General features: G+C 39.9%; 60 protein-coding genes (1 of these 60 running past the window's edge). 42 read left to right on the top strand and 18 right to left on the bottom strand.

Features of this window, described 5'->3' with window-relative positions; translation table 11 throughout:
* The 5 genes from BMZ58_RS11355 to BMZ58_RS11340 form a co-directional block, all read left to right on the top strand.
* Positions 1-407, top strand: the 3' portion of a protein-coding gene (locus BMZ58_RS11355) for an SDR family NAD(P)-dependent oxidoreductase (protein ID WP_075036677.1). 361 nt of this gene lie to the left of the window's left edge; only the last 407 of its 768 coding nucleotides appear in the window; the start codon falls outside the window, past its left edge; it ends in the stop codon at positions 405-407.
* 180 nt (positions 408-587) lie between these two features.
* Positions 588-1,673 carry a type III polyketide synthase gene (locus tag BMZ58_RS11350; RefSeq protein ID WP_075036676.1) on the top strand — a complete coding sequence of 362 codons (1,086 nt, stop codon included), beginning with the start codon at positions 588-590 and terminating at the stop codon, positions 1,671-1,673.
* Positions 1,674-2,183: an isoprenylcysteine carboxyl methyltransferase family protein gene (locus tag BMZ58_RS11345; protein ID WP_075036675.1), complete on the top strand. Its 510-nt coding sequence runs from the start codon at positions 1,674-1,676 to the stop codon at positions 2,181-2,183. It begins immediately after the preceding gene.
* Positions 2,184-2,276: 93 nt separating this feature from the next.
* Positions 2,277-2,441 carry a hypothetical protein gene (locus BMZ58_RS21135; RefSeq protein WP_167360069.1) on the top strand — a complete coding sequence of 55 codons (165 nt, stop codon included), beginning with the start codon at positions 2,277-2,279 and terminating at the stop codon, positions 2,439-2,441.
* A 70-nt stretch (positions 2,442-2,511) separates the two neighbouring features.
* Positions 2,512-2,832: a DUF6123 family protein gene (locus BMZ58_RS11340; protein WP_244151540.1), complete on the top strand. Its 321-nt coding sequence runs from the start codon at positions 2,512-2,514 to the stop codon at positions 2,830-2,832.
* A gap of 18 nt (positions 2,833-2,850) precedes the next feature.
* Here BMZ58_RS11340 and BMZ58_RS11335 read toward each other — a convergent pair whose 3' ends face one another.
* From BMZ58_RS11335 to BMZ58_RS11325, 3 genes are all read right to left on the bottom strand, one after another.
* Positions 2,851-3,258 carry a ribonuclease HI family protein gene (locus tag BMZ58_RS11335; protein ID WP_075036673.1) on the bottom strand — a complete coding sequence of 136 codons (408 nt, stop codon included), beginning with the start codon at positions 3,256-3,258 and terminating at the stop codon, positions 2,851-2,853.
* Positions 3,259-3,272: 14 nt separating this feature from the next.
* The gene (locus BMZ58_RS11330; RefSeq protein ID WP_075036672.1) at positions 3,273-3,950 is read right to left on the bottom strand and encodes a queuosine precursor transporter; all 678 of its coding nucleotides are present in this window, start codon (positions 3,948-3,950) and stop codon (positions 3,273-3,275) included.
* Between the two features lie 278 nt (positions 3,951-4,228).
* Positions 4,229-4,429, bottom strand: a complete 201-nt coding sequence (locus BMZ58_RS11325) for a cold-shock protein (RefSeq protein WP_035504999.1) — start codon at positions 4,427-4,429, stop codon at positions 4,229-4,231.
* A 449-nt stretch (positions 4,430-4,878) separates the two neighbouring features.
* On the opposite strand from BMZ58_RS11325, the gene BMZ58_RS11320 reads away from it, so the two are divergent.
* From BMZ58_RS11320 to BMZ58_RS11225, 20 genes are all read left to right on the top strand, one after another.
* The gene (locus tag BMZ58_RS11320) at positions 4,879-5,733 is read left to right on the top strand and encodes a DUF72 domain-containing protein (protein WP_075036671.1); all 855 of its coding nucleotides are present in this window, start codon (positions 4,879-4,881) and stop codon (positions 5,731-5,733) included.
* A gap of 9 nt (positions 5,734-5,742) precedes the next feature.
* Positions 5,743-6,348: an HD domain-containing protein gene (locus BMZ58_RS11315; RefSeq protein ID WP_075036670.1), complete on the top strand. Its 606-nt coding sequence runs from the start codon at positions 5,743-5,745 to the stop codon at positions 6,346-6,348.
* A 5-nt stretch (positions 6,349-6,353) separates the two neighbouring features.
* A complete protein-coding gene (locus BMZ58_RS11310) occupies positions 6,354-7,310 on the top strand; it encodes a thymidylate synthase (RefSeq protein ID WP_075036669.1) in 957 nt (318 codons plus the stop codon).
* 23 nt (positions 7,311-7,333) lie between these two features.
* A complete protein-coding gene (locus BMZ58_RS11305) occupies positions 7,334-7,828 on the top strand; it encodes a dihydrofolate reductase (protein WP_075036668.1) in 495 nt (164 codons plus the stop codon).
* 241 nt (positions 7,829-8,069) lie between these two features.
* Positions 8,070-8,246, top strand: coding sequence for a twin-arginine translocase TatA/TatE family subunit (locus BMZ58_RS11300; RefSeq protein ID WP_075036667.1), 177 nt, complete (start codon positions 8,070-8,072; stop codon positions 8,244-8,246).
* 47 nt (positions 8,247-8,293) lie between these two features.
* The gene (locus BMZ58_RS11295) at positions 8,294-8,482 is read left to right on the top strand and encodes a twin-arginine translocase TatA/TatE family subunit (RefSeq protein ID WP_075036666.1); all 189 of its coding nucleotides are present in this window, start codon (positions 8,294-8,296) and stop codon (positions 8,480-8,482) included.
* Between the two features lie 110 nt (positions 8,483-8,592).
* On the top strand, positions 8,593-9,315 hold the full coding sequence (tatC, locus tag BMZ58_RS11290) for a twin-arginine translocase subunit TatC (protein ID WP_075036924.1): 723 nt from the start codon (positions 8,593-8,595) through the stop codon (positions 9,313-9,315).
* Between the two features lie 544 nt (positions 9,316-9,859).
* Positions 9,860-10,078 (top strand): YozE family protein, encoded by a 219-nt coding sequence (locus tag BMZ58_RS11285; protein WP_075036665.1) that lies wholly within the window; start codon positions 9,860-9,862, stop codon positions 10,076-10,078.
* A gap of 19 nt (positions 10,079-10,097) precedes the next feature.
* The gene (locus BMZ58_RS11280; protein WP_075036664.1) at positions 10,098-11,252 is read left to right on the top strand and encodes an exonuclease SbcCD subunit D; all 1,155 of its coding nucleotides are present in this window, start codon (positions 10,098-10,100) and stop codon (positions 11,250-11,252) included.
* A gap of 2 nt (positions 11,253-11,254) precedes the next feature.
* Complete coding sequence (locus BMZ58_RS11275) at positions 11,255-14,371, top strand: AAA family ATPase (protein ID WP_075036663.1); 3,117 nt, start codon at positions 11,255-11,257, stop codon at positions 14,369-14,371.
* A 200-nt stretch (positions 14,372-14,571) separates the two neighbouring features.
* Positions 14,572-15,249, top strand: coding sequence for a uracil-DNA glycosylase (locus BMZ58_RS11270; protein WP_075036662.1), 678 nt, complete (start codon positions 14,572-14,574; stop codon positions 15,247-15,249).
* Positions 15,250-15,312: 63 nt separating this feature from the next.
* Complete coding sequence (vrrA, locus tag BMZ58_RS11265; RefSeq protein ID WP_075036661.1) at positions 15,313-15,852, top strand: VrrA/YqfQ family protein; 540 nt, start codon at positions 15,313-15,315, stop codon at positions 15,850-15,852.
* A 98-nt stretch (positions 15,853-15,950) separates the two neighbouring features.
* Positions 15,951-16,910 (top strand): peptide-methionine (R)-S-oxide reductase MsrB, encoded by a 960-nt coding sequence (msrB, locus tag BMZ58_RS11260; protein WP_075036660.1) that lies wholly within the window; start codon positions 15,951-15,953, stop codon positions 16,908-16,910.
* Between the two features lie 72 nt (positions 16,911-16,982).
* On the top strand, positions 16,983-17,558 hold the full coding sequence (locus BMZ58_RS11255) for a TetR/AcrR family transcriptional regulator (protein ID WP_075036659.1): 576 nt from the start codon (positions 16,983-16,985) through the stop codon (positions 17,556-17,558).
* 12 nt (positions 17,559-17,570) lie between these two features.
* Positions 17,571-18,671 (top strand): AbrB family transcriptional regulator, encoded by a 1,101-nt coding sequence (locus BMZ58_RS11250; protein ID WP_341864788.1) that lies wholly within the window; start codon positions 17,571-17,573, stop codon positions 18,669-18,671.
* 152 nt (positions 18,672-18,823) lie between these two features.
* On the top strand, positions 18,824-19,423 hold the full coding sequence (locus BMZ58_RS11245) for an alpha/beta hydrolase (RefSeq protein WP_075036923.1): 600 nt from the start codon (positions 18,824-18,826) through the stop codon (positions 19,421-19,423).
* A 74-nt stretch (positions 19,424-19,497) separates the two neighbouring features.
* Positions 19,498-19,701: a DUF6501 family protein gene (locus BMZ58_RS11240; RefSeq protein WP_075036657.1), complete on the top strand. Its 204-nt coding sequence runs from the start codon at positions 19,498-19,500 to the stop codon at positions 19,699-19,701.
* 324 nt (positions 19,702-20,025) lie between these two features.
* A complete protein-coding gene (locus BMZ58_RS11235; RefSeq protein ID WP_139207333.1) occupies positions 20,026-20,370 on the top strand; it encodes an amidohydrolase family protein in 345 nt (114 codons plus the stop codon).
* A gap of 83 nt (positions 20,371-20,453) precedes the next feature.
* Entirely contained in the window at positions 20,454-21,002 is a 549-nt protein-coding gene (locus BMZ58_RS11230; protein ID WP_075036922.1) for a histidine phosphatase family protein, read from the top strand.
* 177 nt (positions 21,003-21,179) lie between these two features.
* Positions 21,180-21,419 carry an indolepyruvate ferredoxin oxidoreductase subunit alpha gene (locus tag BMZ58_RS11225; protein WP_035505032.1) on the top strand — a complete coding sequence of 80 codons (240 nt, stop codon included), beginning with the start codon at positions 21,180-21,182 and terminating at the stop codon, positions 21,417-21,419.
* Between the two features lie 211 nt (positions 21,420-21,630).
* On the opposite strand, the gene BMZ58_RS11220 is transcribed toward BMZ58_RS11225, so the two are convergent.
* Positions 21,631-21,906, bottom strand: coding sequence for an acylphosphatase (locus BMZ58_RS11220; protein ID WP_075036655.1), 276 nt, complete (start codon positions 21,904-21,906; stop codon positions 21,631-21,633).
* 79 nt (positions 21,907-21,985) lie between these two features.
* Here BMZ58_RS11220 and BMZ58_RS11215 point away from each other — a divergent pair, with 79 nt between their 5' ends.
* From BMZ58_RS11215 to BMZ58_RS11155, 13 genes are all read left to right on the top strand, one after another.
* On the top strand, positions 21,986-22,969 hold the full coding sequence (locus tag BMZ58_RS11215; RefSeq protein ID WP_075036654.1) for a P1 family peptidase: 984 nt from the start codon (positions 21,986-21,988) through the stop codon (positions 22,967-22,969).
* On the top strand, positions 22,966-23,691 hold the full coding sequence (locus BMZ58_RS11210) for a gamma-glutamylcyclotransferase family protein (protein ID WP_083412702.1): 726 nt from the start codon (positions 22,966-22,968) through the stop codon (positions 23,689-23,691). Before BMZ58_RS11215 ends, BMZ58_RS11210 begins: the two co-directional genes overlap by 4 nt.
* A 459-nt stretch (positions 23,692-24,150) precedes the next feature.
* Complete coding sequence (locus tag BMZ58_RS11205) at positions 24,151-27,747, top strand: dynamin family protein (RefSeq protein WP_075036653.1); 3,597 nt, start codon at positions 24,151-24,153, stop codon at positions 27,745-27,747.
* A gap of 157 nt (positions 27,748-27,904) precedes the next feature.
* Positions 27,905-28,408 (top strand): superoxide dismutase family protein, encoded by a 504-nt coding sequence (locus BMZ58_RS11200; protein WP_075036652.1) that lies wholly within the window; start codon positions 27,905-27,907, stop codon positions 28,406-28,408.
* A 237-nt stretch (positions 28,409-28,645) separates the two neighbouring features.
* A complete protein-coding gene (locus tag BMZ58_RS11195) occupies positions 28,646-28,846 on the top strand; it encodes a cold-shock protein (protein ID WP_027954344.1) in 201 nt (66 codons plus the stop codon).
* A 75-nt stretch (positions 28,847-28,921) separates the two neighbouring features.
* On the top strand, positions 28,922-29,134 hold the full coding sequence (locus BMZ58_RS11190) for a cold-shock protein (protein WP_075036651.1): 213 nt from the start codon (positions 28,922-28,924) through the stop codon (positions 29,132-29,134).
* 314 nt (positions 29,135-29,448) lie between these two features.
* Positions 29,449-31,071: an ABC-F family ATP-binding cassette domain-containing protein gene (locus BMZ58_RS11185; RefSeq protein ID WP_075036650.1), complete on the top strand. Its 1,623-nt coding sequence runs from the start codon at positions 29,449-29,451 to the stop codon at positions 31,069-31,071.
* Positions 31,072-31,395: 324 nt separating this feature from the next.
* Positions 31,396-32,199 (top strand): 3D domain-containing protein, encoded by an 804-nt coding sequence (locus BMZ58_RS11180; protein ID WP_075036649.1) that lies wholly within the window; start codon positions 31,396-31,398, stop codon positions 32,197-32,199.
* A gap of 132 nt (positions 32,200-32,331) precedes the next feature.
* On the top strand, positions 32,332-33,327 hold the full coding sequence (locus tag BMZ58_RS11175; protein ID WP_075036648.1) for a zinc-binding dehydrogenase: 996 nt from the start codon (positions 32,332-32,334) through the stop codon (positions 33,325-33,327).
* Between the two features lie 188 nt (positions 33,328-33,515).
* On the top strand, positions 33,516-33,857 hold the full coding sequence (locus BMZ58_RS11170; protein ID WP_244151539.1) for a PadR family transcriptional regulator: 342 nt from the start codon (positions 33,516-33,518) through the stop codon (positions 33,855-33,857).
* Between the two features lie 16 nt (positions 33,858-33,873).
* On the top strand, positions 33,874-34,863 hold the full coding sequence (locus tag BMZ58_RS11165; protein ID WP_244151538.1) for an LLM class flavin-dependent oxidoreductase: 990 nt from the start codon (positions 33,874-33,876) through the stop codon (positions 34,861-34,863).
* A 94-nt stretch (positions 34,864-34,957) separates the two neighbouring features.
* Positions 34,958-35,044, top strand: coding sequence for a YjcZ family sporulation protein (locus BMZ58_RS11160; protein ID WP_008640034.1), 87 nt, complete (start codon positions 34,958-34,960; stop codon positions 35,042-35,044).
* A gap of 119 nt (positions 35,045-35,163) precedes the next feature.
* Entirely contained in the window at positions 35,164-36,036 is an 873-nt protein-coding gene (locus BMZ58_RS11155) for a CvfB family protein (RefSeq protein WP_075036645.1), read from the top strand.
* A 79-nt stretch (positions 36,037-36,115) separates the two neighbouring features.
* On the opposite strand, the gene BMZ58_RS11150 is transcribed toward BMZ58_RS11155, so the two are convergent.
* Complete coding sequence (locus BMZ58_RS11150) at positions 36,116-36,592, bottom strand: YusW family protein (RefSeq protein ID WP_075036644.1); 477 nt, start codon at positions 36,590-36,592, stop codon at positions 36,116-36,118.
* 325 nt (positions 36,593-36,917) lie between these two features.
* Between BMZ58_RS11150 and BMZ58_RS11145 the strand changes: the two genes are divergently transcribed.
* From BMZ58_RS11145 to BMZ58_RS11135, 3 genes are all read left to right on the top strand, one after another.
* Positions 36,918-37,883: an ABC transporter substrate-binding protein gene (locus BMZ58_RS11145; RefSeq protein ID WP_075036643.1), complete on the top strand. Its 966-nt coding sequence runs from the start codon at positions 36,918-36,920 to the stop codon at positions 37,881-37,883.
* A gap of 329 nt (positions 37,884-38,212) precedes the next feature.
* Positions 38,213-38,767 (top strand): nitroreductase family protein, encoded by a 555-nt coding sequence (locus BMZ58_RS11140; protein WP_075036642.1) that lies wholly within the window; start codon positions 38,213-38,215, stop codon positions 38,765-38,767.
* 565 nt (positions 38,768-39,332) lie between these two features.
* Positions 39,333-40,268 carry an exonuclease domain-containing protein gene (locus BMZ58_RS11135; protein WP_075036641.1) on the top strand — a complete coding sequence of 312 codons (936 nt, stop codon included), beginning with the start codon at positions 39,333-39,335 and terminating at the stop codon, positions 40,266-40,268.
* 112 nt (positions 40,269-40,380) lie between these two features.
* Here BMZ58_RS11135 and BMZ58_RS11130 read toward each other — a convergent pair whose 3' ends face one another.
* The 4 genes from BMZ58_RS11130 to BMZ58_RS11115 form a co-directional block, all read right to left on the bottom strand.
* Positions 40,381-40,893, bottom strand: a complete 513-nt coding sequence (locus BMZ58_RS11130) for a C40 family peptidase (RefSeq protein WP_167360068.1) — start codon at positions 40,891-40,893, stop codon at positions 40,381-40,383.
* Positions 40,894-42,434: 1,541 nt separating this feature from the next.
* Complete coding sequence (locus BMZ58_RS11125; protein ID WP_075036639.1) at positions 42,435-43,598, bottom strand: glycosyltransferase family 4 protein; 1,164 nt, start codon at positions 43,596-43,598, stop codon at positions 42,435-42,437.
* Positions 43,599-43,611: 13 nt separating this feature from the next.
* Positions 43,612-44,760 carry an NAD-dependent epimerase/dehydratase family protein gene (locus BMZ58_RS11120; RefSeq protein WP_075036638.1) on the bottom strand — a complete coding sequence of 383 codons (1,149 nt, stop codon included), beginning with the start codon at positions 44,758-44,760 and terminating at the stop codon, positions 43,612-43,614.
* A 295-nt stretch (positions 44,761-45,055) separates the two neighbouring features.
* Entirely contained in the window at positions 45,056-46,546 is a 1,491-nt protein-coding gene (locus tag BMZ58_RS11115; protein WP_075036637.1) for a flotillin family protein, read from the bottom strand.
* Between the two features lie 199 nt (positions 46,547-46,745).
* Between BMZ58_RS11115 and BMZ58_RS11110 the strand changes: the two genes are divergently transcribed.
* Positions 46,746-48,707 carry an AMP-binding protein gene (locus tag BMZ58_RS11110; RefSeq protein WP_075036636.1) on the top strand — a complete coding sequence of 654 codons (1,962 nt, stop codon included), beginning with the start codon at positions 46,746-46,748 and terminating at the stop codon, positions 48,705-48,707.
* Positions 48,708-48,750: 43 nt separating this feature from the next.
* Here the strand turns inward: BMZ58_RS11110 and BMZ58_RS11105 are convergent, their stop codons facing one another.
* The 9 genes from BMZ58_RS11105 to BMZ58_RS11065 all read right to left on the bottom strand — a co-directional run.
* A complete protein-coding gene (locus tag BMZ58_RS11105) occupies positions 48,751-50,280 on the bottom strand; it encodes an acyl-CoA carboxylase subunit beta (RefSeq protein ID WP_075036921.1) in 1,530 nt (509 codons plus the stop codon).
* A gap of 14 nt (positions 50,281-50,294) precedes the next feature.
* On the bottom strand, positions 50,295-51,077 hold the full coding sequence (locus tag BMZ58_RS11100) for an enoyl-CoA hydratase (RefSeq protein WP_075036635.1): 783 nt from the start codon (positions 51,075-51,077) through the stop codon (positions 50,295-50,297).
* Between the two features lie 3 nt (positions 51,078-51,080).
* Complete coding sequence (locus tag BMZ58_RS11095) at positions 51,081-51,989, bottom strand: hydroxymethylglutaryl-CoA lyase (RefSeq protein ID WP_075036634.1); 909 nt, start codon at positions 51,987-51,989, stop codon at positions 51,081-51,083.
* A 13-nt stretch (positions 51,990-52,002) separates the two neighbouring features.
* Positions 52,003-52,215 carry an acetyl-CoA carboxylase biotin carboxyl carrier protein subunit gene (locus BMZ58_RS11090; RefSeq protein ID WP_075036633.1) on the bottom strand — a complete coding sequence of 71 codons (213 nt, stop codon included), beginning with the start codon at positions 52,213-52,215 and terminating at the stop codon, positions 52,003-52,005.
* A gap of 12 nt (positions 52,216-52,227) precedes the next feature.
* Positions 52,228-53,583, bottom strand: a complete 1,356-nt coding sequence (locus BMZ58_RS11085) for an acetyl-CoA carboxylase biotin carboxylase subunit (RefSeq protein ID WP_075036632.1) — start codon at positions 53,581-53,583, stop codon at positions 52,228-52,230.
* A 15-nt stretch (positions 53,584-53,598) separates the two neighbouring features.
* Entirely contained in the window at positions 53,599-55,239 is a 1,641-nt protein-coding gene (locus BMZ58_RS11080) for an AMP-binding protein (RefSeq protein ID WP_075036631.1), read from the bottom strand.
* 21 nt (positions 55,240-55,260) lie between these two features.
* Positions 55,261-56,403 (bottom strand): acyl-CoA dehydrogenase, encoded by a 1,143-nt coding sequence (locus tag BMZ58_RS11075; protein WP_075036630.1) that lies wholly within the window; start codon positions 56,401-56,403, stop codon positions 55,261-55,263.
* Positions 56,404-56,470: 67 nt separating this feature from the next.
* Entirely contained in the window at positions 56,471-57,103 is a 633-nt protein-coding gene (locus tag BMZ58_RS11070; RefSeq protein WP_075036629.1) for a TetR/AcrR family transcriptional regulator, read from the bottom strand.
* A 185-nt stretch (positions 57,104-57,288) separates the two neighbouring features.
* Positions 57,289-57,671: IS3 family transposase (locus BMZ58_RS11065; protein ID WP_139207332.1), on the bottom strand; the 383-nt coding region annotated here is incomplete at its 5' end.

Below are 57,671 nucleotides of genomic sequence, written 5' to 3'. Positions count from 1 at the left end.
CATTTTTCCTCTCTCAATATGCAGGAACGGTGATGAAGGAAGCAGGAAAAGGAAAGATCATTAACATTTCTTCCGTCGGCGGACACACAGCTCTAAGAACAGGTGTGGTATATGCTATGACGAAGAGTGCGCTCATACAGATGACCAAAAATTTAGCGCTGGAATGGGGCAAATATAATATTAATGTCAATGCAATAGGTCCATGGTATTTCCCTACTGCTTTAACAGAAAAATTATTACTGGACAAGGAGTATGTGCAAGCAATACTCGAACGGACCCCTCTGAACCGTATTGGTAAGCTTGAGGAATTAAGCGGTGCCGCTGTCTTCCTTGCTTCTGATGCGGGTAATTATATGACAGGGCAGACGCTATTTGTAGATGGCGGAATGACTATATATGGTTTTTAACGAAAACTTAGAAATAAAAGGTGCTTAAAAATCTAATAACGAATGATAACAAAAACGAGTCTAAAACTATATAGTTTTAGACTCGTTGTTTATTGCTGAGCCTATCAAGCGACGGATAATCGTCAGGAGCCGTCATAATTATCCCTTTTGCTGCGCATATTATTACAAAGGGGGATGACGATGCCATACATACTCTCGACAGGAATCCGTTGTGCAGACCATTCATTTACACAATCTGATATACAAAAGCTGGTATATAACTTGTTTCCTCTAAAGGAAAAAGAAAAAAAGAGGTTACTTCCTATCTTTGAGAATGCAGAGATCAATGAACGACAATTTGCGGCTCCACTTGCTTGGTTTAAGGATGAACATGGGTTGCAAGAACGGAACGAGTTATATCATACTCAAGCACTTCAATACTGTACCCAGGCGGTTCAGTCTTGCTTAACAAATGAAGAGATGTTGAGTGTAAATATTTCTCCTGAGCTTATCGATCATATCCTTTTTATATCTTCAACCGGAATATCGACACCAACTCTGGATACTTATCTAATGAATGAGCTGAAGTTTGATGAAAACACCAGACGTACGCCCTTATTCGGGTTAGGATGCGCTGGAGGGACGAGCGGTGTTGCGAAAGCACAAGAATGGTTGCTTGGCCATCCAGAAAAAAATGTTCTAATTGTCTGCGTTGAATTATGTAGCATAACATTCCAACCTGGAGATTCACGAGTGAGTAACTTTGTTGGTACCGCCCTTTTTGGGGATGGTGCATCAGCGGTCCTTGTCATCGGGGACCAATCACCATTACGACAAAAAGCAAAAGTACCTTTAGCTAAAATATTGAAGACGAGTTCAAGAACGAAACGGTATAGCACCAATGTGATGGGATGGAGAGTTATAGACACAGGTTTTGAAGTTATTTTCAATAAAAGCATACCGAGACTAGTTAAGGAATTTTGGAGCGTACATGCCAGGGAATTCACTGAAAATCAGGGATGGAAAATATCGGAATTCCCTTTTATTATAGCCCATCCCGGAGGAAGGAAAGTGCTGGAAGGATATAGAGAAGCGTTCAATTTAAATGAGCAAGCCCTTGAGATTTCAAAAAATATCTTGAAACGTCATGGCAATATGTCTTCACCGACTGTTCATTTTGTATTACATGAAGCACTAAAAAAGCAGCCTGTCAAAGGAACCAGAACTATTATGACATCACTGGGACCTGGATTTAGTTCAGAAATGGTCAGCTTGGAGTGGATGTAGATGGAGATACTTTTGTGGTTAATCTTTTCATTCCTCATTTTCCAAAGATTAGGGGAGCTTGCTCTGGCGAACAGGAATCGCAAATGGATGTTGGAGAGAGGAGCGAAAGAGCGGGGAGAAGGACACTATTTTTTATTTATTATCTTACACTCTTTTTTCTTCCTTTCCATTATGGCTGAATACATGTGGACTTCTTATCTGTTCACACCAGTTTTTTATGTTGCACTTGGCGCCTTCATCCTATTGCAAGTCTTACGTGTCTGGTGTATTTCAACACTCGGTAAGCGTTGGAATACCAGAATTCTCATAATCCCCGGCGAAGAGCCGATCCGTAAGGGTATATATAAATATATCCGCCACCCTAACTATATTATCGTATTTTTCGAACTACTGGTGATACCGGTTCTATTTCATGCTTATACAACAGCGCTCGTGTTTCCTTTTTTACATTTATTAGTGCTTGCAGTGAGAATTCCAGCAGAAGAGAGAGCGCTTCAGGAGCGGGTCTGAATATTCGAAATACGTTGCAGTGTGAATTGTTATTTGCTATAATCCTAATTAGTAATGAAAATCAGTTTCAATTAGAAGGGTGAGAGCAAATTTATGCTGATCATCATCATGCTAGTCGTGGCCGTATATAGCAGTTTGATGGTTTATCTACTGGCTAAAGTCGGAAATGCCCCTGCTCAATCAGTTCTGGATATGTTGAGAGGTAAGTCTGCTCGTTCCCCCAAAAAAACATATGAACAATCGATTTCAGCCAGGTGAGTCTCCACCCGGCTGATCTTTTTTGATATGATTATGATAAGATGAAAATGTCATAAAATTAAACTTTTTCATGCTGATTGCAGGTTTAGTTAAGGAGCATCTTATGGACAGAAATACATTAGCTTATTACCTTGAGGATCTCTGGAGTAAAGGTTTCAAACTTAGCGATGAAGATGTACAATTTATTTATTTTGGTAAGAACTCTACTAATGCTACGGAATGGAAAACGATTATCGCCTTGAGGATGACGCTGAAAATCCAAAAATCTTTTGATCCGAGTTTTTTTATAAGCGTTTTGGAATATGTATCCAGCCCTCACATTAAGCAAAAGCGTCAAGCTTACGAAGCCATCGAATCACGCCTCTCCATTGCCGAAACAACAAATCACTGACTAGAAGCAAAGCCCGGATCATGGTTGATCCGGGCTTTGTGCTGCTTGCAGGCAATCTTTTGCTAGTTTGTCTGCATTTTTATTTTGTTTTTCCGGGATCCATTTATAGAAGACATAGGAGAACTTTTTTTCTAATTCCAATACCTTTTGTAATAAGGGGAGAAATTTTTCATTTTTCGTATGTTGATTATCCAGTGTATCGACTGCAATTTTTGAATCAGATCGAACAGAAATGATTTGTCCAGGATATTTATCTTTACAAAGATCAAGTGCTCGTATAATTGCATGGAATTCGGCTTCGTGGTTTGTCCATATCCCGAGGGAAAACTGGTGCGCTTCTATTTGTTGATTGTTTTTAATTATAATTCCGGCAGCACTCATACCTGGGTCCCCATTACAGGCAGCATCGGTATAAACTTCAATCATGAATCAAACCTCCTTCACTCCGAATGCGGCATTTTTTTAGCAAGATAGAAGAATGGAGTATCTAAAGCGGCTACGAGGAATTTAATGACATAAGTAGTCAGGAAAATCTCTAGCCACACATCAAGCGGGTACACCCCATAAAAAGCGATAAGACAGAATATGCATGTATCTACCAACTGGCTGATCATTGTACTGCCATTATTTCTTATCCACAAATTTCGGTCAGAAGAAAAAATTTGCTTCAATTTTGCATAAAGCCAAACATCAAAATATTGACTCACAATATATGCGATAAGACTGCCGATGGCGATCCTTGGCACCAATCCGAATAATGTTTCAAGAGCAGGTTGAGCGATATCATTTTCTCCTGGATGGAATAGCAGGACAAACTGCATGATGATCGTCATTGTAATCAAAGTAGTGAAACCCATCCATACAGCTTTCTTTGCATCTTGCTTTCCGTACTTTTCGTTGAGGATATCTGTCGCCAAAAAGGCAGTCCCGTAAACAATATTCCCCAAAGTTGCATTCAACCCAAACATTTCGACTGTTTTAACGACCTGAATGTTGGCAATTACTGTTGACATACCGATCCATACAAACAAGCCTGGTTTCCCAAAAATGCGGTAAACAGTTAATAATAATCCAAAATTAATAATAGCAAATAAAATCCAAAGTAACTCATTACTCATCGTATATCCTCCTTAGTTTTGGTTTCGCGGGAATTTGCGAACCGCGGGTGAAAGAATCAACAGCCGTTCATTATACGATGGTTTGAACTATAAGACAAGTGGTGATAATTAGTCTTTCCACAAAGTTTATTTAAAATAAAGGAAGTCTTGACTTAAATTGATGGAAGTGAGATACATTCAGGAAGGGGGCATGGGCATTATTATATTTTTTGAAGAGTATTATAAAGAGGAATAAAACAAAAAAAGCAACCCATCAAGGGGTTGCTTTTTATTATGATCTATTCTTTCACAACGTTTGCAGCCTGTGGGCCACGGTCGCCTTCTACGATTTCGAACGTAACAGCTTGACCTTCTTCTAATGATTTGAATCCTTCTTCCTGGATCGCAGAGAAGTGAACGAATACGTCGTTTCCACCCTCAACTTGGATAAAGCCATATCCTTTTTCCGCATTAAACCATTTTACTGTACCATTTTGCATGATTTGTTTCCTCCTAAATCTTGCACGTAAGACGTGGAAATTACAAATAATAGACCGAAAAAAACTCACAGAAGCTTGGAAAAATAAAATCCGAAGCATTTCTATGAGGAACTACCTGTCATTTATCTTTCCGATCACGTTATTTGCTTAGTTCAAATATATCGTATGAAAAAAGGAGCGTCAATATTCTGATTTAATTAAATTTATACTAAATAAAACTCTTCTTAAATGAATGATGATATGTCTTCAAGCATGATTCAGGTACAATCATGAACACAGGCTATTGTCGAGGAAGGAATCCGTATTGACTTAGCAGGTGTTGTAATAACAAAGCTGTACCATCCTGATCATTCAGCTTTTGATTTATGGTCGAAGAGAGAATCATTCTGGGATTCCTTTAATGATTTTGCTACAATAATCTTGGTACATATGATTAAGGAGGGAAAATGATGCCGATTCATATTGGTTTGACTGGATGGGGGGACCATCCATCCCTTTATGCTGATCGAACAAGATCTGAGGAGAAGCTTTCCGCTTATGCTTCCCACTTCCCTGTAGTGGAAGTGGATACCGCTTTTTATGCGATCCAACCTCCCAGCCGTTATGAAAAATGGCTTAAAGATACTCCTGAATCGTTCTCTTTTGTTATCAAAGCCTTCCAGCAACTGACTGGCCATGACTGTGAAACAAGGTCCGTGCAGGAAGCAAAGGATTTAATAAAAAGGTATGAAGAATCGATTCAGCCAGTGTGGGAAAAAAGACAAATCAATGCCTTACTCTTTCAATTTCCCCCTTGGTTCGATGTAAGGAAAGAACATATCCGCAAATTACGGTATATACGAGAATGGCTTGAAGATTACCCGCTTGCGTTGGAATTTCGGAATCGTACATGGTTTGAAAAGGATTACTATCAGCAAACACTTTCTTTTATGAAAGACCAACAGTGGATTCACAGTATTTGTGATGAACCACAAGCAGGAGAAGGGTCCGTACCTAGAGTCCTCGTCCCGACGCATCCGGAGAAAACACTCGTTCGGTTCCATGGTCGCAATGTTCATGGATGGAACAAGAATGGAAGAAAAGATTGGCGTCAGGTTCGCTTTCTGTATCGGTATAATGAAGAGGAATTAAAGGAATGGAAAGAACAAGTGATAAAGCTTGAAGAAAAAACTCCAGAAGTGACTCTGCTTTTTAATAACAATTCCGGTGGAGATGCTGCCGAAAACGCAAAGGAAATGCAGGAATTATTAAATATTAAATATGATGACTTAAATCCAAGACAAATGGACATGTTCAATTTTTAGGAGGCAACTATGGAACAAAGACAAGTGCTGGAAAAAGTTGAACAATTCGTTAAGAAATATTTTAATCAAGACTCTTCTGGCCATGATGTTGAACATATGAAACGGGTAGCAGTTTGGGCAAGGAATTTAGCTATAGAAGAAGGCGAAGATCCCTTTCTTTGTGAAGTAGCTGGATGGCTGCACGATATCGGAGATCGGAAACTTTTTAAAAAACCTGAAGAAGCTATTATTGTTAGAGACGATTTCCTACGTACTGTTGGATTTTCAGAAGAAGATGTGGAAACCATATGTAATGCGATCGGAACTGTTTCCTTTAGTAAAGGACAGAATCCACGTTCCCTGATCGGGGCGATCGTGCAGGATGCTGATCGCTTGGATGCTATAGGGGCGATTGGAATAGCCAGAGCTTTCGCTTACGGAGGTTCGCAAAACCAGCCCATCTATAGTTCAGGTGGTCAAAGTTCGATTGGACACTTTCATGAAAAATTACTTCATTTATCTACTTTGATCAATACAGAAAGTGGGAAAAAAGAGGCTGAATACAGACATCACTTTATGGTCCGGTTTTTAGAAGAGTTTGATCGTGAACAACAACTAGGGAAAGAAGGAGAATGATAATCATGAAAAACGAGCAAGCTTATTTGAATTTATGTGATCATGTGATGAAGGAAGGTGCAGAGAAAGGAGACCGTACAGGGACAGGGACTTTTTCCGTGTTTGGTCACCAAATGCGTTTCCAATTACAGGACGGTTTCCCGTTAATGACCACCAAACGTGTACCCTTTAAGCTTATTGCAAGTGAATTGCTCTGGTTTATTAAAGGGGACACGAATATTCGGTATCTTCTTCAACACAATAATAATATTTGGAACGAGTGGGCGTTTCAATCCTGGATCGAAAGCGAAGATTATAATGGACCGGATATGACAGATTTCGGTCGCAGAAGCCAGGTGGATGAAGCCTTCAAAGCAGAGTATGATCAACAGATGGACCAGTTTAAAAAACATATTTTAGAGGACGATGACTTCGCTGAAAAGTTTGGAGATTTGGGAGCTGTTTATGGTAAACAGTGGCGCCAGTGGCAATCGAGCCGCGGGGAGGTCATCGATCAACTGAAAAACGTGATAGAAAACATTAAAACAAACCCTGATTCCAGACGACATATCGTGACCGCCTGGAATCCAGAGGACGTACCGTCCAATATGGCTCTCCCGCCATGTCATGTCCTTTTCCAGTTTTATGTAGCAGATGGAAAGCTATCTTGCCAATTATATCAGAGAAGTGGAGATATTTTCTTAGGTGTGCCGTTTAATATCGCAAGCTATGCACTTCTTACTCATTTAATCGCACATGAATGTGGTTTAGAAGTTGGTGAATTCATCCATACCTTAGGAGACGCACATATTTACTCCAATCATAGAGAACAAATTAAAAAACAATTAAATCGTGAACCTAAGGCTTTGCCAGTTCTGTCTATTAATAAAGAGAAGAATAGTGTGTTTGACTTCGAACTAGAGGATCTTTCCATTGAAGGTTATAATCCTCACCCGAGCATCAAAGCACCCGTAGCCGTTTAAAATTTTAGGAAGAGGTGGAACACATGATATCATTCATTTTTGCAATGGATCGCAACCGACTAATTGGAAAGGATAACGATCTTCCCTGGCATATCCCTAACGATTTTAAATTCTTCAAAGATATGACCTGGGGGAAGACTATCATTATGGGAAGAAAGACATTTGAATCGTTCGGAAAGCCGCTTCCTGAACGAGAGCATATTGTCATCACTAAAAATCAAGAGTATGACAGAGAAGGTTGTACGGTGATCCATACTATTGATGAAATCCTTCAAATGGATAAAAATGAACCGGATAAGGAATGGTTTGTTATCGGGGGTAGTGTGCTTTTTGAAAAGATGCTTCCTTACGCTGACCGTATGTATTTAACATATATTGATGCAAGCTTTGAAGGGGATACGTACTTTCCAGAGTACGATGAATCAGAGTGGACACTAGTATCAGAAACAAAAGGGAAAAAAGATGATAAGAATCCATATGATTATTATTTCCGTACATACGATAGGAAAACTCTCTAAGGGGTGGACCGTATCGTCTTCATATATATACGGAGAATAAGTCTCGATCTCAGCCCTTTTTGAATATGGACGGACCAATGATCAGGAAATGAGTTGAAATGTTTAAATTAAATGGGAACTAGAGACAAGAAGTATAGGACATGATATGATTAGGGTGTTAATAGACGGATGATCCTATTTCATTTCTTTGTCTATTCCTGTAAAATAGACATATAGAACCTATTGAAGGCGGTGAATGTACATGCTGTCGAGTATCGGCATACCAGGATTGATTTTGATTTTAACCATCGCATTAGTCATTTTTGGTCCTAAAAAGCTTCCTGAAATCGGAAAAGCGGCTGGTGAGACACTGAAGGAATTCAAGAATTCAGCACGTGATCTCACGAGTGATACAAAAGAAGATAAAGTAGAAAAATAACATAAGTAAAATCGTATCCAAAGACATAACAGATGGAGTGATCAACAATGTTATCCAGCATTGGTGTCCCAGGTCTGATTCTGATTTTAATCATCGCGCTTGTCGTATTCGGACCTTCAAAGCTTCCTGAAATCGGGAAAGCATTTGGAAGCTCTTTGAAGGAGTTCAAGAAAGCCACTGGAGATATTATGTCCGATGATGAAAGCAGTAAGGCTGAAAAGAAAAACAAAGAATAAAATGAATAAAGAAGGTGTAAGGGGAAGCCCTTACATCTTCTTTTTGTCAGGCTCATAAAGGCCTGGAGGTGAAGCTATTGTCAGAAAAAAATAGGACACAAGATATTGAAATGAATGTAACGGAACACTTGAGTGAATTACGGAAACGGATTATATGGACATTAGTCTTTTTTATCGCTTTTTTTATTGCGGGGTTTCTTTACGTGGAAGAGATCCAGGCATTTTTCATTAAGGATTTGCCATTTGAATTGAATATGACTAGTCCTGGTGAAATTATTTGGATCATCTTTACAATTGCTAGTTTAGTCGCAATTGTTGGTACCTTACCAATTCTATCATTGCAATTATGGCTGTTCGTCAAACCGGCTTTGACACCAAAAGAGAGACGGGTGTCCTTAGCCTATATTCCCGCCATATTTTTATTGTTCCTTGGCGGATTGACATTCGGGTATTTCATATTCGTCGAATTCATTTTGCCTTTTTTATTATCCTTGAACGATGGCATGTTTAATGAAATATATACAGTAGAACGATATTTCCGTTTCTTATTCAGGGTTACGGTTCCATTCGCTGTATTATTTGAAATTCCGATAATAATTATGTTCTTGACTAGTCTAGGAATCGTTAATCCTGTATTCCTTGTTAAAGTAAGAAAGTATGCTTACTTCATTTTAATAATCATCGGTACGATTATTTCCCCACCAGATTTCATTTTACAATTGGTTGTTGCAGTCCCGCTGATTATTCTTTATGAAGTGAGTATTATCCTATCCAGAATTGTATACAGGAAAAAATTGCAGAATCATCGTGAATTCATGGAATCTGAAGATTAATGGAAAGAATCCTCGCTTGAGGATTCTTTTTTTTAAGTCAGTATCACTACTTGCAGCATTTCATAAAACTGCTTTTCAACAATATGGCATTATAGTGTAAGACTCGATTCGGAGATATTGTGAGTGCTTAAGGGGCTCCGGGAAACGGTTCGCCCCTTGCCCATAGGTGTTTATCAAAATCATTGGCGTAAACCTGTCCTATGTGGATGGAAGGATTATGCTATAACTGTACCCAAAGCTCCTCTCCTGTGAAGGTAGTTTCGAGATCTCTCTATCGCATGGTGGGTGGGTAAACGGGGAGACTCCTGTGGGGATGGATGAGCAGGCGGGACCCCGAAGTGCTTTAGATCGAGGAGGCTTGCCGCTAACCCCACGGAAAGCGACTCGGTTTCCCACCTACCATATTCACAACCAAACGTCTCGAAACTGAGTCTTCAATATTAGGGAGCTTAAGCTTGACGGGAGTGGGGCTGTTGTTAATGCTTTGCCGAATGAAGAAGTTCATGATAAAACTAAAGATAGAAAGTGTAAGGAGGAAACACGAATGAGATCGTTTTACCACTACATGATGAGATATAGAGGGAACAAGACAAATAATGAAGAAAAACAACTAGCGGAATGGATGTTCAGGGATCATAGCTTCCCTAAACAAGCAAAATCTTACGATGAAATAAGTCGTTATCTAGAGTGGAATGCTCCGTTTCCAAACGCTCTAGCTGTTTTCGATAGGCTTTATGAACAGTATCAAGTAGAAGAGCAATAGATTTGGAAGAGGTGAAATAATGAAAATAGTGCATACGGCAGACTGGCACTTGGGGAAAATTGTTAATTATGTACATATGACAGAGGACCAACGTCATATTCTTCATCAATTCATAGAGGTAGTAAAAAATGTAGAACCAGATGTAATCATTATCGCAGGTGATCTCTATGACAGGTCGATTCCACCGAAGCAGGCAGTCGAACTATTAAACGATACATTAACAACTTTGATTAATGATTTCCAAATTCCTGTCCTCGCCATATCAGGGAATCATGACAGTCCGGATCGGCTGGAATTCGGAAACCAGTTGTTCCGCAGCAGAGGACTATTCCTGGATACAAAATTGCAACAAGACAGGCAGCCGGTCATATTACATGATGACAATGGTCCCGTTTACTTTCATTTAATTCCCTATGTGGAACCAGCAGAAGTTGCGCATGTTTTTGAAAATGAGGAAATCAAATCACACCAACAGGCAGCCGAGAGACTAATCGAGGATATTGAGGAGCGTTTCGACTTTTCTGAAAGACATGTCTGGGTTGGTCATGCTTTTTTAGCTGGAGGAATGGAATCAGAATCAGAGGAACGTCTATCTATGATTGGCGGAAGCCCTTATGTAGATGCTCATCTCTTTAAAGATTTTTCCTATGTGGCACTTGGACACCTTCACCAATCACAGCGTGTCACGCAGGACTATATCCGCTATAGCGGCTCGATTTTGAAATATTCATTCTCAGAGGTCAATCATGAGAAATCAGTAACCGTCATTGATATGGACACAAGCGGTTCGTGTAATATTGAAAAAATCCCCCTTATTCCTAAACGGGATTTTCAAGTCATTGAAGGGTATTTTGAAGAATTGCTCGCAGGGAATGCGACAGAGCAAGTTGAGAACTATTTGCATATCCGGTTATTGGATGATGGACAACTTGTAGATCCGATGGGGAAATTACGACAAGTATATCCAAATATCCTCCATTTAGAAAGAAGACGCTCTAAGACGAACCCACAGCTGGAAGAACTTAATGAAGTAAGGGAGCGACAAAAACTTTCCCATGGTGAACTGTTTGCATCTTTTTATGAAGACATTAAAGGGGAAGCTATATCGGAAAACCGGAAAAAGATGATCGATGATGCAATTGATATTTTGAAAGAAGAAGAAAGGGGGCAATAATTATGAAGGCATTAGCCTTGACTATGTCTGCTTTTGGACCTTATCGCGATACTCAAACGGTTGATTTCACTGCACTAGGTGAAGAATCCATTTTTCTAATTACAGGCCCTACGGGAGCAGGTAAAACAACCATCTTTGATGCTATGTGTTTTGCTCTTTACGGCCGTGCAAGTGGAAGTGATCGTGATCAAGACTCGATGCGCAGTCATTTTGCTCAAACATCTGAACCTACTTATGTCGACTTCCAATTTGAATTGCGCGGAAAAACATACCGCATCATGCGGATGCCAAAACAAATGAAGAAGAAAGAAAGAGGCGAAGGGTATAAGGAAGAACCAGCCCGCGCTGAAGTATTCATGATTCATGATGGTTCAGAAAAACTGGTAGCTTCCAAAATTAAAGAAGTGAATGAACATATCGAAGAGGTTATGGGGCTGGATTATGAACAGTTCAGAAAGATGATTATGATTCCCCAAGGAGAGTTTCGAAAATTAATTTCAGAGAATAGTAAAGAACGGGAAGAGATTTTGCAACGGATTTTTAAAACAGAATTTTTCGCTCTTATGACGGATCACTTTAAGAAGCAAGCAAAGGATCTAGAAGCAGAAATCAAGCAATTTGAGTGGAAAATCACACAAGAAAAGCAGAAGATTCAATGGGGAGAAGCTTATGATGAGACGCTTGAGGATGAGGAACTATCTAAACTGACGGAACGTTTAAATAAACGGATCATTTCTCAAGAAGAAATGTACACAAACGAAAGAGATTATTTAAAAGAGTTGCAAAAAGAAGTAGACCAACTACAAAATGCCTTTTACAAAGCGAAACAAATACGGGAAATGTTTATAGAAAAAGAAAAGTTACAAAATGAAAAAAATCAATTGAATGACCAAAAAGAAGCCATCAGTCAAGTTGAAAAAGAACGCAACCTGGCAAAGAATGCAGCAGAAGTTCTGCCGTTCGAGAAGCAATACGACGAACGGAAGAGTGAACTGTCCCGTCTTCAAACAACACAAAAAGAAAAAGAACAGACACAACAGAAAGTACTTGCCCAATATCAGCAGATGGAAGAAGAATACAATAAAGAAGTTAAGAAAGAAGATCACCGAGAAAAACTGAAGCAAGAGTGGCAAAAGAAGCTTGAAGAAAAAGAGTTACTTGAAAAGTACTTGAAATTAACCAAAGAACTAGAGAGGGCAAAAAAAGATATGGAGTCTCAAGAAAGAGTACTCCTGGACACAAAAAAAGAACAAGCAGAAGTGTCGGAAAACATGAAAGAATTTAAAGAACAGTCTAAGCATCAGTCATCACTTGCTGAGACCATCTTTGATAAAAAAACTGCTTATCAAACGCTAATAAACAGACAGGAACTTCTAGCACGTCTCCAAACAGAATGGAGTAATTTAAAGCAAATGCGATCGGATTACCAGGCCTTCAAAAAAAAATATATCGGTTTCGAAAAAGAATACAAAGAAATGAAGGCTAAGTATGAATTAGCGATCGATGAAATTAGAAAACATTATGCTTATACATTGTCTTTAGACTTAGAAGCTGGTTCTGCCTGTCCGGTTTGTGGATCCCATGAACATCCGCATCATGCCCAACGACCAGGAGATGTCCTGGAAGGTTATGAATTGGAACAATTAAAGGATAATGCTAAACGCGCAGAAGAAGATTTCCAAAAAGCTCAACAGGAAATGGTACAAGTGAAATCTAATGGAGAAGCGCAGCGACAGCTTACCGAAAGGATCTTTAAGGATTTAGAAGGTTTTGTAGAGGAGCTTTCTGATGAATCAATTCAAAAAGCTTTAACACTATGCCTGAATAGTATACATGAGGTTAAACAAGAATGGTCTCAATTAGAACAAAAGAAAAATAATGCAGAAACAGCTCAGGAAAAATGGAATCAGTCAGAAAAAAAGTGGGAAAGTCTTAGAGAGCAAATTGAGATTTATCAAAGTAAGTATTACCAACAACAACAAATAAACGGAGAGCTTAAGACTCAATTAGATACATTAAAATCATCATTAGACTTCAATTCTACAGACCCTGATTATTTGAATAAAGAAACAGCTAGATTAGAGAAGCAATATAAACAAGCACAAGACCATTGGAAAAATACCCAAGCAAACTATCAAAAGAAGCGTGATCAATGGCAACAAATTCAAACAGCTGTTGAAGAAGGTCGTGCTTACATCGAGCAAGTAGAAAAAGCATTAATGGAACGAAAGGAACAATTTGATCAAACGCTTGTTCAATATTCTTTTGACTCCTATGAGGAATACAGGGAAGCACTCCGGACAAATCAAGAGCTGAGTCAATTGGATGATACCATTCAGCATTTCCATCAACGCGTTAATATTGTGAATGAACGACTGAATGAATTAATGGAGAAATTGAACGATGAAGAAAAACCTGATTTGCAATTATTAGAAGAACAAGTAAACGAGAAAAAAGAAAACTTGAACGTCCAACAGGATATGGTGAATAACTTGAAAATTACTCTGGAACAAAATAAAACCATTAAAGAAAATATACAGAAGTTCGTTGAAGAGCAAGGAGAGCTTGCTGATCGGTACTACGATATTGCAGAATTGGCCCAGTTAGCCAGGGGCGATAATCACTTGCGACTTTCTCTTGAACGTTATGTGTTAGCATCTTTCCTTGACGAAATTCTTATTCAAGCGAACTTACGTTTAGACCAGATGACCGATCACAGGTATCAATTGATTCGCAGTGATTCAATAGCTAAACGTGGAGCCCAAAGCGGTCTTGATCTTGAAGTGATTGATCACCATACTGGCCAACAACGGTCAGTCAAAACCTTATCAGGTGGGGAAGGGTTTAAAACCTCTCTAAGCCTTGCACTTGGTATGGCTGATGTTGTACAAGCCCACGCGGGGGGTGTCCAGCTTGACACTTTGTTCATAGATGAAGGGTTCGGTACATTGGATGAAATATCACTGGAACAAGCGATCGCATGTTTAAGAAGTTTACAGGATGGAAATCGAATGTTGGGGATCATATCCCATGTGCCGCAGTTAAAAGAAGAAATACCGGCTAAACTGCAAATTCAATCGGGGCCTAAAGGCTCTACGGTGGAATTTGTATTTCAATGAGAAATAAAGAGGAAATATTAGCTTCTTAGAAGAATAATAGAAATATTGCCAAAGAAGAACCGAGATTATTTTTCACGAATTTTGGTTCTTCGTCAATTTTCGTACCAGATTAGTCTTTTGTGTATAGGACAATTGTCATTTCTTGCGCTTGCCCGGGAAATATAAAAGATTATTATAGGAAATGAAAGGATAGGACAGTAATGCAAAATGATTGGCAGACGCAATTGGAAGCGGAATTTCATAAAGACTATTATTTAAATTTGCAAAAAAAGATAAAAGAAGAATATAAAAACGGAACTGTCTATCCTCCAAAAGAGGATATTTTCGCAGCCTTGGACTATACCTCGTTTGAAGAAACGAAAGTAGTCATCATCGGACAAGATCCTTACCATGGGAAGGGCCAGGCACATGGGTTCAGTTTCTCTGTGCTTCCTGGCAATCGGATCCCTCCCTCCCTTCGTAATATATATAAAGAATTGCAGATGGACCTCGGCATTGATCCGCCGAACCATGGTAGTCTATTACAATGGGCGAGGCAAGGGGTCTTACTCCTTAATGATGTATTAACAGTACGGGCGAACAATGCCAATTCTCATCGAGGCTTGGGGTGGGAAGTGTTTACAGATGCTATTATTCATGCTTTGAACCAGCGCGAAAGACCAGTAGTTTTCATACTTTGGGGGAAGCACGCCCAAAAGAAGGGGGCAGGGATTGATACAGAGAAACACCTTGTACTTACCTCTTCACACCCGAGCCCATTTGCTGCACATCGAGGTTTTTTTGGAAGTCGTCCTTTCTCAAAAACCAATCGTTTTCTTAAAGATAATGGAGAAGAACCGATTGATTGGAGGTTAAGTGATAATTTACCAGAACGATGAGCCCATACCAGAATCAATACCAGGGCATATGCTACAGTATTCTAAAGTTTCGGAGGGGTTATCATGTTTCCGACAGGTCAACCACCATTCCCTCCCATGGGTCAATTCCCTGGTTTTCAACAAACAGCTGCTCCACAAATGATGCGTTCCATTCCACCAATGGTTAATGGAGCAAGTCGAGGCTTTGGAGGCTTCGGTGGCATCCCGGGGTTTCTTAGTAATTCAGGTTTTGGAGGAGGAGCTCCCGGTTTCTTTGGGGCCTCTGGGCCCGGATTCGGATCGCAAGCCCTTGGGGCCGCAGGAGCAGCGGCTAAGTCCGGTGGCGCAGGATGGCTCGGTCATATGCAAACAGCATTAAAGGCGATGCAGTCTGCAGCTCCGATGATGCAACAATATGGTCCGATGTTGAAAAATCTCCCTGCCATGATCAACATGATGAAAATCATGAATGAACCGGATGATGACGAAGGTGATGACGTAGACACCGAAAGTGGCAGCAGAGAATCTGTCTCCTTGGATTGGGAATCGAGCAGTAGGATGGAGAGCATCAAGAAAGATAAAAAGAGAGGTCAAGGTGCATCACAGCCTAAATTATTTTTTTAGGCTGTGCGTGTGGCTTGATTTTTTTTATTGAATTAGCAAGAATAAAGACATAATAAACAAATGGAAACATTACCTACGTTTTACAGGAGGTTTTATTTTTGAATAATAAATTGGAAAAAGCGACATTCGCTGGAGGATGTTTTTGGTGCATGGTTGAACCCTTTGATGAACGACCTGGGATCGAATCCATCGTTTCCGGCTATACAGGTGGACACACAGAAAATCCGACCTATATGGAGGTCGTTTCAGAGGCGACCGGGCATCGTGAAGCTGTACAAATTACGTATAATCCCGAAATTTTCCCATATGAACGCCTTATAGAACTATTCTGGCAACAAATCGATCCTACTGATGGTCAAGGACAGTTTGCAGATCGTGGTCACTCCTATACAACCGCCATTTATTACCATAATGAAGAACAAAAGAAGATTGCCGAAGAAAGCAAGCAGGAAATTGCCCGGACAGGTATTTTCAAAAAACCAATCGTCACTGAAATTCTTCCAGCCGAGCATTTTTATCCGGCTGAAGATAAGCATCAGGACTATTACAAAAAGAATAGTTACCACTACAAAAGGTATAAGAAAGGCTCTGGGCGAGCGGATTTTATCCAAGCGCGTTGGAGCTACCCGAAGGACAAAGAGGAGCTAAAACAAAGGTTATCGGATATTCAATATAAAGTGACTCAGGAGAATGGCACAGAACGCCCGTTCCAAAACGAATTTCATGATCACGAAGAAGAAGGTATTTATGTAGATATCGTCTCTGGCGAACCTTTATTCAGTTCGACAGACAAGTATGACGCTGGTTGTGGCTGGCCGAGTTTTACAAAACCTATCGAAAAACAACAGATCAATGAGGAAGTCGATACGTCGCATGGAATGTTCCGGACAGAGGTCCGAAGCGATAAAGCGGATTCCCATCTCGGACATGTCTTTGATGATGGACCTACCGATAAAGGTGGCTTGCGGTATTGTATTAATTCGGCGGCATTGAGGTTCATTCCAAAAGACGATATGAAAGAACAAGGATACGGATATTTAAGCTATCTTTTCCAATGAATTTAATGCCTGAGTTTATCTCGTTCCTCGTTACACAGTGTTATAATGGAAGTTGAATGAGGAGGAACGAGTTTGGGTAGAAAACGTATTTTAACGAAAGAAGAAATCTTGATTGCTACTGGGGAACTCATCAAGGAGGAAGGCATCCATGGTGTGCACTTTAAGAAGCTTTCCGATGAACTCCAAGTAAGCAGAAGTACCCTGTATGAATATTTCAAAAACAAAGAGGATCTCATCCTTTCCTATCTAAAAAATATGATGGATGATATGAATCAGAAAATCGAAGACCTTCCTTCGGAAATGGAACCAAATGATAAGCTGCATCGCTTACTCTACATCTTCCTAGAACATGCAGAAACAAACAATATAGATCAGATGATACGCGAACTGCAAAGCAGCAATAAAAATCTTGCTATGTTTTATCGCACGAAAATGCATGAAGATCTTATGAAAACGTATGAAAAGATGATCCTATGGATTGAAGAAGCAAAGAATAAAGGAATCTGGAAAGAAAGCAGCAACTCAGAACTTATCGGTGATATGATTTTCCATTCGATTTTGTTTTCGAATCGTCAAAAGATCGGGGTGGAAGCAATGGCCGATCAATTGTTCGATATGATTGAATATGGGGTAGGTAAAGAAAAGTAAGCCGCTTTCCCGCTGGGAAGAGCGGCTTACTGTCTTTTAATACAGGTAAAGGAGGGGATTGTTATTTACCAGATATTAGCTACTTATGGAATAGGTCTTATTGGTGCACTTCTTTTCCTAGTTCTGCATATCCCGATTCCTTGGATTTTAGGACCGATTACAGCTGTGGTGTTATCAAAATATCTTCCTTGTTACCGAGCCGCAACACTTCCAGGAGCGAGAGATATTGCATTTACGGTACTGGGTGTCCAAATAGGTCTGACATTTACGGCAAATACCTTTTCATCCATTATTCCGTATTTGTTTCCATACACCTTATTGTCCTCACTGATGATAGGGATTAGTCTTCTAATAGGTTCATACATATCAAAAATAACATCAATCGATAAGATAACAGCATTAGTAGGTAGCTCTCCTGGTGGATTGTCAGCCATGATTGCTGTCAGCGAGTCCCTAAAAGGAAATAGTGCACTAGTTACAATTTTCCATACACTAAGGTTGATCAGTGTCTTATGTATTATTCCTTTTTATGTGGTTCATGGGGTTACACAACCTGATACGGCGGTAAATACAGAAATAGCTTCTATTAGCCAAGAAGGGGAATACTGGACAATCATTCTTTATATGATTTGTTTTCTGATTGGTTGGAAGACAAGAGATAGGGTGCCTGCTTCGCTTGTTATCCTCCCCATGCTCATTATTGGTGGGTTACAGCCTGCTGGTTTATCTATGTATAATTTGCCGGAGGTTGTATTTTTAGGAGCGCAACTTATAATTGGTTCTTATTTAGGGCAAACAATCTCTGTCAACGATCTCATCAAAGCAGGGAAAACGTGTATTTACTTTTTAACTCTTGCTACCTTTGTCATCACTCTTGGCATTCTTTTTTCATACATTTTATCATGGTGGACGGGAATGGCCCGTGTTACAGCCGTTCTTGCCCTGGCGCCTGGCGGATTGATCGAAATGGCTGTGACAGCAGAACAAGCAAATGCAGATCCTGCTATCGTAAGCTCCTTACAGACGATTCGTTTACTTACCATCGTGGTGATTCTCCCGTTATTATTTAAGAAATTTAAGTCTGTAAGACAAAGAGTGGCTGAAAAGGATTAACAGGTTACAAGAAAAGTGCCGGGATTAAACTGAGAGAAGTAATACATTTTGACTTTATCTCGAATTAAAGATAAAATAAGGTTAGAAAATGTTAATGATTACTGGAATATTATTATGTAAACAAATTATTTAGGAGGCATTACACTATGAATATGAAACATATTTTTCAAAAAGGTAATACAGACCGGGTATTACTACTCTTACACGGAACCGGTGGAACGGAACAGGATTTATTACCTGTAGGAAAAATGATAGACCCTGATGCCTCTGTATTATCCGTTAGAGGAAACGTTTCCGAAAATGGCATGCCTCGTTTCTTTAGAAGGTTACGGGAAGGTGTCTTTGATGAAGAGGATTTGATTGCCAGAACCAAAGAGCTGAACGAATTCCTTGATGAAGCAAGTGTGGAATACGGATTTGACCGCGATAACGTCGTTGCAGTAGGCTATTCTAATGGCGCAAATATTGCTGGAAGTCTGTTATTCCATTATGAGAAAAGTCTTGCAGGGGCTGTATTGCATCATCCGATGGTTCCGCGAAGAGGGATTGAAGTAGCAAATCAAACTGGACTCCCTGTTTTCATCGGGGCTGGTGAAAATGACCCTATTTGTCCTGCCCAGGAAACAAAGGATCTAAACGATTACCTTACGCATGCAGGTGCAAATGTAACAGTACACTGGGAACGAATGGGGCACCAGTTGACGGAAAATGAAGTGAAAACAGCAGCAACCTGGTATAAGGAACAACTTTAACAGTAGGAATGATTGAGTCCAAGTATTGTTTCGTTGTATGATAATAAAACAAAGGGAAACAAGGAGGACTAGTCATGATCCATAAAAATTGGGAAAACAATGAAACCATCAAACAAATTGAATGTGTTCATAATGATGCAAAGAAATTCGTCGTAGAAAATGTTCTAACACCAGGTAAAGTTTACGATGTTAAAAATGAAAGTGAAGAGTTTTATTTTGTTATTGATAATTCAGGCCGTATGGGTGGTTTTTACAAGGAATATTTTAAAGAAGTTTGATTTAATGGAACCGAGGGGCAATCCCCTCGGTTTTTTATACTTTCTCCTTCGTCTTCCAAGTACTTTGATCCACAGGGGATGGATTGGATCTACAATATAAAAAGATCTTTTCCAAGCCTTTGATGAACTCAGGGCGGAAGGAACAAAACCTCTGCCTCAACGAATCATCCATGCTCAGACACTCGCTCCAGATTTAATAGCACGTCTTAGAGAAGTAAAACCATATATTGAACCCAGCCTTCTTTCCTCGTGGGGGAATGGGACAAAAAACAAAACTGGTCCCCCGAGAGTCTCCTTCCTTATTGTGATGCGTTTAATAATTTGATGAAGGCACATATTCCTCTTACGTTGAGCTCCGATTTACCTATAGGAGCCCTCGACCCGTTTCAAACCATTTCAGCAGCAGTAAATAGAACTGACCTAGAAGGTAACCCTGATGGGGGCTGGATGACTCAAGAAAAGTTAACGATCGATGATGCCTATTTCTGTCTCACAAAAACTCCCGCAGAACTGGAATATAGAAATGAAGTTAAGGGTATAATAGAATCTGGTTATCAAGCAGACTTCCTAATATTAGACAAACATCCAAAAGAAGTAGACTCAAAGGACTTGACTGATATTAATGTGCTTGAAACTTGGCATAGAGGAAAGTGCGTATATAGAAAGTGAGAGTTTTCACAACTTTCCTTGTCAATACTCGTTCCATCAGCCATAATGGAGATAAGGTGATGGAAAGGGGAGGATGGGTACTGATGGATAAATTATATTTAGTGCGTCACAGTGAAACAGTTGGTCAACATGAGGATTCCCCGTTAACGAAACTTGGCGTCAGGCAGGCTCAAATGCTTGCTGCGTTTTTCGATCATTCTGGTCATCAAGTCGATAAAATTATATCAAGTCCATTTTTACGTGCTATTGAAACGATTAAGCCTTTTGCCCGTAACAAGGATTTGGAAATTGAATTGGATGGCCGCCTGGAAGAAAGGGTGCTCAGCAGAGAACCGTTGGATGATTGGGAGGAAGTTCTCCACGATACATTTGAAGATCCAGAGTTGAAATTTACAGGTGGCGAGTCTTCTGCGGAAGCAAAAAAACGGGTGATTTCCCTTATCGAAGAGTTGGAAAATAATGACTGTGGCAATGTCCTCCTCGTAACTCATGGCAATTTACTTGCTTTATTATTACAAAAATACAACCGTGAAATCGGTTTTTATGAATGGAAGCGATTATCGCGCCCAGATGTATTTTTAATACAGAAGCAGGGTGGAGAATATACGGTTGAACGAATTTGGAAAGATTGACGACTGTCGTCTCTTTCCTTTTCTTATGGACCCTTTTGCGAAAATAGTCGAAAGACTGAAGGAATTGCGATTTTTCATTAAAATCGTTATAGTATATTGTGGTGTTTATCTTAGCCATTAAAGGTGAATATTATATTATAAGCACACTTAATTCTACAAAAAGGAGGAGAAATCAAGATGGCATTTGTAATTACATCCCCTTGTAAAGATGAAAAAGCTGGTGAATGTGTGGATGTGTGCCCAGTTGATTGTATTGAAGAAGGGAAAGATATGTTCTATATCGATCCTGCGATTTGCATAGATTGTGGTGCGTGTGAAGCTGTTTGTCCAGTTGAAGCTATTTATATTGAGGACGAAGTACCTGAGGAAGAAACTCCATACATCGAACTGAACCGTAAGTTTTTTGAAGAACAATAAGTATCATATTCCAAGACCGTCTCTTTTTAAAGAGGCGGTCTTTTTACCATCCTTCTATTCTATCCCTAAGGCCGAGATATTTAGGATCTATGGTGAAAGTGGAAAGGGACTGGCTTTGCATACGTTTCTGGCCATGTTATATACACATGAAGTATATTGAAGTACCCCTTGCCAATAAAATAAGATGGCCGCAATGATGCGGTCATCTTTATTAATGGACGACTTTGAATTTTTTATGATGATTCATTTCCCTGTTATCTTCTATATCCAGGGCTTCAACTTTGCTGAAGGGCGTAGGTCCATGATCTATCTGTTTAATGAATTCATCCATCTTTTCATGTTTCCCTTCGGCTTCTATTAAAACAGTTCCGTCTGGTTGGTTTTTCACCCAACCGTTAACGCCAATTTGATCGGCTATTTGTTTAGTAGCAGCTCGGAATCCAACTCCCTGGACACGACCGTGAACTGTGATTTGCCGGTTTTCCATACATCCACCTCCTAACGTTTTCTCTATACATGTTCCCCGCTGCCTTTTTATTACAAACATTTAAAAGGAGGATTTACAAATGAATGAAATTAAAATTGAAGAGATTGAAGGTTTTTCTTTCGGCCAGGCGGAAAGCCCGGATGGTTTGACAGGATGTACCGTAGTGTTGAGTAAACAAGGAGCGATTGCCGGTGTCGATGTTCGAGGTGGTTCTCCAGGGACGAGGGAAACAGACCTCTTACATTCTGATAATCTTGTTCAACAAATCCATGGGGTTTTTCTGTCTGGAGGAAGTGCATTCGGACTCGATGTCGGTTCAGGCGTGATGAGGTTCCTTGAAGAAAAGGAAATTGGTTTTGATGTCGATATCACCCGTGTACCAATCGTCCCTGGTGCGATACTGTTTGATTTAGTGGGTCGACCAACAATGAGACGCCCTGATGCCGAGATGGGTTACCAGGCTGCAGAACGAGCGTACCTTCATACTTCAATCGAACAAGGAAATTTCGGAGCAGGAGCGGGGGCGAGTGTAGGAAAAGCGCTCGGTCGCCACCATAGTATGAAAGGTGGTATTGGAAGTTATGCATGTCAAATTGGAGGTATAAAGGTCGGAGCTCTGATTGCAGTCAATTGTTTTGGAGATGTTATCGATCCAAAAAGTGGAAAGGTAGTGGCTGGTTTACATAAAGGAGGTAATTTTTTAAATAGTGAACAACAACTAATTGAACAGATGAAGACAACGTCTACGAATCGATTTTCTCAAAACACGACCATTGGGGTAGTGGTGACAAATGCAAGAGTAGACAAACCGCAAGCAAACAAATTGGCTAGTTTATCTCATGATGGATTCGCTCGCACCATACGTCCCTCTCATACTTTTGTGGATGGGGATACATTATTTTTTATGGGACATAAAGATGGAGGGGCATGTGACTTGAATAGTCTTGGAACATTAGCTACCATTTGTGTAGAAAAAGCTATTATCAATGCAGTCCGGCATGCTTCGTCTACGCCTGGATTCATTGCTGCACGTGATCTACATAAGAAAGGGGAAAAAGAATGAATGTTTTTGTTTATGGTTCGCTTTGTAAACATCAAGAGGATCATCACTATATAGAGAAATATACATGCTTGTCTGAACAAGCCTCTGTGAAAGGAAGACTCTTCAGCAATTCCTATGTTAATCCTCACCTTATCAAAGATGAGTTGCACATGTGCTATGGAGAATTATACGAGGTTGATGAAGAAAAACTGGGAGAACTGGATGATCTCCATAACGTGGCAGAAAAAAATCCACAATTCAAGAGAGAAAGTAGTACGGTTTTAACGGAACAGGGATTAACGCAGGCAGAAGTGTTTTATTGGTCTCATTCTCCAGAAGGCAGCCCTGTTCCTAATAACGATTGGAAAGTGCATCAATATTTTCGCCAAGGTTCTATTCAATATTTTGCTTATGGCTCCTGTATGGATGATTATAGACTTACAACACATGGGGTTGAATCGTTATTTAAAGATGTAAGAGGAAGTGGTGTCTTATACGATTATGAACTTGCTTTTTCGTGTCATTACAATGACGGTTCGAGAGCTGACATTAAAGAAAAGAAAGGAAGTAAGCTCGAAGGTGTCGTTTATGAAAACATAAAGGAAGATGCTATCAGTTATTTGTACCAGCGTGAAGGGGTGGATTCGAAGGTTTACCGTCCAACAATTGTAGATGTATTGGTGGATAATGAAAAAAGAATACAGGTCTTACTTTTACTGTTATCGATAAGAAAGAGAATATAGCTCCACCTTTCCATTATGCGGAAGAAATACTTAGGGGCGGTGCTAAATACTTGTCAGAACCTTACCTGACTTCTTTAGAACATCGCTTTCTCCATGAATTGAAAGTAGATGACTTTCAAGGTTATTTAAATAAAAGAAGTCAAAGCTGATGCATTAATGGACCTACCACTGTCAACCTTCTCTTTTAGAGAAAATCAGATACTCTTCAGCGGTTATTCTCGTGCAAAGGATAATCGCTGTAAATTCTTCATTACATAATTTTCGAAGGAGAACTGGAAAAAACTTGGACTGATATCCCCCAGAAATTTATGAATGTATGAACAGAGATCCAGAAGGTGAGAGTTTCCCATCGTTTGAGTTGTGCCATAAGAAACAGAGTCTCTTCAAAAACATTCTTGAGCTCAGACTAGGATTAGGAGTAGAATAAGATTTAACAATGGACGCTAAAGGAGACCGCACATGACTCAGATGACAGATATGAGCATTAATAAAATTCGGAATTTATACAGTTTTTTAAATGATCAGGAGTTTGCAGTACAAAGAGAAAAATTATTGGATTTATATGAAAAAGAACGGAACAAAGAAATGGTCATTGGTTTCGCTGGTCACTTCTCTGCAGGGAAGTCCACGATGATCAATACGTTATTGGACGAAGACCTTTTACCTTCCAGCCCAATCCCGACAAGTGCCAATATTGTTAAGTTAAAATCAGGGGATATAAAAACTGTTGTGCATTTTCAAAACGGCAGCTCAGTAAAGTATGAAGAGGAAGTGGATATGCGTACGATCCAAAATTTGTGTAAAGATGGAGAAACCATTACAGGTATAGAAATAAGTCGGCCACAAAGTTCTCTTCCTCCCCACATCTCTGTAGTCGATACACCAGGGGTTGATTCGACAAATGATGCTGACAGGTTGATTACAGAGTCATCCTTACATCTTATGGATTATATGTATTACATCATGGACTATAATCACGTCCAATCAGAAGTGAATTTAATGTTCCTTCTTGAAATGCAACGAAGGAAGACTCCTTTCTCTATTGTCATCAATCAGGTAGATAAGCATATAGAAAGCGAACTCACTTTTCAGGATTACCGGACAAGCGTGATAGAAGCGTTTTCTCGTTGGGGGATTGAACCTGATCAGTTGTATTTCACTTCCATGAGGGATTTCTCTCTAACCATCAATGATTTTATCCAGTTGAAAGAAGATTTTCATTCTTTATTTAACCAAGAGGAAACAATGGCACAAAAACAGTTGCTCCATCAAGTAAAAGGAATTGCAGAAGAGGCTGCTTTTAATTATTCCGATTTGCAAGAAGAGGAAATACAATCTTTGCGAGAGAAAATAGAGGAAGCGGAAGACGCAATCCAAAAAAGTCCTCTCGAAGAAGAATGGATGGAGAAACAAATAAACCTCAAAGAAGAAGCAGAAGAAGATTTTCAAAATAAAGTGCTTCACTTTATTACGAACGCCTATCTCATACCAAGTTCTTTGAGAGAATATGCTGAATTGTACTTAGAAGCAATGCAACCAGAGTTTAAAGTAGGAATCTTTTTTTCTCATAAAAAGACGGAAGAAGAGCGACTAGAGAGAAAGAGAGTTTTTCACCAAAAACTAAATGAGTCCATTGAACAAAATCTCCATTGGCCTGTACGGGAACGGATGTTGAAACTCTTAGAACAATTCAACATTACAGACTCTGAATTAATACATAACGTTCAAAATTCGACGTTTGATTATCCGGAAGAGCGACTATCTTCACTCGTTCAACCTGGTGCATCTGTTACAGGTGCCTATGTCCTGCGTTATACAGATGAAGTTGCAAAGAACATTCGAAAACTTGCAAAGGAATGGGTGATCGAACAGTGGAGGGGTTCTTTATATGACGCTGTAGAGCGAAAGAAAAGCTCTGTAAAGAATCAGTATGCATCTGTTTTCGATGCTTATATAGAAAAGCAGGTTTATCAAAACCGCATGAAAGAATTAAATGAGAAAATGAAAAATTTCCGATATGAAATGACTTCTCAAATGGAAGAATCAACGCTAACCGATCATAACGATCAAATATTCAATGATTTAGAAAAGCGCCAGCAGTCGATGGAGAGTCGTTCCATGGCCGAGTTCTCGTTTGATCAAGAGGAAAAAGCAGAAATTGGAAACAAGGATCCAATTCCTGATAGGGAGCAATCACATTCCACTGTAGATCAAGCGATTCAAAAAGCAGATGAAACATTGAAAAACATCAAAGGAATAGACGGACTCCAAAGGCTATCTCAACAGTTGGAGAATAAACGAGAGCGATTGGCGCACAGGCAGTATACTGTCGCTCTTTTCGGTGCTTTTAGTGCTGGTAAATCCAGTTTTGCAAATGCTCTTTTAGGAGATTTAATTTTACCCGTTTCACCGAACCCTACAACAGCGACAATAAACAAAATATCGCCACCAACAGAAGATAAGCCGAACCACACGATAGAAGCTCATATTAAGAGTAAAGAAGAGATGCTGGAGGACTTGACACCTATTTTGGAGGAAATCAGCATCAATGAGACCTCATTAGACGACATTTGTTCGATAGTGGAGCAGATGAATGAAGCGGATTGGACGACTCTGGATCATAAAAATCATTCATTCCTACGGGCGTTCATTGAAGGGTACCCAGAGATGAAAACTCATTTCGGACAATGCATACACGTGGATTGGAGTGATTTTTCTTCCTATGTTGCAAAAGAAGAAAAGTCATGTTTCATCGAATCCATGGAATTGTACTATGATTGCCCTTGGACAAGAGCTGGTGTCACCCTAGTCGATACTCCTGGGGCAGACTCTGTCAACGCACGTCATACAGATGTCAGTTTTGAATATATCAAGGACGCTGATGCTGTTTTATTTGTAACCTATTATAATCATCCGTTTTCCCAGGCTGATCAATCGTTCTTGACTCAGCTTGGAAGGGTCAAAGACAGCTTTGCGATGGATAAAATGTTCTTCCTGATTAATGCTGCTGATTTGGCGAAATCGGATGAAGAATTAGAACAAGTCGAAAATTATGTCAAAGAACAATTAAATAGCTTCCAAATTCGTAACCCTAAGATGTATTCCGTTTCAAGTTTGCATGCCCTTCAGGAAAAACAAAAAGACATCAAAAAACATTCTGGAATGACGAACTTTGAACAGAACTTCCGGAGTTTTTTGGATGAAGAACTCGCTCAAATGATGATCGCTTCTATTGAAGAAGATGTGGTTCAAGTGATGCGTGTGTTAGAAAGCTACATTGAAACAAGCCAAATGAATGAAGAAGACCGCAGGAAGGAAATAGTGAAAGTAAAAGAAGATGAAGAAGTTGCTCTTCAATTATTCAAACACAGTTTTGCAACAGGGGCACAGGATGCTTTGCATAATAAAGTGGAAAAGCAAATGCATTATGTGCACGAACGGATGATGCTGAATTTTACTGACTTATTTAAACGACATTACAATCCTGCCACAATAAAGAAAGACGGAGACATAAAAGAAGCATTAATGAGAGCCCAGGAAAATTTACTGAAAGAACTAAGTTTTGAAATGATTCAAGAAACCAAAGCTGTCTGTATTCGGATGGAACGTTTTGTAGAAGACTTAATAGCTCAGGCGAAAGATCGTATGGAAAGCGAATTAATGATGATCCATCGCACATTAAAATTATCAAAATATGACATGGAAGATTTGCCACTTCCTGTTTTAGAAGGTAACGTAGATATTCAAAGTAAAGAAAAGGCTCAGCTGAGGAAATATTTCAAAAATCCTAAAGCGTTTTTCGAGAGAAACGAAAAGGAAGAAATGAAAACCTCAATGGCCGACCTCCTTTCCACTCCACTAAAAGTAGAGTTGGAGCAAATGCAGCAAAAGGTCACTGACCACTATGTGGAACAATGGCTACAGGCGTATGACCGTCGTATGGAAGACTGGGAGCGGGATGTTTTAAATCATTTCACCCACCTTCTTTCTCACCTTGAGAACCCTATTGAATCAGATGAACTAGAAGCAATACTTTTGAAGATTCAAACGTTCTAAACAGGTTATTCCATTCATAAAATAAACCATTAAAGAATCCCCTTTATCTAAGGACTTCTTCCTCCTCCTTAGACGAGGGGATTTTTCTATATCCTCCTACCTTGACATAAACCTTCCCATTCCTTCATACAAATACATGGAAAGGGGGAAGGTTAATATGTATATTCAGCATCAAGGCTCATACAGACAAACTTTCGCTTCAGAAACAGCATATGGGGAGTTTTTAAGCAGCCCACTTGCTCCTGAATTAAAAGGAACTGTTCAATTTTACCAAATGCCATACGGGGTGGAAGTGTTCGTTCAAGTCGGAGGACTTCCTGACTTTAAAAAGTCCAAAAACGGAAAGCAAATCGGTCCTCACGGCTTTCATATCCATGAAAAAGGGGTCTGTGAAATCGGCGATGGCAAAGAACCTTTCTCTTCTGCGGGGGGGCATTGGAATCCTGATGGTCAACCACACGGCAATCACGCAGGAGATTTTCCAGTACTTTTTTCCAATCAAGGCAGGGCGAGGATGATCTTTTTTACAGACCGTTTCCAAGTGAGTGATATTATTGGTAAGACAGTCATCATCCACGAGGGGCCAGATGACTATCAGTCCCAGCCAAGTGGAGATTCAGGGAGAAGAATAGCGTGTGCCCTCATTAAAAAAATCAATTAATGGAATAAATCCCCTTCCTCTTGTATATAATATTCCTGTAGGCAATTAGACGCTTTGCTTGACTTCACCGGTGAGTCATAGTATAGTGTTAAAAAGATATAAAGTTTACCAATATTAAGAAATTTAGTCACCTATTATAAAGAGTGATCAATCCTTATTGGTACTTTTTATAATATGTGATTTTTTCTTTATTGCAAAACGCATATTAATTTTAGAAATATTGGAGGATCCATTCCTATGAAAACAGGTACAGTGAAGTGGTTTAACGCGGAAAAAGGTTTCGGTTTTATCGAGGTTGAAGGAGAAGACGATGTATTCGTACACTTCAGCGCAATCAACGAAGAAGGCTTCAAGTCTCTAGAAGAAGGGCAAGCTGTAGAGTTTGAAGTGACTGAAGGAAATCGCGGACCACAAGCTGCAAACGTCACGAAACTATAATAAAACTAATAAAGAGGCTGGCTTTTGTGGTCAGCCTTTTTTATATCATTTAGAGTCTAAAGGGGGCTTACATCGATGGCTTTCGGTAAAAAGAATCAGGCAGAGGTCAAAGAAGAAGATACAAAGATTTGGGTGTGCACATCTGAGGATTGCAACTGCTGGATGAGAGACAACTTTAGAACAAATGACGACAAGAAATGTCCTATGTGCGGCAGTCAAATGGAGGAAGAAAATAAGGTCCTTCAAGTCGTAGAAAATAATAGTTTGTACTATAAATCTGATTCTTAAGACTCCTGAGCGGTTGCTACTTTGCAATCGCTTTTTCTTATTCTATCCTGGATGTTGAGGAACTGCATGGATGCCAAACACAAAAACAAAGACCATCATCTTCATCTTCTACATAGAGGAGATTGGTTCAATCAAAAACATTCGGCAAATTAAGTTCAGAGCCAAACATTCCGTCTTTGAAAGTCTAAGAACGTAATGGACGACTTAGTGTACTGTACACTGGTTCAAAGCACGATTATTTTAAACTGTCATCCTAACCATAAGAATGATATAATTTTGTTTGTTAAACAATCGTAAGTACTGGAGGATTTTTCATGTTAACAGTAAATAATGTCGGTCTTCGCTTCGGCGATCAGAAGTTATTTGAAGACGTCAATATAAAATTCACCCCTGGCAATTGCTATGGCTTGATCGGAGCAAACGGGGCAGGTAAATCCACCTTCTTAAAAATCTTGAGTGGAGAAATCGAACCTCAAACAGGGGATGTAAGCCTTAAAAAGGACCAGCGTCTCGCTGTCCTTAAGCAGAACCACTTCGAATATGATGAATATAAGGTTTTAGAAACGGTAATCATGGGGCACACACGTCTATACGAAGTGATGCAAGAGAAAGATGCTATTTATATGAAGGGAGACTTCTCTGAAGAAGACGGAATGCGGGCAGCTGAACTCGAAGGAGAGTTCGCTGAAATGAATGGTTGGGAAGCGGATTCTGATGCTGCGCGTTTATTGAAAGGTCTTGGTATCGGGGAAGAACTTCACGATAAACAAATGAGTGAGCTTGCAGGTTCAGAGAAGGTTAAAGTATTGCTTGCACAGGCGCTCTTTGGAAATCCAGACGTTCTATTACTCGATGAGCCTACCAACCACCTGGATATAAAAGCGATCCAATGGCTGGAAGACTTTTTGATCGATTTTGAAAATACGGTCATTGTCGTTTCACACGACCGTCACTTCTTAAATAATGTATGTACGCACATTGCCGATCTTGACTTCGGGAAAATTCAAATCTATGTTGGTAACTATGATTTCTGGTATGAATCCAGTCAGTTGGCTATGAAGATGGCCGAAGAACAAAACAAGAAAAAAGAAGAAAAAATCAAAGACCTGAAAGAATTTGTTGCCAGGTTCAGTGCCAATGCATCGAAGTCCAAGCAAGCAACCTCAAGAAAAAAATTGCTTGAAAAAATCACCCTCGATGATATACAGCCTTCCTCTAGAAAGTATCCTTATATCGCTTTTAAAGCAGATAGGGAAATCGGTAATGATTTACTGACAGTAGAAAATCTGTCTAAAACCATTGATGGTGTAAAAGTGTTGGATCAAGTAAGTTTCACACTTAATAAGGATGATAAAGTTGCACTTGTCGGTGCGAATGAAACTGCTAAAACCACTTTGTTCCAAATCCTTATGGGAGAAATGGAACCGGATGAAGGAACATACAAATGGGGAGTAACGACATCACAAAGCTATTTCCCTAAAGACAACTCTAAGTTCTTCGAGGGATCTAATTTATCTCTTGTAGAATGGTTGCGCCAATACTCTCCAGAAGATGAAACAGAAACCTTCCTTCGTAGTTTCTTAGGTCGTATGCTTTTCTCCGGAGAAGAAGCCTTGAAAAAAGCGAATGTCCTATCAGGTGGAGAAAAGGTTCGCTGTATGTTATCGAAGATGATGCTTTCAGGTGCGAACGTTCTTCTACTCGATGAACCAACCAACCACTTAGACTTGGAATCCATTACTTCCTTAAACAAAGGGCTGATTAATTTTAAAGGATCGGTTATCTTTGCATCTCACGACCATGAGTTCATCCAAACGATTGCTAACCGTATAATTGAAATTACATCAAATGGCGGAATCGTTGATAAGGAAATGAGTTATGATGAATTCTTAAATGACCCGGAAGTTCAAAAACAAATAGCAGCAAAACAAGCATAATTCAAAGCGTCTACCCTTATGGGATAGACGCTTTTTTTCGCTAAAATATGTTTTTATTTTGATTTTAAAGGGAAAAAAATATATAAATTGACAGCATCCTAGTTTGTATTATTTTGACGAATAGATACATTTTATGGGTATTTTTGACTGATATACAGTGCAAATGCCGAGTTTGTAATGCTGATGCAATGTACATGTAAGGATTGCAACGAAACTGTTGCTTGTTTGTTCTTATCATATTTCGAGATTCTGGTAATCTTGTAATTGTGAATTGATCACCGAAAGAAATCTAGTGATCGACCAATCAAGAGGAGGCAGAATCTCATGAAAAAAACCGTATTTTCTGTTGCAGCTACCGTAGCCTTAACTGGAGTTTTCGCCACAACCGTAAGTGCAGACGCAAATGAACATACTATCAATAAAGGGGAGACACTTTGGGGGATCTCTCAACAATATAATGTATCCGTTAATGATCTGAAATCGTGGAACAACCTAAATTCGAATTTGATTTACCCAAATCAAACTCTGACAGTTTCTAGCGAAGCTAAATCCAGCAATTCTTCATCTACTAAGTCTTCGAATACATCCACGTATACTGTGAAGTCCGGAGACACGTTGTACGCCATTTCACAAAAATTTAATACTTCTGTTGACCAGCTAATGGCGTGGAACAATCTGACTTCTACCCTCATTCATCCAGGTGACCAGTTCAAAGTCGATGGACAGGCAGTAAAGACAAGTACTCCAAGCTCGACCAGTACTACTACTAAGACGAGTACGAATACATCAACAGCTACTCAGACCAGTACAAGTCAGGATTCTGGAAATGACGTCATCAAAGAATTCACAGCAGAAGCTACTGCTTATACGGCTTACTGCACAGGATGCAGCGGTGTGACTGCCACAGGCATCGATTTAAAAGCAAATCCTAACCAAAAAGTCATCGCTGTCGATCCGAATGTGATTCCACTTGGCTCTAAAGTGTATGTGGAAGGTTACGGTACAGCAATCGCAGGAGACACAGGCGGAGCAATCAACGGAAACCGTATTGATATCTTCATGCCATCCCGTGAGGACGCATTGAGTTTTGGCAGACAGTCAGTTAAAGTTCAAGTATTAGCGGACTAATAGAACTATATTGCTAATAACTCCTTTCTATAAAAATAGAAAGGAGTTTTTGTTTGGAGTTGTATTGCTTTCAACCCAGATGACTTATTGGTAGACTATAGTCAAAATAAATCCTTGAAAGGAGATGCTATGATGAGAGCAATCGTACACGAAGGAAAGAATGGACTCGAAGGTCTTCAAGTAAAAGAAATGGCTGAGAAGAACTTGGCGGAAAATGAGGTTAAGATTAAAATACATACAGCAGGAATGAATCGAAGGGATTTAGCAGTGATTACGAAGCGGCATACCGCTGAAGACCCTGCTTTGATACCAGGATCAGATGCTTCCGGTGTAGTGGAAGCCATTGGTGAAAATGTGAAGAGATTTAAAGAAGGAGATGAAGTTGTTGTCAATCCGGGTCTAGGTTGGCAAAAGAATAGTGACGCACCTCCGGAAGGTTTTGAAATTGTGGGTCTTCCTGATCACGGGACATTTGCTGAATATTATTTATGTACAGAAGATCATGTGGAAAAGAAACCAGCGCATTTGTCTTTCGAAGAAGCCGGAGTCTTACCTCTTGCTGCTTTGACTGCTTATCGTGCCTTATTCACCAGAGGGAAATTACAAGCGGATCAAACAGTTATGTTGCCAGGGATCGGAAGCGGAGTGTTGACGTTTGCTTTGAAGTTTGCAAAAGCAATCGGTGCCAGGGTCATTGTTACCTCCCGTTCCGAACAAAAGCAGGAAGAAGCATTAAAATTGGGAGCGGATATAGCTATTTCCACAGAAGCAGATTGGCAGGAGGCTCTAAAATCAGAAAAAGTTGATCTTCTGATCGAAAGTATTGGAAATGCCACCTTTAATAAATCGCTTAACGTTATTCGTAAGGGTGGTACCATTGTGACTTTTGGTTCAACCACAGAAGATGAAGTGAGCTTCAATATTCGCCAATTCTTCTACGGACAATATAATCTATTAGGATCTACAATGGGAAGTGGAGAAGAACTGCGTGATATGCTTGCATTTGTTAGTAAACATGAAATCCGACCGCAGCTGGATAAGATTTTCACAGTAGAAGAACATAAACAAGCGTTTGAATATATCCGTGATTCTCAAAACTTCGGGAAAATTGGTTTTCGAATGACATAACATTCTTTCTTAAAACTTAGTAGCAACTCCGAACTTTTATTAAAAAACATACTATACAACCGAACGAATATTCGTATGAATGGACAATTGATCCACCTTTTATTGTAGAATAGTAGAAAGAGCTATTTTATAAGAAAGGGTGGATCAATTTGTCTCATAAAAACAATCCGAAACGATTTGCATTAAATATGAGTGCTGCACAATTCACCAAGTTCTATATTATGCACTTATTACAAGTTCATCAACCAATGATCAGTGAGCATTTTAAATCTGAATTCAAAAAATTGACTAATAACTGGGTTCCAGCACCGTCGACTTTATTAGATACATTACACGAAATGACGGAAGAGGGTTTACTACATCGAAAAGAAGATTATAAATCTCATGATAAAAAAAGGCAAAAGGTTTATTGGTATTCGCTAACAGATCAAGGTAAAGAAGAATTCGACGTATTGAAAAAAAGATATAAATTATTATTCGAAGAACAAATACACATACTTAAAAAGATCATGAATGATGTCTATCGTTGAGGGGAGGAGTCCGGATTTGAAGTTAAGTGTATTGGATCAAAGTCCAATTTCTAAAGGAACAACAGCCGAAGAAGCTTTGAGACAAACGATACAGTTAGCTAAACATACAGAAAAACTCAATTTCCATCGGTATTGGGTGGCGGAACATCATAGTACGAATGGACTTGCAAGTTCTTCACCAGAAGTTTTAATCAGTCAAATCGCTCAAGAAACGAATAGAATCCGGGTAGGCTCTGGAGGAGTTTTACTACCACAGTACAGTCCTTTCAAGGTTGCCGAGAATTTCCGTATGCTGGAAGCTTTCCATCCAGGGAGGATTGACCTTGGCTTAGGAAGATCTCCTGGTGGGGGACCTAAAACTCGTCTTGCGCTCACAGATGGAATAGAGAAGCCGCTCAGTTCCTTTTCAAGACAAGTTAAGGAGTTGCGTCATTTCTTATACAATTCTGTACCAAAAGGGGACAGGTACTTCGGAGTTACCGTGAGACCCGAAACTATTCATAACCCAGAGATGTGGATTCTCGGATTGTCAGCTAGAGGCGCAAAGCATGCTGCCATCAATGGAACTGGGTTCACTTTTGGCCACTTTATTAACCCTGACCAGGGGCAAGAGGCTATAACCACATACCGGGAAAGATTCAAACCTATAGCAGGATTAAAACAACCACAAGTAAATGTCTGTGTTTTTGTTGTCTGTGCGGAAACGGAAGAAAAAGCAGAAGAACTGGCAAAAAGTCAGGATTTATGGCTTTTAAAAGTAGAAAAAGGCTTAGATACACGTGTACCATCTACTGACGAAGCTGTCAATTACCCATACACTGAAGAAGAAGTGAAAAAAATCAGTCATAACCGTCGCCGTTGTATCATTGGAACACCAGAACAAGTTCAAGAACAGTTGGTAGCTTTATCAAAAATATACGACACAGAAGAATTCTTAATTATTACAAATATTTTCGAATTTGAAGAGAAAAAACGATCATATGAGCTTGTTTCTAAAATGTTTTAACAAAAAGTTCTACTCAATTAATCCAAAATATCCTCCTTTCACCCATACGAATTACTTCTAATTTTCATATATAGAAGTAAAGGGGGGAATTGGAATGAGTAAAGGATATGGTGGAGGCTTTGCGTTAATCGTTGTATTGTTTATTCTCCTAATTATTGTAGGAGCTTCTTGGTGGTATTAATCACTAAAAAGCGTGGCGTACCGCCACGCTTTTCCCTTTTTACATAAACAAACCGTTTTAAAAAGAGCCCATGTAAGCTATAATAAATACCATTACGTCTCGAAAAAGGATGAAATAACGTGAAAGATGTCAACATATTAGGTACTGTACAAGCTGGAAAAGTTGAAAAGAAAATTACGAACGCATTCCTTTTGAAAGTGGGGGATAAGGAAGTAGTTCTCCCGGATGAAGAAGTCGACCAGGAGATTGATTTGAATGATAAACTGCGCTGCTTCATTTATGAAGATAAAAAAGGAAAAATGGTCGCTACGATGAAAATACCCGAGGTAACCAATGAAACATATGGTTGGGCAGAAGTCGTTGAAGTGATTCCTAATATGGGAGTCTTCGTTGATATTGGATTGAATGATAAAGATATCCTTGTTTCAACTGACCATCTCCCCCTTTTGAAAACAGTGTGGCCTAAAGAAGGGGATTTTATGTTTGTGAGTCTGGAATTAGATAAGAAGGGGCGACTCCTCGCTGAACCAATCTCTGAACAGGAAGTTATCAATGATTTAGAGCCTGCCCCGGAAGATCTCCTTCATCAGGAAGTCACCGCTCGTGTCTATCGCTCCACTAAAGCGGGTTCCGCTGTATTGACGGGGGAAGGATACAGAGGATTTGTACATCCGACAGAAAGGAAAGAGGAGCCTAGATTGGGAGAAACAATTACTGCAAGGGTGATTGATGTCAAAGATGACGGAACAATCAACCTTTCTCTCCGCCCTCTAAAACAAGAGGGGATGAAAGAAGATGCAGAAGTGATTTATGATTACCTCGTAGAAAATGACGGGGTAATGCATTTACATGATAAAAGTGATCCTGAGGAGATCAGAAAAACTTTTAAAATTAGTAAATCGGCTTTCAAACGCGCATTAGGCCAATTATTAAAGGAAAGAAAAGTTATACAAAAAGACGGCAAGACTGTAATCAATCATGATCGCTCTTAAAACTTAGTAGCAACTCCGAAAAATAATTAAAAAAACAAGCATTCAAGTCCTCAGACTATATGCTTGTTTTTTTTATGATTTAATCCTCATATTCTAAACGTTGGCCATTATTATAAGTCACATAAAGCTTGAATTCTTTATAGGTCTCATCTAAACCGAAAACATTTAATACATCGTTTATGACTTCATCTTTTGAAGATTCCTCATCAAAACTCAACTCCATAAAGTGGGGAGTCAACTGATCAAAAGCTTTTTCTCCAGAAATCTCTTCTTTCCCAATTTCATTAATAACTGCTGTGGTCTGATCTCCTTGTTGCCGATATTCTATTTCGTAGGAGAGCGTATCAACGTAATCAATTTCAAGATCGAAAACCATGAAAGGTAATTTTGTTCCCTCCTTGTTTCCGATAGGGTGAGAAACATTTTTAATACCATCCGTACGTTCTGTAGACATTTGTTGTGGTTGGGAATCTTGGGCTCTTTCCTCGGGAGCACCTGTATTGCAACCGGTGAGTACAAGCATAGATAACATTACCAAAATGATTATATTTTTCATTTTTATCCCTCCATCTATTTTCCTTATTTAGGATGACCGATTTAGCTGCATTTCATAACAAAGCCTGGATTGAGTATACAATGTTAAAACAATGGTAGGAGATTATTACATTATAGAGAGGAAACTAAAGGGGGAATTTTCAATTTACTATGCGGCATCAACATTTCAGTCATTTTTCGGATTATTTATCAAATGGAGATAGTCCTCTCACAGACCTGTGAATGATAATCATTTTCATTGACAAAGTCTGTTAACTTCCTTACACTTTATTTGATAATGATAATCTTTATCAATTACAGATATCTTATGGGAGGTTGAAAGAAGAGTGAAAAAAGTACCATGCTTGATGTTTCTATTGTTAGTTGTATTTATGGCTGGTTGCAGCAATGGAGAAAGTAGTGAAGAAGTAACTTCAAAAGAAACTGCAGAGTCTAGAACAATTGAAGCAAGTACGGGGGAAGTTGAAATTACTGGTGTGCCAGAAAAAGTAGTTGTTTTAGAGTGGTCTTACATAGAGCATATGCTCCCTTTGGGGATCCAGCCTGTTGGAGTGGCAGATAAAGAAGGTTACGATAAATGGGTGAATGTAGGAGAACCGCTAGCTGATAAAGTGGAAGATGTGGGAACACGTTCGGAACCAAATTTTGAAGCGATCTCCCGCTTAGATCCCGATTTGATTATTGGAGCTGAATATAGACATGAAAGTTTTGCTGACAAACTGAATGAAATCGCTCCTACCGTGATGTTCGCTCCTTATTCAGAAGAAGGAGCAAGCGATCAATACGCACATATGAAAGATGAATTCAATTTAATGGCTGAAATTTTTAAAAAAGAAGAAAAGGCAGAACAAGTGATTTCTGATATGGAAATGGAAATGGCAGAATTGGGTGAAAGCATCGATAATACAGAAGAAATCCAAGCTGTGGTTACCCAGGCCTTCACTTCTCAAAATACACCGATACTTAGATTATTTACTGACAATTCAGTAGTGGCAGGGGTGCTGGATCAAATGGGAATTGAAAATGCAGTATCTACGGAGAAACCTGAAATTTACGGTTTCGTATCTTCAGATGTGGAATCCCTGCAAAATTATCAGGATGCTCACTTCTTTTACCTTGTTCAGGAAGATGATCCTATATTTGAAAACCTTGCTGATAATCCTGCATGGACGAATTTAAATTTTGTTGAAGAGGGGCGTACCTACAAGCTTCCAGGCGACATGGGAACTTTTGCTGGCCCTCTATCCGCTGAGCGATTAGCTAATGAAATCGCTGCAATATTGAATGAATAACACAAGAAAGCTGCCTTCTTTGAGGAGGTAGCTTTCTTGTGTGAATAGAGAGATATTTGATCACACATAAAGAGTTAAATCAAAGAGACATTTATATCTAACTTTTACATATAAAAACTTATAGAGAAAAAGAGCAGGAAAAACATTCCGGACAGCTTTAGATTTTAGGAGGGGTGAAAAGCAATTATTATATGTATTTGCTTTTCGGTTGAAGTAGTGAATCGAATATTGATCTATCAAACTTATTAAACCTAAAAGCATTGACAAAATTATTGAGAACGATTATCATTACCATGTATAAAAAATAAAGATAACGTAGGTGAGAGGATATGGAACAGTCGAAGTCCAATTTAGCTCAAATTATTCGTGAGCGCCGTTCTGTGAAGAGTGGTTATTTAGATAAGGAAGTACCGGAAGAACTTATTTCAGAGCTGTTAGAAGACGCGCGTTGGGCTCCTACGCACGGTTTAAGAGAACCATGGAGATTTATCTTTATACCAACTAAAGAAAAAGAAACTTTCGTGGAATCTCTAGTACAAACATTCCCAAAAGAGATGCAAGACAATAGAAGAAACTACTTCAGCCAACCAGCTGCGTTTCTCATTGCTGTTATGGATGAAGATCCTCGCCAAAAACAATGGGAAGAGAATTTCGGAGCGATTAGCTGTATGCTACAAAATTTCCAATTGTTAGCCTGGGAACGTCAACTTGGTGTTTGTTGGAAGACAAACCCGCAAATTCATGAACCTCGTGTGCGAGAACTCCTCGGGGTACAGCCAGGAGAGAAGATTGTAGGATTTATTCATATGGGATTTTTCGATCAACAACCTAAACAAAAGAAAAGAACGCCAATACAAGAAAAACTGACGATTTATAATGGTTAAACGGGAAGCACACCATGTTTTTTCAGGTGTGCTTCCCGTTTAATTTAATGGTGCTCATGAATATTATTTCGATTCTCAATAGTGTCTGACAGTCACATTTTAGTGCTCGTGAGGACCATTTCGATTCTCAATGATGACTGACAGTCACATTTTTAGTGCTCGCGAGGTTATTCCGTTTCTCAATGGTAAAGTGGAGTTCCATTAGCATGAAGCATCTTTATTAATCTTTATACTTAGAATCGAAAGCGATTAAAACAACATTCAGTTGGTTTTCTAATTCTTTTATTTGTTTTACTTTTTCAGATGGCAGTTCTGCATAATCAAAAGTCATAAAAACGCCTCCTTAAATGTAGCATACACAGGAAACCACTGATTTATCCAATGAGAAACTGTGTTGGACTATTCTCTTTATTAGATAGTGATGAAGGAAAAAAGTGCGTTACATTTATTAGACATTCATAACAAAGTATCAAAGAGGGACTTACATTTTAGAGAGCATACTGATGGACGAATTGGATAGGTGCATTTTATGATGGAGATATCAAAAAATTAAAGGGAGACGTTTATGAATTTTGTAGCCTTGGATTTTGAAACAGCAAATTCTTCCAGAGCATCTGTATGCTCTATCGGTATTGTGGAGTACGAAAATAGTGCTATTAAAAGGGAATATTACAGGCTTGTGAAGCCAAAGAACAATTATTTTTCCCCAATGAATATAAAAGTACATGGAATTACAAAACAAGATGTTGCTGATGCAAACGAATTCGATGTTCTATGGGAAGAAGAAATCAAGTCGATATTAGAAGGAAAGCTGGTCATTGCTCATAATGCACAGTTCGATATGGGTGTCCTGCGTGCTGTTCTGGATCAATATCAGCTGCCTTATCCGATGCTAGCATATAATTGTACTGTTAACATATCGAAAAAGACATGGACCTTAAATAAATACAACCTTAATATTGTGTCTGATTATCTGGGATTTACTTTTTCTCACCACCATGCATTAGATGATGCAAAAGCAGCTGGCCATATACTTCTTAGTGCAAAAGAAGAACTTGGCGCATCGAACTTGAAAGATTTAGTTGAAAGAACCGGCACAACGAACGGAATGATGTATGAAGGTGGATATGAGCCCGCTCGACTTAACAAAAGAAAACAAACCAGGAAAGCTTCAGCCAGGACCTTTATAGCCGCGAGTAGTGAGTTCGACAAAAATCATCCCTATTATAATTCTTCATTCGTTTTTACAGGGAGAATGAAAGAAATGAAAAGGGAAGAGGCCATTCAAAAAGTAGCCGAACTTGGAGGAATGTATCACTCTTCCATCGAAGCGACGACGAATTATCTTGTTCTGAGTGATAAAACATACGAAAACTATAAAAAAGGTCAGAAAACAAACAAGCTTGAAAGAGCAGAAACTTTGCTCAGTCAAGGGCATTCCATTGAAATCATATCCGAATCAGAATTTATCCAACACTTAACACACTCATCCAGAACTTAAGGATGAGTGTGTTTTTTATGTTAAGCAATTATAAGAGTTATAAAAGTTTACCATACCCGTTTGGCAGCCGGAAAAAGGGTTGAGCTGCAAATATTGTATTAATTGTGTTTTACTAAAAGCGTTTTTTACGGGTTATATATCGTCGATCTTTTAACCGTTGCGGGTGAACGGCTTTCGCTTTATTTGTAAGCTGGCCAAGATTCACTCCCGCACCGTACCGATAAGATTGCCAAACGATTTTAGTGCAATATTGCTCACCATCCCGATCTCCTAAAGGGGTCCATATACGATAGGCTGCCTTAGGATAATCATATAAAAGTTTTTCTGCGTATTGTGCTGCCTGTTGTCCCAAACTTTGGTCAAGTGGTGAAAAAAGGGTGATTTTATTAAACTTGTTAAAGTATCTTTCCATGGAATCTTTTATAATCCCTGCGGGGACAGAGTGAATTACTTCCTTCTTAGTGTCGACGATGCCCACATGACCTACAAAACGAGATTCTTTTCTTCCGATTGGTGAAAACAACAAATCACCTGGCAAAATATCTATACCTGAGCCAGGGTAAAATTGAGCTCTCTGTTGGGTGTATGGTGCATATCCACGGCGTGGTCGGAGTGAGATGGTCAATAAAACTGATAGCAGTATGCAAAATATCCTTCGCATAAAATAAAAACCCCATTTTTATTTCAGTATCTTTAAATCGTAGAGCAGCATAGGTGAAAATTCAAATATATTCGACGGTTTGCTCGAGGAATCTTTGGAATTAAGTCAAATAAGAACGTTGTTACAAAAGAAAATGCTTAAAAATACCGTTAGGGAACAAATGTTCGCAAAAGGAAGTGAATAGTATATTGAGAAGAATCGATATAGAAGAGAAAAATTCAGATGAAAACATGGCAAAAAGTACAGAAAGCTCAAACTGCTATGAGATCATTAGTCAAAGTTCTTATAAATCAATAAAGCATCCGAAAAGAGGAGGATAAATACGTGTTTCAATTATTTTATTATTTAGTTTACATAATATATATTATACTAAGTCAAAATGTAAATGGAAATTACGTCTCATAATCTAAGTATACTCCTGATAGTGAGACAGAATGGATTTTAATCTCTGGGTTTAGTTTTTGGTCAATAAAAAAATTATTGCTCTGCTAGTCATACTCATTCGATCTGGCAGCAAATTCAGCTTAAATAATGCATTTCATATAACTGATTTAATTTCGTTTTCTTATCTCGTATTTGCCTTACTTTTATTTGTCTTACTTTTCTCGCTTTCATATGTGTGTGTATTTTAAAATTTCACTAAACTTTGTTACTATACTAAACAGTTTTCTTATATATACGCAATATTCTTTATACCATTTGCTATTCTGCCTATAATGATCTTTTTATAGTAATTTTCCATTTGTGTAAACTGGCACAAGATAATCTGCTGTAATTCACGGTGGTTCTGCTCACTCAATGCTCCATCTGTTGTTATAATGATCTGAGTAACATTCCTACAGTTTACATAATTACTTGCCATATTTTATGTAATTCTCAAAACCATATATTCAAAAATTACACTTTTGCTTTACTTTTATCACCCAAATTCAGGAACTTTGGTTGATAATATAATTCAACACTTCCCCTCTCCTCTTCGCTATATACGCCTGGATATTCCGTATATACAAAAGCTTATCCATCCTACAGATTGCTGTCATAACCTGTAGTTAGTATGTCGGTAATTATTTTTTGTTCTTCCGTCCCACCCAGCGAAAAGTTTAATGCTGAATAGCATTGCTTATTTCCTTTTCCCTTTACTCTTTTCAATATTTTAATTGACCGAATCCTTAGTGAAATTTTGATGATTCTTTTGTTTTTATATTTCATATCGGAGTTGCTACTAAGTTTTAAGTGGAAATTGGTGGGATACAGTGTAAAAAGTGTCAAAAATGCGAGTCGAGAACGTTTGTTCGGTTATGGTTTTATTTTTTAAAGTTTGGAGTTGCTACTAAGTTTAATGTAGAATTCTTCATCATATGGATTGAATCAGCTTTTTCGTTATTGTATTAGATCTCTCTCTTGATCTGGGTTTGCCTTTTCTTATTTCACTAGTCTATATGTTAAAGATAGCCATCAGAAAACACTGATTTCCCTAGGCAACACAAAAGAAAGTCACAGAGCATTTACTCTGTGACTTTAACCTTTGTTTTTTTTGAGGCTGTCGCCGCACTTTCCTCAAATACTTTCAATGTCTTGTGATAGTACTCCAGAATCTGTTCGGATGGCTTTTGCCAGCTATACTTCTCAGCTTCTAACCTGGCATTTTTACATAACTTACGATACAATTCTTCATCCTCAAGTCGCTGAATTGCTTCAATCATACTATCAGTATTTTCATTCTCAAATAACAATCCTGTTTTACCGTCTTCTACTTGCTCCATTGTTGGACCGCTTTTAGCAGCGATAACTGGCAAACCTGAAGCCATTGCTTCTAATATCACTAGCCCCAGTGTCTCTGTTACGGATGGGAAGATGAGTGCATCTGAAGAAGAAAAGGCCTGAGCTAATTCTTCCCCATGCAAAAGCCCCGTAAAAACAGTGTTTGTTCCTTTGAATGTCTCTTCTAACTCTTGTTTCACTGGTCCATCTCCGACAAACGCAAGAGATATATCATCTCTTTGTTCCAACAATGGCCTGATTTTATGAATTTCTTTTTCAGGAGCCAACCTACCGACAAAGACTAGCAGTTTGTTTTCAGGTTTCCCTCCTGAAAGCCGGTTCCTCATCTGTTCATTTTTATGATGAGGATGATAGTGATCGATAGCAACTCCCCGGTCCCATACGCTTACATTATGGAAATTCTTTTCATCCAGTTCCTTTTTAATGGCCTTTGATGTACACAAATTTACGTCCGCATAGTTGTGCAACTTGCGAAAATACCACCAGACCAGTGGTTTGAATGGATATAACCGATAATAATCCAAATATTTCGGCACATGTGTATGGTAGGAAGCGATGAGAGGATAATCCAACTTGTCTGCATAGTAAACCCCAGACACACCGACAAGAGCAGGATTGACCACATGGACGAGGTCAGGGTCATGTTTCATTAACAAGTCCTTGACCCGTCGTTGTGGCATACTGAATTCTTTGGACCTGTAAAAAGGCATTTTCGTCGTTTTAACCCCTTCGACAATCGCCCCTTCATATTCCGTCACACCTAAATCCGGAGCAATGACGACGACTTCGTGCTGTTGTTTCCGCAAATATTTTATTGCTTCTTTTAATCGTGTAACGACTCCATCTGTGGATGGCAGGAATGTTTCTGTAATGATGGCGATCTTCAAAGCGGAAAACTCCTTACTTCCAAGTGATTGACGGCAATACGTTTTCTTGGATGATACGGTCTTTATGTTCTACTGCTGTACGGAGAATGTCACGGATGACATCGTCCGTAAGTAAGTGAGGCTCCAATCCAAGATCACGAAGTTTTGTATTGACTGCATTATAGTAGTGATTTTCATTTTCGATACGCGGATTCTCGATTTTCTTCACTTCTGTGTCAAAACCTTCTTCTTTCGCGATTTTTTGAACACGTTCAGCAAGGTCTTGAACAGAGAACCATTCTGTGAACTGGTTGAACACACGGAATTCACCTTTATCTGCAGGATTTTCTGCCGCGATTTCAACACAACGTACAGTGTCTTCAATGTTTAAGAATGCACGTGTTTGTCCACCAGAACCATATACGGTAATATCGTGACCTATCGCTGCCTGGTTGATGAAACGGTTAAGTGCTGTTCCGAAGACTCCATCATAATCTACACGGTTGACGAGCATAGGGTCTAGTTTAGTTTCTGCAGTATGAAGACCATATACAATCCCCTGGTTCAAATCTGTCGCTCTGATTCCCCAAATTTTACAAGCGAACATAATATTGTGACTATCATGAACTTTTGAAAGGTGATAGAAAGAACCGGGTTGTTTCGGATATGGAAGCGTATCTTTACGCCCTTTATGTTCAATTTCAATATAACCCTCTTCAATATCAATATTAGGAGTCCCATATTCACCCATCGTACCAAGTTTGATCAAATGACATTCTGGTGCATATTCTTTAATGGCATAGAGAACATTCAGATTTCCCATGACATTATTCGTTTGCGTATAAACAGCATGCTCACGATCAATCATCGAATATGGAGCGGAACGTTGTTCTGCAAAGTGAACGAATGCTTCAGGTTCCGTTTGGCGGAATACCTCACTGAGAAAATCATAATGATTCAAATCACCAATGAAAGTCTTGATTTCTTTTCCGGATACTTCTTTCCATTTCGCTACTCGTTCTTCTAATGAAGCAATCGGTGTAACGGAATTGGATCGTAGTTCCTCATCATATTTTCTTCTAACCAAATTATCAACGATTGTTACGTCATGACCCTGCTTGGATAAATATAATGCAGTCGGCCAACCGCAAAAACCGTCTCCCCCTGCTACAATAATTCTCATAATCTACCTCCTAGTTACATCTTACCTAATCGTATTCTATTTATAGTATGACCTCTTTTAGCTCATAGTCTTTGCATGGAACAATAACGCGTTGAGTCAGCTATTTAATCTTAACAAGGTCCCTACGTTTTTGACTTTACCATTAATTTTATTTTGAAACAATTAATTATCTGTTAAACCGTACATTCTATGTATGAAATATGGCGGGAAAGTCCTATCCTATTTACCCCAGTATCATTATCTTCTAAACATTTATTTAAAAAGAGAGCCTGCTTTTTACAGGCTCTTCAGGTAATCACTTTTCTTCTTCTGATGAAGTTTCCTCTTGTTCTTGGCCTTGCTTTTCCTTATTTTCGTCAGTGGCTGCTGCTTCATTCATCTGCCTTGCTTTATTTCCGTCAAAGCCATTGACGTTCCCACGGGAAACATAACTTTCCAACATTGCCTTTAGATCCATCCCGGTTGTTTCCTTCAATGATTCCTGGATGCCAAGCATGGTTGAGGTTACGCTATTCGCGACTTTTGCAGAACCGCCCTGAGAGTTTGATCCTCCCATATCTATCACTTTCATATCTTTGATTTGACTAATTGGAGCAGATACCTTTTCAGCATATTCTGGCAACACTTTAATCAGCATTTCCATCATTGCCGCTTCGCCGTACTGTTCCATTGCTCTAGCCATCCGTTCTTTAGAATCGGCTTCTGCAATACCTCGTTGCCGGATTACTTCCGCTTCGGACTCCCCTTTGATTCTCTCATTATCCGCTTCTGCTTGTGCACGTTTCGTTACTTCATAAGCTTCCGCATCTGCAATTGAACGTCTCCGTTTATTTTCTTCTTCTTCAAGCTCGACCGCTCGTTGCTTTTCAATATATTGTACTTTTAGTTCTTCCTCTTTAATTTGCTGGGCAAGCTTTTGCTTTTCAATTTCCCCAGCTTGATCCGCGTTCGCTTTGGCACGGTTCGTTTCTTTTTGGAATTCTGCTTCTTTAATGTCTTTATCCTTTTTCGAAGCAGCAATCGCCGTTTGCCGTCTATTTTCTTCATCCTGGGCTTCCTGGTCGTTTTTCGCTTGATAGATTCTCGTTTCTTTCGTTGCATCCGATTCTGCCATGTTTGCTTTCTTCTGCACTTCCGCGATGTGAGGTCTACCTAGAGCATCAATATAACCGTTCTCTACATCCACATCTTCTACATCATTTAAAGCGAATGAGGTGATTTCAAAGCCCATTCCTTTCAAATCAGATTCAGCAATCTTCTTCACTTGTGTATTCACTTCTTTGAAGTCATTATAAATTTTCTCAATCGGCAATGAGGCGATGATGGAACGCAAATGACCGTTTAGGACATCCTTCAGTTCACCTTCTCGTTCGTTTTGCTTTTTCCCTAAGAATTTTTCAGCAAAATTCGCCATGATTTCAAGCTCACTGCCGATGCTGATTACCGCTGTACTTGCCACACGGACAGGAATTCCTTCTTTCGTATAAGCTTTATCAGAGTTCACTTGAAGTTGAAAAGAAGTTAAATCGATGGGTGTTGCCGTCTGGAACATACGTAAACGATACCCTCCGCCTCGAATAATCTTCACGGATCTCCCATTATCATCTTCAAATACATTTTTTTCTTGCTCCGGGTCGCCAAGCTTTGGTCCCGTAACGATCAGTGCTTCGTTCGAGCTTGCTGTTTTATAACGCATGCGAAACACAATAAATGTAATGATTCCACCAACGAGGACAACTACCCCGATCACTCCTAATATTAGGAGGAATAAAGCTCCTTCAAACAAAAAACCACTCCTTTATCATTTTCCCTAATATGTAATAAAAGGGTCTATCTTACATAACGAAAAGCCCCCCACTTTCGTTTCAAAAGAATTATAATTTACGACAAATTATTTTTTTTGTGAAAAATGTACATAGATTCATCCTTTGTCTTCTTTAAGGTATAATGAATGTAAGATTATTCAGAAAAAGGGGGATTTAATATTGAGTACATATGAGAATGCATGGGTTCCTAGCAAAGAACAAAAAGAAGCGACAAGACTTTTCCGATGGATGAAAAAGCTTGGTTACACCAATTATGATATGTTTTATAATCATTCCGTTGAAAACATTGAGTGGTTTTGGGAGGAAGCAACAAAAGAATTAGAAATTGATTGGTATACCCCATTTAAAAAAACAATAAATCTTTCGAAAGGTATGATGTATCCACAGTGGTTCGAAGGCGGTGAATTGAATGTTGCTCATCTTTCCCTCGATCGATGGGCAGAAGATCCGTTGAAGAAAAATACTACGGCGCTTTATTGGGAAGGAGATGATGGAAGTACCATTTCCTATTCCTTCAAAGATTTACAACAGGAAGTAAATGCTATTGCCAACGGCCTTGAAAGTTACGGGATAACAGATGGAGATATTATCACCCTTTATATGCCAATGATTCCTGAAACTTTAATAGCTATGCTTGCGATCTCTAAAGTAGGTGCTGTTTTCTCTCCTGCTTTCTCCGGCTATAAAGCTGATGCTATTGCTACTAGAGTTCAAGCCAGTAGAGCAAAGGCTCTGATTACGGCTGACGGGTTTTACAGAAGAGGGAAAACCATAGCTATGAAAAAAGAAGCCGATCTCGCTGCCGAGCAATGTCCGACACTTGATCACATTTTTGTCGTCGAGCGGACTGGTTCTAAGATCAATTGGAAAGAGACTCGTGATATACCATGGTCAAGACTCCGCAATAATGAAACCGTTTACAACACAAGTGTAAAAAAAGCCGACGATCCATTTATGCTCATCTACACTTCTGGCACCACAGGAAAGCCGAAAGGTGTTGTCCATACCCATGCAGGATTTCCTATCAAGTCCGCATTTGATGCAGGGGTTTGCATGGACGTAACTAAAGAAGACACCCTTTTCTGGTATACCGACATGGGGTGGATGATGGGGCCTTTCCTTGTTTATGGAGGACTAGTGAATGGTGCATCCATTGTTATGTTCGAAGGTACCCCTGATTTCCCTGAACCAGATCGGTTATGGGAACTTGTTGATAAATATAATGTAACCCATTTAGGCATCTCCCCTACACTAGTTCGATCGATGATGAAGCATGGGGAAGATTGGATTACTAAACATGATTTAAGTTCCCTTAAACTTATTGGATCTACAGGCGAGCCATGGAATCCAGAACCATGGTATTGGTTATTCAAGCATGCAGGAAATTCAAAAGTACCGATATTCAATTATTCTGGAGGAACCGAAATATCTGGTGGCATACTGGGGAATGTCCTCGTCAAGCCTATTCAGCCGGTGAACTTCAATGCTGCACTCCCAGGTATGGATGTCAGCGTCCTTGATGAAGAAGGTCATCCTGTTACAGGATCTGTTGGAGAACTTTCTCTTAAGCAACCATGGGTAGGAATGACTAACAGTTTTTTTGAAGATGATGAACGTTATGAACAAACCTATTGGAGCCGCTTCAAGGATACATGGGTCCACGGGGATTGGGTAATGAAAGATAACGAAGGCTTTTATACGATTACAGGCCGTTCTGACGATGTTCTGAATGTTGCCGGGAAGCGCTTAGGTCCTGCTGAAGTGGAGTCTGTGCTTGTGGAACATAGTGCTGTCGTGGAAGCAGGGGTCATTGGAGTTCCCCATGAAGTTAAAGGAGAAGAAGCCGTTGCTTTTATCGTTTTAAAGACCGACGATCATCCTGCTACTGAACTTCTTGAAGAACTTCAGTTACATCTGGACCAAAAACTCGGAAAAGCACTGGCTCCGAAGAAAGTTTTCATAGTAAAAGATTTACCGAAAACAAGAAATGCAAAAGTTATGAGACGTGCGATTAAATCAGCTTACCTCAATAAATCATCCGGTGATTTGAGTGCTTTAGAAAACCCTGAGAGCGTCGAAGAAATACGAAGCATTGGTCAAAGAGTTTCCTCAACAATGTAAATAAAAACCTCCTGGGTCAGATTTTGATCCAGGAGGTTTCTCATTAAACAGGATATACACCGTGTTTTCTTTCTGTAAATATCACATCTTTTGTTTCATAGGCATCGTACCTGCATGCAAGTTCTTCCCGCAATTTATTAGGTTGAACAATATCATCAATAATCATTTCTGATGCAAGACGATAAATATCAATATTCTCTTTATATTCTTCCTGCTTTTCCTTAATAAATGCCGGGCGGTCCTCTTCTGGCAATGCGGCAATCTTATTTGCATACACCGCGTTAACAGCCGCTTCAGGCCCCATCACAGCTATTTGTGCTGTCGGTAATGCAAGACACGCGTCAGGCTCGAAAGCTGGACCAGCCATCGCATAAAGCCCAGCTCCATAAGCTTTCCGTACAATGACAGATATTTTTGGCACGGTCGCTTCACTCATCGCAGAAAGCATCTTCGCTCCGTGACGGATTATACCTGCTCTTTCCACTTTTGTACCGATCATGAAGCCGGGTATATCGGCAAGAAATAAAAGCGGGATATTGAAAGCATCACATAGTTGGATGAACTTAGCGGCTTTATCCGCTGAATCAGGAAACAGTACACCGCCTTTTGCCCTTGGTTGGTTTGCGATGATCCCTACCGGCCGCCCTTCAATTCTTGATAAACCAGTAATCAATTCAGGTGCGAATTTTTTCTTGATTTCACAAAAGGAGGCGTCATCCACTAAGCGTTCAATCAATTGATACATATCAAAAGGTGCATTTTGATTTTCTGGAATCAGTTGTTCGATACTTTTTTCGAATGGAGCTGGCTGCCTTGATTCTGTTTTTTTCGGTAACTCCCTGTAGGATTGTGGAAAATAGCTCAGATAGTTTCTAGCAAAAGCAATAGCATCACTCTCATCTTTTGCTAAAACATCTCCACAGCCGGAAACAGAACAATGCATATTAGCTCCGCCCATTTCTTCTAAAGTAACTTTTTCTCCGATGACCTTTTCAGCCATTCGTGGAGATCCTAAATACATTGATGCATTTTTATCGACCATTACGACGATATCGCAAAACGCAGGTATGTATGCACCACCTGCTGCTGATGGACCGAATAACAAGCAGACCTGTGGAACACGTCCGGAGAGTTTGATTTGATTATGGAAGATGCGACCTGCTCCTCTTCGGTTGGGAAACATTTCTACTTGATCTGTGATTCTGGCACCTGCAGAATCAACAAGATAAAGCATAGGAAGGTTCAATTTCAATGCAGTCTCCTGGATACGGATGATTTTCTCAACGGTTCTCGCCCCCCATGATCCTGCTTTAACTGTCGAATCATTTGCCATCACACACACCTTTTCACCGTTAATCCTGCCGATACCTGTTACGACTCCGTCAGCAGGGAGGCTTTCATTTTGACAATTAGCAAAAAAGGCATCTTCTACATCGATATCCTCATCAAATAACAGTTGAAGACGTTCTCGAACAAACATTTTCCCTTTTTCCGCATTTTTACTATGATATTTCTCACCACCGCCAGCAGCGATTTTTTTAGCTCTTTCTTCTAATGTTTGGTTCGTAGGCATCGTTTTTTCCACCTTCATTCTCCTTTATAATCCGGCTTTCTTTTCTCTTTGAATGCTTGTAGACCTTCGAGACGATCAGAAGTTGGGATGGTTTGTTCATAACACGACCGTTCAATTTCCAACCCTTTTTCCAAGTCCGTTTCCATTCCCTTATCTATCGCTAATTTCGCCTGTTTCATTGCCACGGGACCATTTCTGGCAATACACGCGGCTAAATCCTTGGCTTCCTCCATCAAAAATTGAGGTTCATATACATACTCTACTAACCCTAGCGTAAGAGCACGCTGAGCTTCTACTGGACGTGCAGTAAAAATCATCGCTTTCGCCTGGCCTTTACCGATCAGTCTGGAAAGCCGTTGCGTTCCTCCTGCCCCTGGAATGATAGCAAGGGACGTTTCCGTTAATCCGACCTTCGTAGAAGTACTCATCATCCGAAGATCGCAAGCAAGAGCAAGTTCCAATCCCCCGCCAAAGGCCACACCATTGATGACAGCAACTGTTGGAACGGATATGCTCTCAACCATACAGATCGTGTCTCCTATCTTCTTGACGGCAGCAAGAACTTCTTCTTCCCCCATCCCTGCCCGTTCTTTCAAATCAGCCCCGGCACAGAAAGCTTTACTACCTTCTCCCGTAAGAAGTACGGCCCGGATATCTGAGCGGCGATTAATTTCTTCCACCTTTTCTTGCAGTTCATTTAATAATGACAAAGACAAGGCATTCGCTGCATCCGGACGATTTAGTTTAAGTGAAAATACATAGGGTTCTAATTCTTCTAAGGTGACCACTTCTTGCATAGCTTACACCCTTTCCTTATTCATCACTTGCATTTGATGACTCGGAAGCGTTTTATTTAAGACGTTTTGAATAAAATTCCCCGCTTCTTTGAGCTTCTGTTCATCAATTCCTGTTTCAATCCCCATTCTATGCAACATATAGACAAGATCGTCGGTCGCCAGATTACCAGAGGCACCTTTTGCATAAGGGCAGCCTCCCAAACCTCCTAGTGCGGCATCGAAAGTTGTGATGTTATGCTGCAAAGAGACGAGGACGTTTGCTAATGCCATACCTCTCGTATTATGAAAATGCATTGCTAATTGGTCGATAGGAAGCGACTTTTTCCATTCCGTCAACTTTTGATCGACTTGCATCGGATTTGCTACTCCGATTGTGTCACCAATAGACACCTCATCGACGCCCATGCCAAAAAGACGTTCACAAACCATTGTCACTTGATCTGTAGCCACATCCCCTTCATAAGGGCAGCCGAAAGCTGTAGACACATAGCCACGCACGCTTTTCCCTTCTAGTTTCGCTTCCTTCACAACCTCTTCCAAAACCGGAAATGTCTCTTCGATCGATTTATTGATATTCTTTTTATTATGCGTGTCGCTTGCAGACATGAAAATAGAGACTTCATCCACATCTGTATCGACTGCCGCTTCCAAACCTTTTCGATTTGGAACGAGCGCGGCATAAGTGACCCCGGGCTTTCGCTCAATAGACGAAGCTACTTGCCGTGCATCTTTCAATTGCGGTATCCATTTTGGATGTACAAATGAACTGATTTCGATATAAGAATAGCCCGCTTCCGAAAGTAAATTGATCCAGGCTACCTTATCCTCAAACGGTACTTCTATCTTTTCATTTTGCAAGCCATCCCTCGGTCCAACTTCTTTGATCATTACATGATCCGGCCAATGGAACATAAGAACCTCCTGGTTATTCGATAATAGCAATGACATCGCCTTCGTTTACAAAATCTCCTTCACTTACTTTCAACTCTTTAACTGTCCCGGTAGTTTCCGTAGGGATGGGAATCTCCATTTTCATGGATTCCAAGATAGCGATATCCTGTCCGTCACTGACTTGGTCCCCTTCATTCGCTACTAACTTCCATACGCTTCCTGCCATTGATGCTTTGATTTCTGTCATCATTGTTCCTCCTTATTGATTCGTCAATGTTGGTAAATAGTAATTTTCGATAAAAGAAGTTTTCGTATCCCCTTGTTTGAACTTTTCATGGTTAATGACCCGCTTTAACATCGCAAGGTTACATTTTATACCGTCTATTTCATACTCATCGAGTGCTTTTGCTAAGCGTTCGATTGCATCCGCACGGTTCTCGCCATGGACGACTAGTTTCGCAATCATAGGATCATAGAAAGGTGTCACCTGACTGTCTCCTTTTACCGCGAGTTCATGCCTGACCCCAGGTCCTTCTGGTAAATTCATTTTTGTAAGTTTTCCTGGCGAAGGATAGAAAGTATTGGGATTTTCCGCATAAATCCGGACTTCAATGGCATGCCCATCTATAAGGAGATCGTTTTGTCTTATAGAAAGTTTTTCTCCTGCTGCCACTTTGAGTTGCTGCTCTACTAGATCAACCCCGGTTATCTGCTCTGTTACGGGATGTTCTACTTGCAAACGGGTGTTCATCTCAAGAAAGTAAAAATTCTCTTCATCATCGACGAGAAATTCAATCGTCCCGGCGTTGGAGTACCCTAGAGTTTCTACTGCTTTTAATGCACTTTCCCCCATCTTATTTCTCGTTGTTTCGGAAAGGACCGGGGAAGGAGCTTCTTCCACGACTTTTTGATGACGACGCTGAATCGAACATTCCCTTTCGAATAAATGGACAGCATTCCCGTGTTGATCTGCGAGCACTTGTATTTCAATATGACGTGGCTCTTCAATCAACTTTTCAATAAACATTTCCCCATTTCCAAAAAAAGCTTTTGCACGCTTAGAATTTCCTTCAAAAGCTTTTTCCAGCTCTTCCTCGTTATAAACAGCCTGCATCCCGATGCCTCCGCCACCAGCAGCCGCTTTGATCATGACAGGATAACCGAATTCTTCTGCAACTTCTTTCGCCTCTTCTGTTGTGCTGACCGCATTCTCGGTACCAGGAATTATTGGTACACCTGCCCGCTTCATTTCTGCACGAGCTGCAATTTTATCTCCCATTTTTGCTATTACATCTGCTTTTGGACCAATGAAGGAGATTCCTGCTTCCTCTGTTTTCCTTGCAAAGTCGGCATTTTCGCTTAGCAATCCATAACCAGGATGGATTGCTTCTACTTCCGCTTCTTTAGCAACATTTAATATTTTCTCTATATTGAGATAGGACTCATTGACTCGCGGCTTACCTATCAAATAACTTTCATCTGCCAATTCAACATACGGGGCGTTCTGATCTGCTTCCGAGTATACCGCCACAGTAGGGATGTCCAATCGCTTACACGTCCGGATGATTCTAGAAGCAATTTCGCCCCTATTGGCGATCAATATTTTTTTGAACATGACACTCACCTCTTATTAGGATTTCAAGTTCATCATTTCCAGTGCATTTTCACGAAGCCTGAATTTTCGGATCTTCCCGCTTGCTGTCATCGGGTACTCGTCGGTAAAGGTAATATAACGGGGAATTTTATGTTTTGATATTTTCCCTTCACTGAACTCCCTGATATCGCTTTCATTTAATTGTTTGCCATCTTTGGGAATAATCCAGGCCATGATCTCTTCTCCATATTTTTCATCTGGTACACCTACGACTTGCACATCGAGCACATCAGGATGCTGATATAAAAATTCTTCGATTTCACGAGGATAGATGTTTTCTCCTCCACGAATGATCATATCCTTTATCCTTCCTGTTATTTCCACATATCCGTTTTCGTCCATTACAGCGATATCTCCGGTGTGCAACCAACCATCAGGGTCTATAGCAGCGCTTGTTGCTTCTTCATTCTTGTAATAGCCCTCCATAACGAGGTAGCCCCTTGTGCATAATTCACCAGGGATTCCTCTTTCGACTTCTTCTCCTGTTGCAGGTTCGATGACTTTCACTTCGACGTTCGGATGAGCTTGGCCTACACTGCTCACTCGTAAGTCGATGGGGTCGTCTGCCTTCGTCTGGGTAATCACAGGTGATGATTCGGTCTGTCCATAGGCGATGGTGATTTCTTCTGCCCCCATATCTTCAATGACACTCTTCATTACTTCCATCGGACACGTCGAACCTGCCATAATCCCTGTTCTTAACGTGGTTGGCCGCAATTCCTCGTATTCCGGATGATTCAATTCAGCAATAAACATGGTCGGAACCCCGTGCAATGCTGTGCAACTTTCTTTCTTCACAGCCTGTAGAACTTTTTTTGGATCAAATTGTTCCAGAATGACCATGGTTGATCCTTTAGACACAGCAGCCATCGTACCTAACACGCAGCCAAAGCAATGGAAAAACGGGACAGGAATGCACAAACGATCTTCTTCGGTAAGACGCATACAATCAGCAACTTGATTGCCATTATTGACGATGTTGTAATGACTTAACATGACTCCTTTTGGAAACCCAGTGGTTCCCGAGGTATATTGCATGTTGATCACGTCACGATATGAAAGCGACTCTTTCCTCTCTTCGAGTTCACGATCGCTGACTGTCATACTCATGTCCAGGATATCTTGCCACGTATAGCATCCACGATAGGGTTTATCGCTAAGAACCACTACATTTTTCAAGAAAGGAAGACGATCACTTTGCAGGTCGCCCTTTTCGGAAGTTTCAAGCTCCGGGCAAATTTCCTTAAGAATATCGATATAAGAAGTTCCTTTAAAATCTTCCGCGAGTATCAAAGTAGTAGCATCCGATTGTTTTAGTAAATATTCAAGCTCCTGGGCACGGTAATTCGTATTAACGGTAACTAGGACGCCTCCCATTTTTCCTGAGGCGAACTGAGACTGTAACCACTCTGGTTTATTGTCCGACCAAATCGCCACATGCTCCCCTTTTTCAACCCCTAATGCCATAAGTCCTTTCGCAACTTCATCTGTCATCGTGTTAAACTCCGCATAAGTTTTCCGTAACCCTTTATCTGGGTACACAAAGGCTTCGTGATCCGGATATGCTGCTGCTTGCTTTTCCAACAACTCCCCAACCGTCTGTTCTAAAAGTGACATTTCTCTTCCTCCTTCGTTAATTTAGCACCCAAGCTGACGGGCAATGACCAATCGTTGAATTTCCGATGTACCTTCCCCGATTTCCAACAATTTCGCATCACGTAAAAACCGCTCGACTTCATACTCCCTCATATAACCATATCCACCATGAATCTGGATCGCTTGATTCGCAGATCTGAATGCCGTTTCGGAAGCGAATAATTTTGCATAGGCCGACTCTTTTGTAAAATTACGCCCCTGATCTTTCAACCATGCAGCTTTTATAACCATGTTGCGAGCAAGTTCGACTTCCATGGCCATATCTGCCAATTTGAATTGAATGGCCTGAAATTTCGTGATAGGCTGACCAAATTGTTTTCTTTCTTTCGCATATGCCAATGCCCGATCTAAAGATGCTTGAGCAATACCAACAGCAAGCGCGGCAATTGATATCCTACCTCCGTCCAACGTATAAAGGAACTGCTTGAATCCTTTTTGAGGATCACCAAGAATATTCTCTTTGGGTACTTTTACATCCTCCAAAATGATTTCAGACGTATTGGAACCTCTCACTCCCATTTTGTCGTAAGGACTGGTTATAGTCATTCCAGGGGTATCTTTCGGGATGATAAAAGCAGAGATAATATTCTTTCCATCTTCCCGCTTTCCCGAAACGGCCGTAACTGTGATGGATCTCGCATATTCAGCATTCGTAATCCAGCACTTTTCCCCATTAATAATATAGTGATCACCCTTCAATTCGGCACGAGTCTTCGTTCCTCCTGCATCAGAACCTGCATTAGGTTCCGTCAAACCGAAAGAAGCAAGACCTTCTCCTTTGGCTAGCGGTGTCAAAAACTCTTGTTTTTGTTGTTCTGTACCAAAATAATAAATGGGACTGGCACCTAATGATACAGCCGCTGCATAACTGAGACCCGTAGAACCGCACACTCTGCCGATTTCTTCCACAGCTAGAGCATAGCTGATCGTGTCTCCTCCTGAACCTCCATACTCTTCAGGGAAGGGGATGCCTAATAAACCCAGTTTCCCCATTTGATCGAAAATATCTTTAGGGAATTCACTATGGATATCAATATCCACAGCTCTCGGACCAATGACATCCTCAGCAAAATCTCGAACCATTTTTCTCGTCATTTCTTGTTCTTTCGTCAAATCGAAGTTCATACGATTCCTCCTTAAGGAATGAAGACCGACTGGTTGGTCGGTACCGGTTATAAAATAATGAAAGCGTTTACTCGCTTTCGTAAAAAAAAGGAACTTTAAGCATATGATGGAAATATTCACTATCCTGCTTTCCTGGCAATAAGAAATGAAGGACTAGATCAGTAAATACCTCTGCAATTTGATCGATCGTATACGTGCCATCCCGCCTATACCACTTATAGATCCAGTTGACCATTCCAAGAATCGCCATTCCGGTAATTTCAAGCGGTAGTTCTTTTCGGAAATATCCTAATTTTTGGCCTTCTTGAATGACATCAAAAATCATCCGTTTAAATTCATCACGCTTTCCTTTGATTCTTTCTTCATACTCTGGCTTTAAATAAAGACTTTCTTGATAAAAGACGGAAATATGAGGTTTATATAAATCAAATACATGAACGAATGACTGGATGATTGCTTGCACTTTGGGAATCGGGGACGAGTGGGTAACATTTGCGGCTTGTGCTTCTTTCAATACATATGTAATAAACGTATCATGAATGACGAAAAGAAGTTCGTCTTTTGACTGAAAGTGATGGTAAAAGCCGCCTTTTGACGTATTAGAAGCCTGGACAATCTGCTTGACCGTGACCCCATGGAAACCGTTCTGGTCAAATAAATCAAGAGATGTTCGGATAATCGTTTCTCGCAAATCGCTCATACATCAACTCCCATCTGCTGAATATACACTCATTTTATCATATTTTTCTTAAAATACAACGCACAACGATAGATGCAATATAACTAATTACAACTCCATACATAAACTGCTCCACGTTCCATGGATTTTTACCAAAGTAAAAAGCAGCCCTTTGAGGTAGTGACCCCTAAAAGTTAGAGTTTTTATTATGAAGCTGATTGGCTGGTTTGAGTCCGGTATTGGATGGGACTTAAACCAGCCAATTTTGCTTTTATGCGTTCATGATTGTAGTAGTCCATGTATGCTTCTAGTTTTCCTTTAAGCTCTTCATAAGAAACCTGTTCTTCTCCATAATACATTTCCTGTTTCAGAATCCCGAAAAAATTCTCCATGGCCGCATTATCTGCGCAGTTCGCTTTCCTGGACATACTTTGGAAGATGCGATGTTTCTTTAAGGTTTTCACCCACTTGTTGTGTTGGTAATGCCAGCCTTGATCAGAGTGGATGGTTGTCCGGTATTTGGCTTCCGTTTGGATAGTTTCCAATACTTCATTCAACGGCTTCAGAACAAAGTCCAGGGTTGGTCGTT

Origin of the sequence: Halobacillus dabanensis, assembly GCF_900114165.1 — a bacterium.
GTDB lineage: Bacteria > Bacillota > Bacilli > Bacillales > Halobacillaceae > Halobacillus > Halobacillus dabanensis.
Note: the sequence above shows the minus strand (reverse complement) of the source record. Positions and strands in the feature narration are given on the sequence as shown.

Bases quoted from the DNA above. Each gene is read 5' to 3' on its own strand.
- BMZ58_RS11280 (WP_075036664.1), top strand. From the start codon at position 10,098: ATGAAAATAGTGCATACGGCAGACTGGCACTTGGGGAAAATTGTTAAT.
- BMZ58_RS11095 (WP_075036634.1), bottom strand. From the start codon at position 51,989: ATGTTCCATTGGCCGGATCATGTAATGATCAAAGAAGTTGGACCGAGG.
- BMZ58_RS11340 (WP_244151540.1), top strand. From the start codon at position 2,512: ATGCTGATTGCAGGTTTAGTTAAGGAGCATCTTATGGACAGAAATACA.
- vrrA (WP_075036661.1), top strand. From the start codon at position 15,313: ATGTTTCCGACAGGTCAACCACCATTCCCTCCCATGGGTCAATTCCCT.
- BMZ58_RS11215 (WP_075036654.1), top strand. From the start codon at position 21,986: ATGAATGAAATTAAAATTGAAGAGATTGAAGGTTTTTCTTTCGGCCAG.
- BMZ58_RS11335 (WP_075036673.1), bottom strand. From the start codon at position 3,258: ATGATTGAAGTTTATACCGATGCTGCCTGTAATGGGGACCCAGGTATG.
- BMZ58_RS11070 (WP_075036629.1), bottom strand. From the start codon at position 57,103: ATGAGCGATTTGCGAGAAACGATTATCCGAACATCTCTTGATTTATTT.
- BMZ58_RS11325 (WP_035504999.1), bottom strand. From the start codon at position 4,429: ATGCAAAATGGTACAGTAAAATGGTTTAATGCGGAAAAAGGATATGGC.
- BMZ58_RS11190 (WP_075036651.1), top strand. From the start codon at position 28,922: ATGGCTTTCGGTAAAAAGAATCAGGCAGAGGTCAAAGAAGAAGATACA.
- BMZ58_RS11135 (WP_075036641.1), top strand. From the start codon at position 39,333: ATGAATTTTGTAGCCTTGGATTTTGAAACAGCAAATTCTTCCAGAGCA.
- tatC (WP_075036924.1), top strand. From the start codon at position 8,593: ATGAATGTAACGGAACACTTGAGTGAATTACGGAAACGGATTATATGG.
- BMZ58_RS11345 (WP_075036675.1), top strand. From the start codon at position 1,674: ATGGAGATACTTTTGTGGTTAATCTTTTCATTCCTCATTTTCCAAAGA.
- BMZ58_RS11075 (WP_075036630.1), bottom strand. From the start codon at position 56,403: ATGAACTTCGATTTGACGAAAGAACAAGAAATGACGAGAAAAATGGTT.
- BMZ58_RS11285 (WP_075036665.1), top strand. From the start codon at position 9,860: ATGAGATCGTTTTACCACTACATGATGAGATATAGAGGGAACAAGACA.
- BMZ58_RS11100 (WP_075036635.1), bottom strand. From the start codon at position 51,077: ATGCAAGAAGTGGTCACCTTAGAAGAATTAGAACCCTATGTATTTTCA.
- BMZ58_RS11120 (WP_075036638.1), bottom strand. From the start codon at position 44,760: ATGAGAATTATTGTAGCAGGGGGAGACGGTTTTTGCGGTTGGCCGACT.
- BMZ58_RS11085 (WP_075036632.1), bottom strand. From the start codon at position 53,583: ATGTTCAAAAAAATATTGATCGCCAATAGGGGCGAAATTGCTTCTAGA.
- BMZ58_RS11270 (WP_075036662.1), top strand. From the start codon at position 14,572: ATGCAAAATGATTGGCAGACGCAATTGGAAGCGGAATTTCATAAAGAC.
- BMZ58_RS11230 (WP_075036922.1), top strand. From the start codon at position 20,454: ATGGATAAATTATATTTAGTGCGTCACAGTGAAACAGTTGGTCAACAT.
- BMZ58_RS11310 (WP_075036669.1), top strand. From the start codon at position 6,354: ATGAAAAACGAGCAAGCTTATTTGAATTTATGTGATCATGTGATGAAG.
- BMZ58_RS11220 (WP_075036655.1), bottom strand. From the start codon at position 21,906: ATGGAAAACCGGCAAATCACAGTTCACGGTCGTGTCCAGGGAGTTGGA.
- BMZ58_RS21135 (WP_167360069.1), top strand. From the start codon at position 2,277: ATGCTGATCATCATCATGCTAGTCGTGGCCGTATATAGCAGTTTGATG.
- BMZ58_RS11160 (WP_008640034.1), top strand. From the start codon at position 34,958: ATGAGTAAAGGATATGGTGGAGGCTTTGCGTTAATCGTTGTATTGTTT.
- BMZ58_RS11140 (WP_075036642.1), top strand. From the start codon at position 38,213: ATGGAACAGTCGAAGTCCAATTTAGCTCAAATTATTCGTGAGCGCCGT.
- BMZ58_RS11300 (WP_075036667.1), top strand. From the start codon at position 8,070: ATGCTGTCGAGTATCGGCATACCAGGATTGATTTTGATTTTAACCATC.
- BMZ58_RS11315 (WP_075036670.1), top strand. From the start codon at position 5,743: ATGGAACAAAGACAAGTGCTGGAAAAAGTTGAACAATTCGTTAAGAAA.
- BMZ58_RS11175 (WP_075036648.1), top strand. From the start codon at position 32,332: ATGAGAGCAATCGTACACGAAGGAAAGAATGGACTCGAAGGTCTTCAA.
- BMZ58_RS11150 (WP_075036644.1), bottom strand. From the start codon at position 36,592: ATGAAAAATATAATCATTTTGGTAATGTTATCTATGCTTGTACTCACC.
- BMZ58_RS11225 (WP_035505032.1), top strand. From the start codon at position 21,180: ATGGCATTTGTAATTACATCCCCTTGTAAAGATGAAAAAGCTGGTGAA.
- BMZ58_RS11275 (WP_075036663.1), top strand. From the start codon at position 11,255: ATGAAGGCATTAGCCTTGACTATGTCTGCTTTTGGACCTTATCGCGAT.
- BMZ58_RS11235 (WP_139207333.1), top strand. From the start codon at position 20,026: ATGAAGGCACATATTCCTCTTACGTTGAGCTCCGATTTACCTATAGGA.
- BMZ58_RS11195 (WP_027954344.1), top strand. From the start codon at position 28,646: ATGAAAACAGGTACAGTGAAGTGGTTTAACGCGGAAAAAGGTTTCGGT.
- BMZ58_RS11185 (WP_075036650.1), top strand. From the start codon at position 29,449: ATGTTAACAGTAAATAATGTCGGTCTTCGCTTCGGCGATCAGAAGTTA.
- BMZ58_RS11080 (WP_075036631.1), bottom strand. From the start codon at position 55,239: ATGTCACTTTTAGAACAGACGGTTGGGGAGTTGTTGGAAAAGCAAGCA.
- BMZ58_RS11105 (WP_075036921.1), bottom strand. From the start codon at position 50,280: ATGCCTACGAACCAAACATTAGAAGAAAGAGCTAAAAAAATCGCTGCT.
- BMZ58_RS11330 (WP_075036672.1), bottom strand. From the start codon at position 3,950: ATGAGTAATGAGTTACTTTGGATTTTATTTGCTATTATTAATTTTGGA.
- BMZ58_RS11170 (WP_244151539.1), top strand. From the start codon at position 33,516: ATGAGTGCTGCACAATTCACCAAGTTCTATATTATGCACTTATTACAA.
- BMZ58_RS11240 (WP_075036657.1), top strand. From the start codon at position 19,498: ATGATCCATAAAAATTGGGAAAACAATGAAACCATCAAACAAATTGAA.
- BMZ58_RS11320 (WP_075036671.1), top strand. From the start codon at position 4,879: ATGCCGATTCATATTGGTTTGACTGGATGGGGGGACCATCCATCCCTT.
- BMZ58_RS11205 (WP_075036653.1), top strand. From the start codon at position 24,151: ATGACTCAGATGACAGATATGAGCATTAATAAAATTCGGAATTTATAC.
- BMZ58_RS11200 (WP_075036652.1), top strand. From the start codon at position 27,905: ATGTATATTCAGCATCAAGGCTCATACAGACAAACTTTCGCTTCAGAA.
- BMZ58_RS11210 (WP_083412702.1), top strand. From the start codon at position 22,966: ATGAATGTTTTTGTTTATGGTTCGCTTTGTAAACATCAAGAGGATCAT.
- BMZ58_RS11295 (WP_075036666.1), top strand. From the start codon at position 8,294: ATGTTATCCAGCATTGGTGTCCCAGGTCTGATTCTGATTTTAATCATC.
- BMZ58_RS11305 (WP_075036668.1), top strand. From the start codon at position 7,334: ATGATATCATTCATTTTTGCAATGGATCGCAACCGACTAATTGGAAAG.
- BMZ58_RS11180 (WP_075036649.1), top strand. From the start codon at position 31,396: ATGAAAAAAACCGTATTTTCTGTTGCAGCTACCGTAGCCTTAACTGGA.
- BMZ58_RS11090 (WP_075036633.1), bottom strand. From the start codon at position 52,215: ATGACAGAAATCAAAGCATCAATGGCAGGAAGCGTATGGAAGTTAGTA.
- BMZ58_RS11350 (WP_075036676.1), top strand. From the start codon at position 588: ATGCCATACATACTCTCGACAGGAATCCGTTGTGCAGACCATTCATTT.
- BMZ58_RS11245 (WP_075036923.1), top strand. From the start codon at position 18,824: ATGAAACATATTTTTCAAAAAGGTAATACAGACCGGGTATTACTACTC.